Origin of the sequence: Haloferax massiliensis (genome assembly GCF_001368915.1) — an archaeon.
Classification (GTDB): Archaea; Halobacteriota; Halobacteria; order Halobacteriales; family Haloferacaceae; genus Haloferax; species Haloferax massiliensis.
In genome coordinates this window covers 54,774-112,444 of the sequence record NZ_CSTE01000005.1, presented here as the reverse complement: position 1 = coordinate 112,444, position 57,671 = coordinate 54,774, and the positions used below count along the sequence as shown (strand labels likewise).

Here is a 57,671-nt window from a genome sequence, read left to right as displayed (position 1 = left end):
CGCTCCCTGCCCCCGTCGGTCCCCGCGCCACCGCGATACAGGGCCGCCGCGGCGGCATCAACGCCGGCGGTCCCTCGTGGGGCAACGAATCGTGGACCGACCGGCACAAGAACACGCTTCAGCGCGTCCTCCTCGTCGCCGGAGTCCTGCTTTCGGTCTCCGGCGTCGCCCTCGCCGTCGGCGTCCCCAGCGTCGGCATCGCTCCCTCGGTCGACGGCGACTCGCCGGTGCCGCAAGTGAACAACACGACTCCCGTGACCGACACGCCGATGCCGACGACCGATGCGCCGGTCACAACGACTGACACGCCCGACCCAACGACTTCGTCGACCGAGACGGAGACGCCGACAAACGGCACGCCGACGGCGACGAACACGACCAGTCCGCCGTCGGAGACAACGACGACGACGACCGAGTCGGACGACGACGGCGGGTGGTTCTGGGGCGGCGGCGGTGACGACGACCAGACGACCACCGCGACGTCGACGTCGACGGCGACGGCGACGGATACGCCGTCGAACAACACGACGACGGCGACGGACACGCCATCGAACAACACCACGACCACGACGACGGATACGCCCTCGGACAACACGACGACGACGACAGACACGCCATCGAACAACACGACGTCCACCGCGACGACTGATACGCCGACGGACAACACCACAACCACGGCGACTGACACGCCGACGGATACCGCGACGACGACTACCGAGACACCGACAGACACGACGACGACATCGACGGACACCACGACCGCGGAGACGACAACGACCGAAACAACGACCACGGCGACTGACACCACGACCACAGAGACGACAACGACCGAAACGACGACATCCACAGAGACGACGACAACCTCCACGGACACCGCGACCGCGGATTCGACGACCGACACGACGACTTCGACAGACACCTCGACGGAGACGACGACGTCGAATACGACCGACGGCGGGTCGACGCTCCTGATGGCTCAACCGATTCCGGTGACCCAGTGGTTCGCTTCGGCTCCGTCGCCGCTCGGCGGGTCGACGTGGTTCCACTCGGTCTTGGCCGTGGGAGTCGCGGCGCTCGCCGGTCGAAGCGCGCTCTGACGAGTCGTCTCGCTTTTTTGACGCCGACTGTCGGGACCGCGTGCTATGTGGACCGTCTGCCGATCAGAAACGAGATAGCGCGGCGCTCGTGTCGCGCCGGAGAACTTACTACGCGGTCGTGGCGGGCTGTCGCTCGGATTCCGTCGTTTCGTCGAGGACCTCGACGTAGAGGTCGGCGATTTCCTCGCAGACGTTCTCCCACGTGAACTCGTTCGCGTACGACTGAATCGCGTCCGCGTCCCATCGCTTGTGGAGCGCGTCGACGACGGCGTCGGCGAGTTCGTCGTGCGACTCCGGTCCCTCGACGAGGAGGCCGTAGTCGTCGCTCGTGACGACTTCCTCGCTCCCGCCGTTTTTCGTGGCGACGACGGGCGTTCCACAGGCCATCGCCTCCAGTTGGACGACGCCGAAACTCTCGCTGTAACTCGGCAGGACGAACACGTCGGCCGCGTTCATCCAGTCGTTGAGCGTCTCCGATTCGACGTAGCCGAGCAGGTCGGTCCGGTCGTCGATGCCGAGTTCCCCGGCGAGCGATTCGAGTTCGTCGCGCATGCCGCCCTGTCCGCCGATGACGAGCCGCGCGTCGGGTTCGGTCTCGTGAACTCGCGTCATCGCCCGCATCAGGTGTTGGAAGCCCTTCCGGGGTTTCAGCGTCCCGAGTGCAAAGACGACGGGCGTGTCGTCGTCGATGCCGAGTCGCTCGCGGGCCGCGGCGGTGGACAGACGCTCGAACACGTCCGTGTTGTAACCGTTCGGTACGTGGACCACGTCGTCGTTGTACGGTTCCAGTTTCGAGCGGTCGCGGCGGTTAACGCGGACGAGTCGGTCGGCGTCGGTCCACGCCCGCTTCAGGCGGTCGTTGTCGGAGTCGAGCTGTTTTTCGAACCAGTTGCGGTTGGCGTGGACGGTGAGGACGTACGGGATTCCGAGTTCCTCTTTCAGGCGCGCGCCCACGTAGCCCGAGGTCCACGTCATGTGGCAGTGAATCAGGTCGAACGAGACGGGGTGGTCGGCCAGTTTCTTCTTGACTTTCCGGACGTGCTGCTGTCCGAGGAGGTGTTCGCGCTGGACGTCGACCGGGAGATAGAAAAGCGGGGTCTCGACGACGCGAACGTTCTCGGGGACGTTCGTCTGGGCGATTTTCGCGTCTTTTCCGAACCCTTCGCCGCCGCTCACGGGGAGGCGAGACGCCGCGTCGGCGAACCAGTTGTACCTGACGCAGACGGTGACAGAGTTGAAGTACGCCGCGAGTACGTCGACCTGCGACTTGACGAAGTGTTTGTAGCCGTGTGAGACGACGAGGAGGTCCTTGTCGGCCAGTCGGTCGTGGTCCATGCGTTACCCTCCGTTGCGTACCGACCCCCATGATTATCGGGTCGGTAAGCCCACCTCGTCTCAGACGGGCGGCAGCTCGGTGTTGTCGACGACGAAGCCCTCCGCGCCGCCGTCGATGTAGCCGCCGTGGAGCACCGAGTCCGTCACGACCACGTCGGTCCCCTGAGAGTACAGCTTCAGGGCCTGTCGGCCGCCGAGGGACCGCGCGGTGATCTCGTCGAAGCGCGTCCGGTTGCCCTTGTTGATGAAGGGGTGGTGCGTCGACTCGTAGGTCCCGCCGACGAACAGGGCGTCGTCCGCGAGAATCTCGGCGCAGCGCCGGTAGCTCTCGCCGGGTTGGTGGACGGTCAGGTTCTCGAACCGGGCGTTCGCGCGCTCGACGCGAATCGCCTCGCGCTGGCCGTCGCCCGGTGCCGAACCGGTGATGGTGACGTTCTTGACGAGCGTCATCGGGTCCTCCGGGGCGTTTTCGCCCTGCAGGTAGATCGCGAAGTTCGACCCCTGGATGTCGATTGTCGTGTCGAGGACCTCGACGCGGCCCGCGCCGGGAGTCACCTGAATGCCGCGCGCACAGCCCTCGTCGTCGTAGAGGACGATGCTACAGTTCTCGATGACCGCGGTCTGTGCGTTGTCGAGGACGCGAATCGCGTTCTCCGCGGAGCCGGTGACTTCGATCCTCGTGTTCTCGATTCGGAGGTCGGCCCCGTCGTCGAGGCGGATTCCGCGCTGGCTGATGCCGGGGACGAGGTCGTCGATGACGACCGTCGCGTCGCGGACGCTGCTGCCGTACCCCTTGAGCCGAATCGAGGAGACGGTGCTGTTCTTGTACGTCCCGCCCTCCACGTGGACGACGCCCTTCGCGCCCGAGACGTAGAGTCCGTTGTCCGGGAACCGACCGAGTTCGCAGTCGACGATGCGGAGCGTCCCCGCGCTGTTCGGGTCGATGAGCATCCCGGTGGGTCCGAGGTTGATGTCGCCGATGGTGTCTTCGGTGAAGGCCGCGCCGTCGGGGGCGCTGAACCGCTCGACGGTGCCGGTTCCGTTGGCCGTAGTCACGCTGAACAGCGCCGGCCCGAAGGTGCCGGTGTCGTGTTCGCCCGCGACGGTGATGTCGCGGACTTCGAGGCCGTCGGTGACGTAGGCCTCGACCGCCCGAATCCCGGTCTGCGGGGCGGTGAAGTCGAACGTGAACCCCTCGAAGAGCAGGTCCTTCCCGGGGGCGTAGATGACGCCGAGACGGAAGAACCGGGCCGCACCGGTGAACTCCCCTTCGGTGACGACGTTGTTGTCGATGGCGTCGATTCGGCCGTGGGTGAGCGTCGCGTCCGGCCCGTAGAACCCGAGGTTGTCGAACGACGTCTTCCGGAGTTGCCTGTTCATCAGGTACCGCCCCGACGGGAAGACGAGGAGCGTGTCGTCCGCCACGTTCCGCGAGAGCACGTCGTCGATGGGTTCTGTGCCCTTCGGGTCGGCCCCCGCGTCGACGACGTTGACGACGTTCGAGAACCGGTCGAGATACGCCTGCGGGACGTCGACGCTCATCGCGTTCGCCTCGACGCTGTTGACGGGGTGTGACAGGTAGCTTCCGGCCGCGAGGGTTCCGACGGCTCCGAGGAGATACGAGCGCCGCGTGAACTTCGGACCACGGGAGTCATTCGCGTCGGTATCGTCAGATTTCGTGAATCTCATACAACCGAGAACGTTGTATCTTACCGAACGTCCTCGGCTTCACATGTCCAGCCTTTAAGTTCGTTCCGCGAACCTCGTCGGCCTCCGGTTCCCGCGTCGACCCGCTTATTCGCTCGGAATCTCGGTGTCGTAGGTGTCGTCGTCGACCCGAATTTCGAGCGCTTCGTTGTCGTTGTGGTCGAGGACCGTGCCGAACAGCAGAAACGTGATGCCGAAGAGGAGACCGATCGCCCAACTCCCGAGGCCGGGCGCGTCGCCGTCGTCGTCGCCGTCGCCGTTTCGCGCCAGCCCCGAGCCGATGAGACCGATGGCTGCGACGCCCGCGATAGCGGTTCCAAGGTAGTAGAACGCCGCGAGCGGGTGGAAGTCGCGGAGCATGTACTTGTTTTTCAGCCGCCAGAAGTAGTTCCGGAGGAGCATGCCCGAGACGCGCGGGACGTACTCGCCGTAGTCGATGTGGCTCTTCCAGTCGTCGTCGTAGAGGTACTCCGCGGAGCAGGCGATGTCCGCGACGCGGAGGTTCTCGGCGTTGAGTTTGACGAGCAGGTCGTTGCAGTAGCCGTAGTACTCGTACATGTTCTCGATGTCGGCCTGCTTCAACGCCTCGTGGGAAATCGCGGTGTAGCCGTTCTGCGGGTCCATCGTCTTCCAGTAGCCGCTGGCGAACTTCGTCAGGTACGACAGGATGGAGTTGCCGACGAGGCGGTACCCCGGCATGGCGTCGAGGTCCGCCTGCTCCATGAATCGGTTGCCCTTCGCGTAGTCCGCGTCGCCCTCCGCGATGGGGTCGAGATACTTCGCCAGCTCGTTGGGGTTCATCTGCCCGTCGCCGCCGAGGACGGCCGTGATGTCGACTTCGTCTTCGAGCGCGCGGAGGTAGCCGGTCTTGAGCGCGCCGCCGACCCCGCGGTTCTCGTCGTGTTGAATCGGGACGACCACGTCGTCGTACGCCGACGCTTCGGGGGTGTGGTCCTCGTTGAACGCGTCGGCGTGCGTCACGATTTCGTCCCACGTCCCGTCTGTCGACCCGTCGTCGACGACGTAGGCCACGTCGACGAACGAGGGGAGCGTGTCGATTACCTCCCCGACGTAGCCCTCTTCGTTGTAGGCCGGCACGACGACGGCGATTGAGTTGTCTTTGTACATTGGAGTCCTATCGAACCGTGGGCGTCTCGGCGTCGTTATTATGGGCATCGTAGTTGTTCACAGCCCGCCGACAGGTACGGGAGCGGAGCCGCCGAGACGCGGCCACGGGCGCTTACCACCTGCATAATAACCCGTACCGATTGTCGAACAACAGGCGATGCACGAGGACCGTAGTGGAGACGACGCTCGACCGATCTATCTGGAGATTACTCTCGACGACCCGAGACTGATTCTCTCGTCGTTCGTCGCGGGACATCAGGGGCCGGTCGAACTCGAATTCCAACCGACCGAGGGGCTCGGCTGGGACTGCGCGTTCGTCGTCGTCGAACAGGGTGCCGTCGATTCGGTCGCGGCGTCTCTCGTCGTCGACCCGACCGTGATAGAGGCGGACTTCCTCGGTTCCGTCGGCTCCGACCGCCGGTTTCGCGTCCTCTTCGGCAGCGGCGTCCAACTGATTCCCCCGTCCTCGACGGAGATGGGCGTCCGGGTCATCTCCGTCCGTCACGAAAACAGCAAGTGGTACATCCAGATGCACCTCCCCGCTCACTCGACGCTTCACCGGGTGCAAGAACACTACCACGACAACGATATCTCGTTTCGCGTCAAGCGCCTCCACGTCGCCCGCGACACCGACGTCGGCTCCGAGACGGCGCTCCTCCCGGGACAGCGCAAGGCGCTCCTCGTCGCCCACGAGAACGGCTATTTCGAGGTGCCGCGGGGGTCCTCGCAGGGCGAGTTGGCGACCATCCTCGGCATCTCCAAGTCGGGCGTCTCACAGCGGATTCGCCGAGCCATCTCCCGACTCATCGAAGCGACGCTGTCGCAGTAACCCCGGCCGGGTGCGGAGCGTCGCGGAGTCGACGCGGGTGCCGACCGGCGCGGCTCAGAACCAGTTCCCGTCGTACGTGACGTCGACGTCGCCGTACTCCCAGACGCCGTTGTGAATCGCAGACTCGGTGACTTCGACGCCGCTCGACCCGTCGATGACCTTCATCCCCTCGTAGCCGTCGTGTGACTGCGAGGTGACGCCGTGGAACGTCGTTCCGTCGGCGTCGTTGACGAGCGGGATGTGACCCGTGTCGTAGTCGCCCCAGATGAACGTGCTACCGTCGCCGAGCACCTTGACCGCGCGGCGGTAGTCGCCGCCGGTCTGTTCGACGTCGAAGCGGTCGAGCGTGCAGTTGCCCCGTTCGAGTCGAACCGCGTGTCGGCCGGTCGACCCATCGCCGGAGCCCCCGACGTTCGACTTGAGGACGTACACCGGGTCGGCGTCGGCACTGCTCGGCCCGTTGACGACGAGCGCGTGGCCGCTGGTGTTGAACTCGATGTCGGTGTTGAGGATGTCGACTTTCCCCGCGCCCGACGAGACGGTGACGGCCTTCGTCGGCACGCTCCCGTTGACGATGACGCTGGCGTTCTGAATCCGCGCCCATTCGACGTCGTTCTGGACGCTGATGGCCCGTCCGTTCGGCTCGTCGATTCGGACGACGGTGTCGTCTATCCAGTTGTACGCGCCGCCGTCGAGTCGGATGCCCCGCTGGTTCGTGTCGTTGTCCCGGCGCTCGTCGACGATGACGGTCGCGCCGTGAATCGAGCTGTAATCGCCCGAGAGCCGAATGTTGGCGATGTTGCTGTTCTTGAACACGCCGCCGTCGACGACGACGCGGCCGCCCTCGGTCGAACAGTACAGACCGTTGTCTGGCCACGCACAGACCTCGCAGTCGCGCACCCAGAGCTTCCCGTTGTGGTACGGCGAGACGATGATACCCGTCGGCCCCACGTCGATGTCGCCCGGGGTGTTGTCCGAGAACTCGCCGCCGTCGGGAATCCTGATGTTCTGGACGGTCCCGATACCCGACGAGTCGGTGACGTCGAACGCGAACGGACCGTACTTCCCGCTGTCGTGCTGCCCGACGACGGAGAGGTTCCGCGCGAGAAGGTCGTCTCTGACCTGCGCTTGGACGACGCGAAGGCCGGTGTTGTCCGCCGTGAAGTCGAACTCGAATCCCTCGACGACGAGGTCCTCGCCCGGTTGGTCGAACGTTCCTAACTTGAACAGCCACTTGCCGTCGTAGTCGGCGGCCGGGACGATAGTCGCGTTATCCCCCCGCAGTTCGAACCCTCGAAAACCGACGTGCCGGAAGACGTCGTCCATGAGATACTCGCCCTCCGGGAAATACAGCACCGTCCCGTCGTCGCACCGAATATCGTCCAAAATCGGATTGATAGACTCCTGGCCCGTCGGGTCCGCTCCCTCGTCGACGACGTTGTACCAATCGTCGTCGGCCGACGCCGTCCCGGCGAACGAGACGGCCGCGGCCGCCCCGCCGATTCCCTTCAATACGTTCCTTCGAGATACCGTCCTTTTGCGCTCTTCTGCGCTTTGATTCCGCATCGCGAGAGTGTCTCTGCTTCTGTCTATTGAGTATTTTCAACGTTTTTCATATTATTCAAACTGAATGTCTGTTCTATGGGTGAATGTCAGACAATCAATTAAATTATGGTGTTGTTTCTAAAATTCTCTGCGGGCTGGACCAGTGACGGAGCGGCCCGCTCAGAGTTCTCGGTCGGCGGCGCGGCGAACCCACCGAACCCCCGGCGTCCCGTCGAGCACCCACAGCAGGACGACCGCTCCGAAGACGGCCACGTAGCCGACGACGAGCTCCGTATTCTCGGGGCGCATCACCTGATAGAGGAACGTCTGGAAGTACTCCGAGAACCGCTGGACGAAGCCGAGGTCGTTCGAGTAGGGTTCCCGCGGCGCGAGCGGCCAGAGCAACCGCCCGGCGTTCGGCCCGTTCGCCCGGAGGGCGAGCAGGTCGCCGACGAGGTGCGACCCGTAGCCGACGACCGCGGCGAGCGCGAGTTTCGCCCTGTTCCGCGTCCACAGCGCCCCCGCGAGCAGCGCGACGAGCGGTGCGCCGACGAGGACCGAGTGCGCCGGGCCGTACCCCGTCGTGACGACGCCGAACGACCACGAAAGCGGCTTGTCGACGAGGTCCGGGACCTGCGTCATCAGCGCGACGGCCACGCCGGCCTCGTCGCTGATCGGCGGGTCCCACGCGGCGCGGTTCACGAGGGAAAACAGCACGTAGCCGAAGACGAGATGCTCCCACGGCCACATCAGGCGCTCGCCCCTCCGGTCGAATCGGGCCGGCTGAGTTGCGCAGTGGCGTCTTCACCACCGCCGACCGAAACGACCAGTTGGACGGTCCGATACGCGTTCTCGCGGTTCGCATCGTCGGGGGCGTCGCCTCTGTAGACGTGGTAGACGAGTCGCAGCGATTCACCGGACATCGTCGGCCGCACGTCCTGTTGGACGTAGGCGGTCTGGTTGTCCTCGACCGACTGCCGCGTTCGGTCGAGTTCGCGTTCCTCGGTCACCCGCGTCCCGTTCGCCGTTCTGTCGAGCCGTTGGAGCTTCGTGACGACCGTGTACGTCGTCGATTCGTGCTCGTGGTTCTCCAGCGCCAGCGTCACCGGGACCTGCTCTCCGCGACTGAGTTGCTGGGGGTAGCCGCTGGCCGCGTACCCCGATTCGTTCTGGGTCACGAGGTACGCCTCGGTGAAGTCCGACTCGGGCGTCTGCGTCTCGACCATCGCGAACCCGACGCTGCTGAGGAACGCGACGACGCTCACGACGACGAGGAGGTTGACGGCGAGCGAGACTGGCGAACTCCGCGACTCGGACGAAAGCGGGGACGTGACCGCTCCGGTGGTCGACGCCACGCTCCCGAGAACGGTACTCAGCGGCGGGGCACCGGCCCGCGCGTCCGAGGGGAGGAGCATGCGCCGGACGATGGCGACGGCGGTGAACAGTATCGTCACGCCGAACACGCCGAGCGCGACGAGGGTCGCGTCGAACCCCCGCCCGGCGACGTTGGCGACGAGCGCGACCGCGGCGACGAGCGCGAGGCTCAACGCCGACGAGAGGGCCAGCCGAACGGAGTAGAGCAGTCCGGCGGTGTGTCGCGTCGGTCGGGTGAGCGCCGACTCGTCGCTCATGGTGTCGGACTCGACGTCCGACCGCCGCTCCGGGAACACGGCGGCGAGGACCGCGTACCCCGGGTACAGAACGATGAGCGGCACGACGAACAGGCTCCGGACGACCGACCCGGAGAGACCGAGCATGACCGCCGCGAGCGCGGCGATCGCGCCCGCGACGACGAGGAGTAAGTCGAGCGTCCAGTGACGGGTAGACGACTTCATCACCCGCGCCTTGACCGTCCGTGTTGAAAAATGGCCGCGACCGTTCACGCTCGAAATTGGGCGAAAGAGCGGCTTAGCGGTCTGATAAGGGCGAATGACCGAACGCGCCGACGGCAGCGTTCCGGGGTGATGCTCCGAAAAATCGAGGAATCGCGGCTTCGATTGGTGAGGGTTCGCACGGTGGGACCGACTCGCGTTCGCCCGTCTGCGGCCGTCTACGGGCTTACCGTCCCGATAATAATGGCCGCTTCGCGTGACCTCCGTTTCGAATCGCGGGCCACGACGGCCCGCGGCGTGACCAACAATGCGCACCAAAACCAAACTCCTCGCGGCGCTCGTCGCACTGTTCGTGCTCGTAACCACCCTCCGGTCGGGAAGCGGCGGGTCGCTCCCCGAAGAGGACGAGACGTCTGGCGATTCGGCACAGGCATGAACTTGTACGTCACGGGCACCAACTGCGAGATAGACGACGACGTCACCCTCGGGTACTCCGCCGGCGAGGACTCCCGGCAGACGATCGTCGGCGACGACGCCCGAATCCGCTCGGGGACCATCGTCTACAGCGACGTGACTATCGGCGACGGCTTCGTCACCGGCCACGACGCGCTCGTCCGAGAGGACACCCGAATCGGCGACAACGTCGTCGTCGGGACCAACACCGTCATCGACGGCACCTCCACCATCGGGTCCAACGTGAGCCTCCAGACCCGCGTCTACGTTCCGACCCACACGCACATCGGCGACGACGTGTTCGTCGGACCGGGCGCGGTGCTCACCAACGACCCGTACCCCGTCCGGCAGGACGTCGAGATGACCGGCCCGACGCTCGAAGACGGGGTCTCGGTCGGCGGGAACGCGACTATCCTCCCCGACGTGACCGTCGGCGAGAACGCGTTCGTCGCCGCCGGCGCGACCGTCACCGAGGACGTCCCCGCAGAGACGCTCGCGGTCGGAACGCCCGCCGAACACCGCCCACTCCCGGCGAAGCTACAGGGAGCGAACTCGATATGAGCACACAATCTTCAGTCACGACCATCTACGGCTCCGACCGTCCCGAAGACGAACAGAGAGACGCGTTCACCTCCGGCGACGTGCCCGTCGGCGTCTACGGTCTCGGCAAGATGGGACTACCCCTCGCGTCCGTCTACGCCGAGACCACCGGAAACGTCACCGGCGCGGACATCGACACCGAGGTCGTCCGCGAGATAAACGCCGGGCGGAACCACATCGTCGGCGAACCCGGGCTCGACGAACTGGTCGAACGACTCGTCGAGGACGGCGCGCTCGTCGCGAACACGGAACCGCGGGAAGTCGCGGCCGAGGCGAGCGTGCACGTGGTCATCGTCCCGACGCTCGTCGACGACGGGGGTCGCCCGGACCTCTCGGTCATCGAGGCCGTCGCGGGCGACATCGGGCGGGGTCTCGACGAGGGCGACCTCGTCGTCTTCGAGTCGACGCTCCCGCCGCGCTCCTGCCGAGACGCGCTCCTCCCGCTTCTCGAATCCGAAAGCGGCCTCTCGCTCGGCGAGTTCGGGCTCGCGTTCTGCCCGGAGCGGACCTCCTCGGGACGGGCCCTGAAGGACATCCGCGGGGCCTACCCGAAGGTCGTCGGCGGGGCCGACGACGAGAGCGCCCGCGCCGCGTCGCTCATCTACGACCAGATATCGTCGAACGAGGTCATCACCGTCTCGGACACGACGACCGCGGAGGCGGTCAAGGTGTTCGAGGGCGTCTACCGCGACGTGAACATCGCGCTCGCCAACGAACTGGCGACCCACGCCGACGAGTTCGAAGTCGACGTGACCGAGGCAATCGACGTGGCCAACACCCAACCGTTCTGCGAAATACACACGCCCGGCGCGGGCGTCGGCGGCCACTGTATCCCGTACTACCCGCAGTTCCTCATCAACGAGTTCGAGACGGCGTCGCCGCTCATGGAGACCGCTCGCGCCGTCAACGACGAGATGCCGCACGTCACCGCGCAGACGGCGCTCGACCGACTGGACGCACGGGGCGTCGCCCCCGAAGACGCGACCGTTCTCGTCCTCGGCCTCACGTACCGAGCGGGCGTCAAGGAGATTCGAAAGACGCCGGCGCTCCCCGTCATCGAACACCTCGACGCCGCCGGTGCCGACGTGGTCGCCACCGACCCCATCCTCGACGACACCGACGTCTTCGAGGCCGCGGGTGCGACTATCATCCGCGGCGTCACGAACGACGACCTGTCCCCGGACGCCATCGTGCTCGTGACGGCCCACGAGTCGTTCGAACATCTCGACGTGCCCGCCTTCTCTGACGGCGACCGCCCGGTCGTCTTCGTCGACGGTCGACAGGCCGCGACGGAGTATCGAGACGACGAACGCGTCGATTACGAGGGAATCGGACTCCATGACTGACACCGTCTGCGTCGTCGGCCTCGGCTACGTCGGCCTGCCGTTGGCCATCGAGTTCGACCGCGCCGGGAAGTCGGTCATCGGCTACGACGTCGACCCCGACAAGGTCTCGACGCTCTCGGCGGGGACGGACCCGACCGGAGACGTGACCGACGAGGGCGTCGCCGCCTCCGACGTGCTGTTCACGACGGACGCGACGCACATCTCGGACGCGGACTTCGTCGTCGTGACGGTCCCCACGCCGGTCGACAGCATGGAGAACCCCGACCTCCGGTTCGTCGAGTCGGCGGCCGAGACCATCGGCCGGCACGTCTCGCCGGGGACGACCGTCGTCCTCGAATCCACCGTCTACCCCGGCGCGACCGAGTCCGTCCTCGTGCCCGCGCTCGAAGCCGAGTCCGGTTTCACCGTCGGCGAAGACGTGTTCGTCGGCTACTCGCCCGAGCGCGCGTCGCCCGGCGACACCGGGCGGAGCGTCAAGGACGTGGTCAAAGTGGTCGGAGCCAACTCCGAGGACGTCCGCGAGCGCCTCGCCGACCTCTACGGGAGCATCGTCGACGCCGGTATCCACCGCGCGCCCGACATCGAGACGGCGGAGGCGTCGAAGGTCATCGAGAACGTCCAGCGCGACATGAACATCGCGCTCGTCAACGAACTGGCCATCGCGTGCGACCACATGGGACTCACGACCAAGGACGTCCTCGAAGCCGCGGGGACGAAGTGGAACTTCCACGACGGCTACTCCCCGGGCTTCGTCGGCGGCCACTGCATCCCCGTCGACCCGTTCTACCTCACCTACCGCTCCAAGCGCGAGGGCTTCTCGCCGAAGCTCGTGTTGCAGGCGCGCGAAATCAACGAGTACGTCCCGGTTCACGCCGCCCGCAAGGCGGTCAAGACCATCAACGAGTCGGGCCGCGTCCTCCAGGACACGCGGCTGCTCGTCCTCGGACTCGCCTACAAGCCGGGCGTCGGCGACATCCGGAGCTCGGACGTGAGCACGATGATAGAGAAACTCGACGAGTTCCACGTCGACTGCGTGGGCTACGACCCCCACGCCGACCCCGACGAGTCGCGGGAGGTCTTCGGCATCGACGTGGTCGAGTCGGTCGACTTCGACGCCTACGACGGCGTCGTCGTGGCGACCGGCCACGAGGAGTTCACCGGCTACGACCTCGGCGAGATGGCCGCCGAACTCGGGTCCGACCCGGTCATGATAGACGTGGCCGACGTGTTCGACGCCGACGAGGCCGACGAGCGCGGCTTCCACTACGCGCAGCTCTGAGACACCGACGATGGACATCCTCATCACGATTCAGCACCCCGCGCACGTCCACTTCTTCAAACACGCCATCGACGAGTTCGAGGCTCGCGGCCACGAGGTGTACGTCCGCGCCCTCGACAAGGACGTCGCCTTGGACCTCCTCGACGAGTACGAAATCGACTACGAGGTGGTTGGCTCCCGCGGCGACTCGCTGGTCGGCGTCGCGCTGTCGACGCTCGGCATCGAGTATCGGCTCTTCCGCGCCGCGAGGGACATCGACCCGGACGTCGTCGCCTCCATCGGGGGGTTCGAGGCCGCACACGTCGCGAAGCTCGTCGGTGCCGACTGCGTCGTCTTCACCGACACGGAGCACGCGACGCTCTCGAACGCGCTGACGTTCCCCTTCGCCGACGAGGTGGCGACGCCGAAATGCTACCGCGACGACGCCGGGTCGAACCACTACCGATACCCGAGTTACCACGAACTGGCGTACCTCCATCCCGACCGGTTCGACCCCGACCCGGCGGCGCTCGACGGCCTCCCGGTCGACGCCGACGACACGTACGCGGTCGTCCGTCTGGTCAGTTGGGGCGCGGCACACGACGTCGGCGACGAGGGTCTCGACGGACTCACCGGCCTCGTCAGTCGCCTCGAAGACGCGGGCGCGACCGTCCTCATCTCCGCGGAGGGCGATTCCCTTCCGCCCGCGTTGGCGGACTACGCCATCACCATCGACCCGCATCTCATCCACCACGTGCTCGCGTACGCCGACCTCTTCGTCGGCGAGAGCGGGACGATGGCCTCGGAAAGCGCCGTGCTCGGGACGCCGACCGTCTACGTCCACAGCGCGAATCCCGGACTCATGCGCGACCTCGCCTCCTTCGACCTGCTGTTCGGCTACCACGGCGAGCGGCGGAACGAACGCGCCGCGAATCAGGCGGTCGACATCCTCCGGTCGACCGACGCCGATTGGGAGGCGCGCCGACGGCGACTTCTCGAAGAGAACGTCGACGCGACGGACGTCATCGTCGAGCGGGTGCTGGCGACCGAGAAATAGTTTTTCGAACGCGCGTTTCACGCCCGTTCGCCGGCCGAGTCGACTCCGAGCGACACGTCGATTTTCGGCGCTTCACGCCTTTTATCTGCTATATAATAAGGGGCCCTTGGTGTCTGTCTCGTCTCGATGACACTGCTGGATACAGTCCGACCGTCAAGCCGAGACGGTGATGTGACCGTGCTGGTGACCGGCGCCGGTGCCGTCGGCGCTTCGGGTATCATCAAGGCGATTCGCCGGGCCGACGCGTTCGACGCGCACATCGTCGGCGTCGACACGGACCCGGACGCCTACGGCTTCACCCTCGTCGACACGGCGGAGACGGTTCCCGCTGCCGACACCGACGCGTTCGTCTCCGACCTGCTGGCGGTCGCTCGCCGCGAAGACGCCGACGTAATCCTCCCACTCAACGCGGCGGAGGTCGGCCCCCTCTCCGAAGCGAAGCCCGTCTTCGAGAGCGAGGGTATCGAAGTGATGGCCCTCTCGCCGCAGGCGCTGTCGGTTGCCAGAGACAAAGGGCGACTGTACGACGAACTCGTCAAGCAGGCCCACCCGGTGGCACCCGAGTTCTACCGCGTCTCCACGTACGACGAGTTCCTCGACGCGGTGCACGCGCTCGGCTACCCCAACCGCCGCGTCTGTTTCAAACCCCCCGTGAGCACCGACATGCGCTGCTTTCGCGTCCTCGACCCGGACATGGACCGGTTCAACGCGCTGTTGAACCAGAAACCGAACAGCACCGTCACGACGTTGGGCGACGTGCTGCCCGTCCTCCAAGAGACGGTCCAGTTCCCCGAACTCGTCGTGATGGAGTTCCTACCCGGCGAGGAGTACACCGTGGACGCGCTCGTCCGCGACGACGAGACGCCGATTCTCGTCTCCCGGTCTCACAACGAGGCCTGCGACGACGCCTCGTTCGTCGGAACCGTCGAAGAGAACCCGGAACTCCTGCAAGACACCCGCGAGCTCTGTTCGGTCTTCGGGTTGGAGTACAACGTCACGTTCCGGTTCAAATACACCGCCGCCGGCAGGCCGAAACTCGTCGATATCCATCCGCGACTCTCCCCGTCCGTCACCGCTTCGGTCGGTGCGGGTGCCAACATCCCCGCGCTCAGCGTGCAGTACGCGATGGGACAGGAGCTCCCCGAACTTGACATCGAGTGGGGAACGCACGTGACCCGCGACTGGCAAGACGTGTTTTACGGCCCCGATAAAGACCCGACCACGATCTGACGGACCCAGTTCGAAACTCAACTCTCACCATACATAACGATGCTCTCATCAATATACGGCCGATTGCGACGAGCCGAACTCGACGTGCTCGCAGCGGGTCTCGGAGTCGTGCTCGCGCTCGCGTTGTTCCCGCTGCGATTCCTCTCGTCGCAGATCTTCATCGTGACGCTCCCGATTATCCTCGGCGTCGGTTGCCTCCTCTATCTCGCGGCCGCCCGCGGGAGGGGAACCACGGAGGGGCTCCCGACGCTCGCGCCGTCGCTCGTTCGGCTCATCTCGGCCGGCGTCTTCCTCGGCCTCGCGGGGATGGTCGTGCTCGCGGTCATTCAGGGCGAACGGAGCGTCCTCTTCATGGACCTCGGCGGCGTCGTCGGCACGCTACTGCTCGGGCAGATACTGCTCGCGCCGGACAGCGAACTGCGTCCGAGCGTCTTCCTCGCGGAGATTATCGTGTACTCGTTTGTCGTTCGGTTCGCCGCGCTCTACACTGCGCCGGGGTACATCGGCATCGACATCTGGTCGCACACGACGTTCGTCCAGATGATCCTGCAGGCCGATTCGCTGTCGGCAATCAGCGAGGTCAAGTACTACGCGTCGCCGCTTTTCCACCTCCTCACGGCGGCGTCGACGCACCTCCTCGGCCTGTCGCTTCGGAACGCGCTGTACCTCTCGGTCGGCGTCGTGATGCCGCTCGTGCCGCTTTTGGTCTACGGGACGGCTCGACTCCTCGTGCCGCTTCGCTGGGCGCTCACTGCCGGCGCGCTGTACGCGATGGGCGACCAGGTCATCCGCTGGGGCATCCACCTCATCCCGACGAGCCTCGGGCTGCTGTTTTTCCTCGCGTGTCTGTACTGCCTCGTGCGGATCACGCACGCGAGCGAGCGGTGGCGCGACTTCGGCCTCCTCGTCCTGTTCAGCACCGCCGTCATCCTCACCCACCAAGTGTCGTCGTTCATCATGTTGGTGGTCCTCTTCGCGGGGTTCGCCGCGCAGGTGCTGCTCCGGTTCGACTTCTTCACCGAGGACCCGGACCCGCTTTCGTTTTCCAGCGGCGGGTCCAACCCCGTGAACCTCGCGGGGCTCGTCGGGTTCAACCTCGGGCTCATCGTGTTCACCTGGTCGCTGACGCCGTACCAGGGCGACACCTTCCTCGAAACGGTCATCAACTACCTCATCGTGAACCTGTTCAACGCCGGCTTCCTCCAAGGCGTGGGTGGAAGCGGCGGGTCGGCCGGCGCGTCCGGTGCGGCCGGTTCGGCCGGACAGACGTTCCTCTCGCAACTCTCGACGTACGTCACCGAAGCCGGGTTCCTCCTGCTCGTCTTCGCGGGTCTCATCGGCTGTCTCACCGTGCTCAACCGCTCGCGGGCGACGCAGACGACGTACACGTTCGTCGGCGCTATCGTGGCGATGCTGTTCGTCGTGCTCGGACTGCCGCTCGTCGGCATCGAGAGCTTCGTCCCCGGTCGCTGGTTCGCGTACCTCTACGCCCTCCTCGCCATCATCGGCGTCCTCGGGTTCCGACACCTCGCCAACCGGACCACCTTCAAGGTGGTCGGCGTCATCCTGCTTTTGTTCGTGCTCGTCTACCCGAACGTGATGATAATGTCGAACGACGGCGCGATGGACAGCCCGGTGTTCCCGAACCAACACGAGCGGCTCTCGTACACCGAACAGGAACTCGCCGCCATCGACACGTACGGCTCGGCCCGCTCGTCCCAACAGGGCGGTGAACTCTACACCGACCTGCCGTACGGGACGGTGTGGGAGCGAACGGACGCGTATCCGGCCGAGCCCTTACCGGTGGAAGACGGCAGACCGGTGCCACAGGGGATAACGGCCTACCGGGAGTACCAGTCACAGAGCGCCTCGTACTTCCCGAACGAACAGGACACGGCCACGAACCTCGACCCGTCGAAGACCGAGGTCTGTCCGCCGACGACCAACTACGTCTACGCGAACGGCGAAGTCACCATCTGTTCGCTCCCGGGCGCTAACTGACCGCTCTGCCGCGGTCGTTGTTTTTTGCGTTGTGTGGTCGATGCAGGCGACTTACGGACCGACCCGTCTGTTGCGTCACTCGTCCACCGGCTCGACGAGATAACAGAACTGCGTGAGAGAGAAAAACGACTCACTCCTCCGGTCACGAGTTCGGACGTCTTCGGCCCACTGACGCGCGACTTCCGCTCCGAGCCGAGGTGTGACAAACTCTCGGATAGACGCCAGCAGATAGTATGCAAACGAATCCTGTCCGAGTTCCGTAAGCAGGAGCGTATAGGGAACGATATCCGTCACGTCGAACGAGGCGGCTCGGAGTTTCGGTTCGAGGGTCGACCCCAAGTGTGGGTGTGAGCAGTGTTCGTTCCACGCGGAGAGGACACGGTTCGAACGCGCGCTGTTCCGGACGCGCCAGACGAGCGATTCCCAGTCGGTTGCATAAATCACCGCTCTCCCATCGGAATCGAGAACGCGATGGAGTTCGGAGAGGGCGGCATCGATATCGTCGATGTACTCGTAGACCTGTACCGACACGGCCGTCTCGACGGACCCGTCTGCGACCGGAATGGACGTCGCGTCACCGCGCAGGAGTGAGACAGCGTCTGGACACCGATCCCGGGAAACAGCGAGCATCGTCGGGTTGGAGTCGACTCCGAGAACGCGGGATGCGTTCGTCTGTGATGCAAGTTCCGACGGTTCGAACCCGGGGCCGCAGCCGATAGAGAGGACCGATTCTCCGGACTTCAGGTTCAACTGCTCGTGGACAAACGCCCGACGTGCCCGAGCAGTCCCCGTCTGGTAGTTTGCCTCTTCACGAGCGACCGCCGCTTCGTCGTAGTTGAGGTTAGTCATGGGTTCCGTGACGGGCCGTGATGCCTACTCGTCGAGTGGGCTGGTCGCCGTCGTACGCTGTTCTCTGCGAGACGACGCGCCTATCTCGGCGCCGAATCCGATGCCGGCAGCGATGAGCCCCGTCGCGTGGAGTACGAGAACGGTCCGAAGGCTTCCCAGCGGTAGTTCGGGGTGAATGCTGTACAGGGGTACGAAAGACACCAACCCGACAAACAGAATCTGGTGGAGGGCTGGCATATTACTGAGCGCACGGCGATTTCGCACCAGTAGCCAACCGGCGACTCCCCACGTGAGGATAAGGCAGAACATCAGTTGCGGGTCCCACTGACCGTCCGCGTAGTAACTGCCGCCTGCGAGTATACCGACGAGAACACCGATTGAGACGTGTTTGAACTCGGCCACAGCGATGCTATTGTCGCACGGACAATAAATGTTGGACGAATGACTCGTGTGGCGGTGTGAGCAGCACCTCTCACCGCAGTCGGCCGGTGCAGACGGCCCACAACTGAAGAGTACCACTCAGACAGCGTCGCGGAGAACTAGAACGCGTCGTCGCTGTCCGATTCTGTCGTCTCGTCGCTTCCGAACGTCGTCGAACTGTTGTTCGCCGTGCCACTCTCGTTTCCGCCGGACGACGACCCGAAGGCGGTGTCGCTTTCGGTCGTGGATTCTCCGAACGACGTGTCGTTTTCCGTCGAGTTCCCGCCGAACGAATCGTCGCTCTCGGTCGTCGTTTCACCGAACGTCGAACCGCCGGCGGCCCGTTCCAGCTGTTCTCTCGTGGCTTCGAAGTCGACCGTCGGCGCGGTCACCTCGTCGTCGGAGACGACTCGGGGCACGGTCGTGATGTCGAGTTCGGCCGCGCTGTCGGCGGACAGTTGGACGCTCTGGGCGTACGCGCGCGACCGAATCGCCCGCTGAATCTGGTCGATGCCGTTCACGTCCGCCTCCTCGGCGATTCGGACGAGGTTGTCGGTGGTCGCCCAGTCGTAGCGCTCCTGCGGCTGGTTGGCGAAGACGTACGCGAAGTACGTCCAGAACGACTCGGGGTCGATGTTCCAGACGGCGAGTCCGGCCTCGCTCGCGCGCGGTGCGTCCGGCCCGAGGTACGGTTCGCCGTCCATGTACGCCACGTTCCGGAACTCGACGGAGAGGTCACCGGTCGCGACGTAGTCTTCGATGAGCGTGCCGAACTGCTGTTGGACGAACTCCTGGGTGTACGGACACTTCCAGTTCCCGTACACCGTCACCGTCGTGTCGGCCGTCCCGACAGTCGGGTACCGGTTGTCGGTCTGCAACGACGGGAGGGACTCGGTCGGAAGGTCGAACGACGGGTCGGAGACCGTCAAGGGACTCATCTCGTCGGACGAGTCCGCGTCGGTTTCGTTGCCCTCCGCCGTCTGCGTCTCGGGCCGCGCCGTGGTCGTCTGTCCCCCCGATTGGCTCGCCGTCGTGGTTTCCCCGCCGGTGTTCGCCTGCCGAGCGAAACTCGCACAACCGCTCAGCGAGGCGATGGCCGCGACGCCGGATAGTTTGAGAATGCTTCGCCTGTCTGTCTCTCGGTCAACCATACAGTACACCCGGGACGTGACCGGCATTATTATCGGCCGTGTAAAGCGTGCCACCGCCCGTCCCGCGGACTGTTCGGTGCCTAATCCGCCGTTCGCCCGTCAACGCATCGTTTCGGAAAAACCGAACGACAACGGTGCGTTTGTGTCGGTTTCGAAATCGGAGCCGTCCCTTAGCGCGTCTATAGTAATGGCCGCTTCTTCGTATCATGGTTCCAGGGGCAGCTCAACTCGCTGTCGACCTCGCAACCCATGACACACAGCAAACAACACCGGGTGGAGCCGAACGCCGCCACCTCGTCCGCTCTGAACCGTCCGCAGCCAACGACGACCGGCACGGCGCGTGTTTTCCGACACGCGGAGGACCGCTAACATGTGCGGAATCATCGCTCACGTCGGTGAACGGCGGGCCATCAGCCCGCTCGTCACCGGGCTCGAAAAACTGGAGTACCGCGGCTACGACTCCGCCGGTATCGCGGTGAAAAACGGCTCGGGACTGGACGTGTGGAAGTGCTCGGGTCAGGTTTCGGACCTCAAAGAGACCATCGACGGGGTCGAGTCGAGCGCGACGCTCGGTATCGGACACACGCGATGGAGCACCCACGGGCCGCCGACCGACGAGAACGCGCACCCGCACACGAACCGGACGAACCAGGTCGCCGCGGTCCACAACGGCATCATCGAGAACTACGCGGCGCTCAAGGACACCCTCGAAGAGAAGGGCTACGAGTTCACGAGCGACACCGACACCGAGGTCATTCCGAACCTCGTCAGCTACTACCTCGACCGCGGAAACGAGCCGCTTGCGGCGTTCCAGCACGCGGTCGACACGCTCGAAGGGAGCTACGCCATCGCGGTCGTCATCGACGGCAACGACTCCATCTACGCCGCGCGACAGGGGTCGCCGCTCGTCCTCGGCGTCGACGAGGACAGCTACTTCCTCGCGAGCGACGTGCCCGCGTTCCTCGACCACACGAAGAACGTCGTCTACCTCGAAGACGGCGACACGGTCGAGGTCCGCGCCGACGGCGTCGACATCACCGACGAGGACGACGTGACGGTGCGGCGCGAAGTCGAGACGGTCGACTGGAACCCCGACGAGACCGGCAAGGGGCAGTTCGACCACTTCATGCTCAAGGAGATTCACACGCAGCCGACCTCGCTCCAGAAGACGCTCGAAGGGCGTCTCGACCCGGCGTCGGGCGAAATCGAACTCGACATCGAGACCGACCTCTCGGAGGTCGACTCCGTCCAACTCGTCGGATGCGGCACCTCGTACCACGCCGCGCTGTTCGGTGCGAGCCTCCTGAACCGCTGTGACGTTCCGGCGCGCGCGATTCGCGCGAGCGAGTACGACCTGACCACGGGGTCGCTGACTGACAACACGCTGTTCATCGCGGTCACTCAGAGCGGCGAGACGGCGGACACGCTCAGCGCGCTCCGACAGGTCAACGAGGAGGGCGTCGAGACGCTCGCGGTGACGAACGTCGTGCAGTCGACCGCCGCCCGCGAGGCGGACGAACCGGTCTACATCCGCGCCGGCCCCGAAATCGGCGTCGCGGCCACGAAGACGTTCTCGTCGCAGGCCGCGGTCCTCACGCTCCTCAGCCAGCACCTCTCGGATATCGTCGATTCCGGCGTCCCCGCGGACAACCTCGACCGACTCGTCTCCGACATGGCCGACCTCCCCGACGCCGTCGAACGGGTGCTCCAGACGAGCGACGCCAAGCGACTCGCCCGCGAGTACCTCGACATGAACGCGTACTTCTTCATCGGCCGCGGACTCGGCTGTTCGGTTGCCAAGGAGGGCGCGCTCAAGTTCAAGGAGATCACCTACGAGCACGCTGAGGGGTTCGCCTCCGGCGAACTCAAACACGGCCCGCTGGCGCTCGTCACCGACCGAACTCCCGTCTTCGCGGTCTGTACCGACGGCAGCGACAAGACGGTGACAAACGCTAAGGAGGCGAAGACCCGCGGTGCGCCCATCGTCGCCATCTGCCCGTCGGACCACCAGATAATGGACGCCGCGGACGAGCACCTCTACGTCCCCGACAGGCACCCCGTCTGTACGAATCTCCTCGCGAACGTCCAGTTACAGCTCCTCTCGTACTACTGTGCGACCGAGTTGGACCGCGAGATAGACAAGCCTCGAAACCTCGCCAAGAGTGTCACGGTCGAGTAATCCCACGGAAACCAGCCACCCACAATGAACAAAGAACTGTTTGGCGTCCTCGACGACGACGGAGCCTTCGACGAGCTCGCGTCTCGTTCGAGCTTCGACTGGGTCGCCGACGGTGAGCGCGCAACCGTCGCCATCCGCGACCCCGCGCTCGGCTTTCCGGGACGCTCGTCGACGTATCGAGACGAACGAGGGAGCTGTATCGTCTGGGGCGAGGCGTTTTCGCCCGATGACGTTTCGGCCCCGGCGGCCGAGCACGCCTTCGAGCGGTACGCCGAGGTCGGGCCCGACGCGTTCGGCGAACTCAACGGGTCGTTCCTCGTGTTCGTCGAACTCGACGGCGACGCGATCGTCGCCTCGGACCCCGCCCGAACGTGGCAGTGCTTCTACACCGACACGCCCGACGGGCGGGTGTTCGGTACGAACCCGCAACGCGTCCTCTCGGCGGCCCGCGATCTGGAAGTCGACACCCGCGGTCTCCTCGAATACATCCACATGGGCGTCGTCGTCGACGACCGGACGGTGTACAGCCGACTCAGTTGCATCCCGTTCGACGGCTACTTCACCGCCGACGAGTCGGGGTCGCTCTCTCGGTTCGTCTACGACCCCGCCGACCCCGACGAGTTCGACTACGTCGACGAACTCGCGGCGCGCCTCGAACGGGCGATAGCCCGCCGGACGAACTTCCCGGGCAGGCAGGGGGTCCTCTTGAGCGGCGGCTACGACTCGCGGGCGATCGTGGCCCAGCATCCGGATATCGACGTCTGTTACACGCTCGGTGAGCCCGACCACCCGGAGGTCGAAGTCGCCCGAGACATCGCCCACCAGTACGGCGCTGACCACGAAACCCTCGTCCCCGACGACGACTACATCAACGTCGACGAGGACGTCATCGAGTACTCCCTCGGAACGCGCGAATCCGTCCACATCCACCACGCGGGCTGTGACGAAAAGATGGACGTCGACACCGTCTTTCACGGACTGCTCTTCGACACGTTCCTCCGCGGACACTTCCTCCCCCAGAACGTCGTCGACGTGTTCGGTAATCGGTTCCCGTTGCAGGGGCTGGACCCCGACCCGGACCCCGCCGAGGTGCTGTCGTCGAAGTTCGGCTACCACCCGGCGTGCGATCACGTCTTCCCCGAGTGTTACGACGAGTTCGACACGAGCATGGAGTTCATCGACGACGTCGTCGACGAGCAGCTCGACAAGTGGTCGGACCGCTACGACAACGTCTACGACAGTATCGAACTCATCGGCATCCAAAACCAGCCGTCGGTCCCGTTCCACTTCGAGCTGTCCGACAACTACATCGAGTCGTTCGTCGCCGCCGACGCCGAACTCATCGACTGGCACCTGAAGACGCCGCCGGAAAAGCGCAACACGAACACGATGATGGCGGCGATGCGGAAACTCAACCCCGACATCTTCCGCCACCGCCCGCCGGACAGACCGCACGACTCGTTCCGGAAGAACCAAATCGAGAAGTTCCTCCGGCGGAAAGTGCCGGGCGTCTCCCCGTTCAGTTCGCCGTGGCCCGACATGGAGGCGCAGTACGACCGGAACGAACTCGACCGCAAGCTCTTCCCCGGCTACCCGAGCATCCACGAGCTTCCGGTCAGAGTCAAGCTGCGAATCAACGACATCACGACGTGGATGAACGCCGCGGACGACGACAGCATCCTCACCCCCAACGACGTGTTGTGTCCGCCGGTTCGGATGCTGACCGACTCCTGAGTCTCCGCTTCTTCTCCCCGACTGACCGACGGCTCGTGCTCGCGATGTCGTCTCGCTCGTTCTCCGCCGCCACGGACTGCTGTCGGTACTGACTCACCTCGACACCGACGACGACTGACAAGAGCGTGCGACGGTGCGGGGAGATTCGGACTGTACCGAGACGCCGCAACAGGTGCGAAAAGGAGGTCGCCTCGTCGCTGTCGCCGCGTTATCGGTCGGTCGTCACGGTCTCTCCGGGAGCCGTCTGAGCGCCTTCAGAGAGCGTCACACCGGCGTTGAGCGCCGTGTTGATCCCGGTCTTCACGTCGTCGCCGACGACCACGCCGAACTTTCGGCGGCCGGTCGAGACGCGGTCGCCCTTGACCGTCACGGAGACGTCTTCGTCGTCGTGCCGGAGGTTGGCGACGTTCGTCCCCGCGCCGAAGTTGACGCGGCGGCCGACGACGCTGTCGCCGACGTACGACAGGTGGCCGACGTTCGTCTCCGCGAGGAGCACGCTGTTTTTGATCTCGACGGCGTGGCCGACGTGAACGCCGGGGCCGACGAACGTGCAACCGCGGACGTACGCGTTCGGCCCGACCGTCGCTCCCTTCGAGACGTAGGCGGGCCCCTCGACGACGGAGCCGTCTCTGACGGTCGCGCCCGCTTCGACGACCACGTCGCCCTGCACCGTGGCGTCGTCGCTCACGTCGCCGTCGATGCGGCGGTCGAACGTCTTGAGTTTCCACTCGTTCGCTTCGAGGAGTTCCCACGGCCGGCCCACGTCCATCCAGCGGTCGAGCGTCACCGGCGAGACGTTGAACTCGTCGATGACTCGGTCGAGGACGTCGGTGAGTTCGCGCTCGCCGCGCTCGCTCAGCGGCACGTCCAACATGTCGCGGGCCTCCGCGGGGAACACGTACGCACCGGCGTTGACGAGGTCGTTTCGGGGGGCATCGGGCTTCTCGACGATTTCCGCCACCGCGCCGTCTGCGACGTTCAACACGCCGTAGTTGCCGGGGTTCGGAACGCGAATCGACGCGATGCTCGGGGCCGCGTCGAACAGGCTGTCGATGCCGTCGGGGTCGTAGAGGTTGTCGCCGTAGAGGACGGCGAACGCGCCGTCGATGTATTCTTCGGCGGCGCGGACCGCGTCCGCGGTCCCCTGCTGTTCGTCCTGTTCGACGTAGGAGACCGGGACGCCGCGGTACGACGAGCCGAAGTGCTCGCGCACCGTCTCTTGGCCGTAGCCGACGACCATGACGAGTTCGTCGGCACCGGCCTCCACCGCCGCCTCCGCGGTGTGACCGACGATCGGCTGTCCGGCCACGGTCAGCATCGGTTTGGGAACTTCGTTCGACAGCGGTCGCATGCGTGTGCCTCGCCCGGCCGCGAGTAGGATAGCTTGCATACCCCGCCGTAGTCGAACGACGGGCCTTATTATACGCGAGATAAGGGGTCGTTGTCGGCGTTTTTCGGCGAGTTCAACGCGATTAGGTGCGGCGTAGTGCTCACCCGTGATAGACGCCGTGTTGCCACAGCAGGTCGCGGGCGACGGCGACTTCCCATGTCACGGCGTCTTCGAGGGTCGTCCCCTTACGGGTCGTCTCGACGAGGTAGCCGGGGAGGTGCAGGTCGCCGTACGCCTTGTGGATAAAGAGCGGCCGAGACCCGTCGAGGGAGTTGCCGCAGTCGAAGTCGTAGTGCGACGGGTACTCCGAGAGGTCGATGTACTGCTCGTTGACGTAGTCGCAGGCGTTCACCGCGTTCATCGGGGTCGCGCGGGTCGGGAAGACGGCCTGCCCGACTTTCCCGTCGTACTTGTAGATGCCGCTGGAGCTGTGGAGGTCGACGACCACGTCGGGGTCGTGCGACTGGAGTTCGTCCCAGAGCGCCCGCGCGAGCCGGGACGTGGGGTTCGCCCCCGTAGGGAACTGGCGGTTCAGGTCGCCGTCTTCGGTGTACCGCGCGCCGATGCTGATTGCGGGCACGTTCGCGTAGGGGACGACGACGAGTTTGCCGCCGGTCGGGCGAAGGTGTCTGAGTTGGTCGGCGGCGTGGTAGCCCTGCGGTTCCTCGCCGTGGACGCCGCCGACGACGAACGCGGTCGGGCCGGGCTTGCCGGACGTACTCGCGGACGACGTCTTCGAGGTTGTGCTGGACGAAGTACTGCGAGGAGTCCGACAGGAAGTTGACGTAGACGACGAGGGTGGGGTTCTCCTCGTCGGTGCCCATCGTCGGGTAGAGTCTGTCGCGGAGATACGGTGCGGTCCCGACGACGCCCGGCGAGAACGCCGCGGCCGCGTTTCCAGTCCCGATAGTTCCAAGTAGCGCGAGTCCGCCGGAGGCGGTGAGAAAGTTACGGCGGGTGAATTGAGTATCCATTTATGTTCATTTCACTGAACGTTACGGATTCGAGAAAGTCACAGCCTTCACATATTCAGCTTTTTTATACTATCGCAAAAACTGACCGTATCGAACCTCGCCGCGTTACGGTATGTTACCAGTTCGCGAGGCGAATGCGCCCCCAGAAGTTCAAGCGCGCACTACTCGGAGGGATTGACTGAACGCCCTGCGCCGCCACTCACTGTGTGTTCGGCCGTGAGAGCGGGCTCTCCGGTCGCATCATTCGGTGGTGAACCTGAGTGTGTAACTGAAGTAGCGGTCATCGTACCGGAGGAACCGACGTTCGAGGTCTGGGTCGACGTCAGCGTCTTTCTCGACGTTGCCATCGAGATACACCCAGTGACCGAGCTTTTTCAGGAGCGATTCGAAGGCGGTCGAGTACGGGTGTGACTCACGGTACGGCTCGGCCGTCGCTTGCCGGAGAACCTCGCGCTCCGCCTGCGAGAGTTCCTCTCGCGTCACCCGCGCGTCGAGGACCGCCGCCTGCAGAATCGTCTCGATTTCGGCCGCAGACTCGGCGACGGGGTCGACGTCGGCCCGATAGACCGCTTCGTGAAACGTCTCTCGGGTGAGTTCGACTTCGTAGATAATGTCCCGATATTCGACGTGAGACGCGCCGCGTTCGCCGATGAGGTCGCTCGCCCCCGCTGCGTCGTCGTCCCGGTAAACGTAACCGTCGCGTTGGACCAGTCCGTTCGGAACGCCACCGGTGTTGCCTCGTGCTCGCGCGGCGAAGAACGCGACCTGTACCGCCTGTTGGTCGACCTCGGGGAGCGACGAATGTGCGACGTGGTCCGGGACGTGTTCGAGCTTGTCAGTGCGGCCGACTTCGAACAACCGGAGAACCGGATGGGTGACAGTCTCCTCACCGACGACGAGCGCATCGAGGTGGTAGTACGTCCCGTTGCGCCGCGCGTAGGTCGGGGTATCGTCTCCCCGAGCGGGGAACGGCCTACGAGACTGCGTCGTGTACTCCGTGCCGTTGAGTGTGGTGTTAAACGCGTCTTCGTCCCACGGAGGTCGCGTCTCGGCCAGGTCCACGACGTACCGCTCTCGAAGCGAGCCATCGAACGGGAACAACGAAAAGACGAGTTGCCGCGAGCCGGTCTCCGAATCCGAGAGGGCCTGTGAACAACCGCCAAGCGCCGCTGTGAGCAGTGTTCCGCCGGTCGCGAGGAGTCGTCGCCGCGTCGTGGTTGGGGAGGGCACGGCTCTCCTTCTCCCAGAACTGTCAAAGTTGTTTCTTTTCGAACGGCTGCGCGGAGCCCAGCCCCTACAAGGGCCGACCCCCCGATTCAAGCGGGGACGGTGTCGGCGCAGGACTCGACGAGGGTCAGCGCCTCGTCGAACAGTCGGTCGGTCGCCGTTTCGGTTCGCGCCTCGGCGGTGACCCGAACGAGCGGTTGCGTTCCGCTCGCCCGGATGAGGAACCACCCTTCGTCGGTCTCGACGCGAAGGCCGTCGCGGTCGTCGATGTCGACGTCGTCGTACTCCTCGCGGACAGCGCTCTCGACGCGGTCGAGGACGCCCGTTTTGTCGGTCGTCTCGACGCTCTCGCGGCGAAGCGGGTAGCTGTCGACACCGTCTACGAGGTCTGCCAGCGGGCCGCGCCGCGAGACGAACTCCACGAGCTTACACGCCGCGAGCGGGCCGTCTGGACACGGCGTCTCGTCGGCCCAAATCCACGCGCCGGAGGGCTCGCCGCCGAAGACGACGCCGGGTTCGGCGCACTTCTCGGCGACGAACACGTCTCCAACGCGCGTTCGGACCGCGTCCGCGCCGACGGTCGCAACCGCGTCGTCGACGGCGAGGCTCGTGTTCACCGGAACCGCGATTCGGTCGCCCTCGGACGCGGCCTCGCGCCCGAACAGGGCGAGAAGCGTGTCGCCGTCGACGAAGTTCCCGTCGCCGTCGACGGCCATCATCCGGTCCGCGTCCCCGTCGTGGGCGATACCGAGGCTCGCGTCGGTCGCGGCGACGTGGGCTTGGAGCCCCCGAAGCGTCTCGTCGGTCGGTTCGCTCGGACGGGCGGGGAACCGGCCGTCGCGCTGGCCGTTGAGCGTCGACACCGTACACCCGAGGTCGGAGAGCGCGTCCGCCGTGAGCCGTCCCGTCCCGTTTCCGATGTCGACGACGACGGAGCAGGTGTCGTCGAGGTCGACGCTCGATGTGAGCGCGTCGCGGTGGCGGTCCTCCACGCACCGGCGTCGTTCGGACCCCACGCCGTCCCACGCGGCGAACTGGTAGTCCTCGTTTTCGATGCGTCGCTCGATGGCGGCGCGCCGGTCCGCATCGAACGCCCGGCCGGACGCGGCCCAGAGCTTCACGCCGTTGTCGGTCGGCGGGTTGTGCGACGCGGTGATGACGGCGCCGGCGTCGGCGTCGAACCACTCGACGGCGCGCGCGATAGACGGCGTCGGTTGGGTTCCGAGCCGGATTACGTCGGCTCCGCACTCCATGAGTCCGGCGACGAATGCGTGTTCGAGCATCGTCCCGCTTTCGCGCGCGTCGCGGCCGACGACGACGCGCCCGGAGACCTCGCTACCGAGGGCACGGCCGATACTGAGCGTCAGTTCCGCCGTAACGCCTTCGCCGACGGGGCCTCGAACGCCGCTCGTTCCAAACATACTCCGCAAGTAGGCTGCGGGGTTCCTTACTATGGGATGAGTAAGAAACCGCTCGACGGCGAGTTGGCTCCCGGCTGGCCGCGGCCGAGGAGGGCCGTCATCGCGCGGCGTCCGGCGGTCGGCAGTCGCGGCGTGCTGGCGCAGTCGCCCGAATCCGCGAGATACCGCGCTTCGGGAGACCGAACCGGCTTCGGCTTATGATGTGTTTATTCGGACGGTCGACGTCCGTTGTGGTGGGTGTAATCCGAGAAACGACCGTTTCATCCGTTCTAGGGTCTCTTTAGGGTCACAACTATCTCCGAAGTTCATATAGGGTGCGCTCGTGGCATCTCCTATGTGCGTACACGAATTAACCGCGATTCAACGCGATTTACTGTTCGTTGTGCGAGGAATGAGCGACTCGTCTGGGCAGACGATAAAGACCGAACTCGAAGAGACACAGGGGCGTGACCTGCTCACGGGTCGCGTGTACACGAACCTGAACGAGCTCGTCGACAAAGACCTCGTCAACAAGGGGAGCAAGAACGGACGGACCAACGAGTACTCGCTGACTGACAAGGGCCGCGACGCGGTCGAAAAACGCCGCCGCTGGGAGCAACGGTTTCTCAAGCAGACCGCGTGAGCGGTGATTTAGTGGTCCGATAGGTTCGCAGCCTCCGAACTGCTCACCAGAGATATCGAGGACGCTCGACCCTTATTCTGTATATAATAAACATCTGATGATTAGTAGTGGCTGGTGATGACAGAACGACAGTCGAGCCGCAGACGGTTCCTTCAGTTGACCGGTGCAGCGACGATTGCCGGACTCGCGGGCTGTTCGAGCGGGTCTTCGGACGAGACGACGACCACAACCCGGACGACCACCTCCGCCTCCACGCAGACGACGCAGACGACCACGGCCGCGCCGGAAAACCAGATGCGTGGGCCACGCGAGGGCGACGACTTGCCGACCGACTCCAAGCCCTCGGACGGTTACCCGCCGGAGTTCGACACCGTGCCGGAAGAGCGGTCTATCGACACGAGCGCTTACGACACGCTCACCCGAGAGGTTCAAGGCGTGACCGTCGAGGTCCCGCTCGTTCCCATCGAAGACGCGTACTACTGGTACGCGCGCGGGGAGGCGCGGTTCGTCGACGCCCGCAGCGAGACCGGATACGAGGTCTCTCACATCTTCGGGTCCGTTCTCAGCCCTGCACCGGACGGGCGTGCGCTCGACCCCACGAGCGACTGGAACGAGGCGGACCGCGTGGTGACCTACTGCCACTGTCCGCACCACCTGTCGTCGCTCCGAGCGGCGATGCTGCTCTCGACCGGCTTCGAGAACGTGTACGCCATCGACGAAGGCTTCCAGTCGTGGCTCGACCGCAACTACCCGCTTGCGGGGTCCGATACGAACCGGGACTACACGGTTCGGACCATCGAAGGCGAGACCAACCGACTCGACGCCGGCGAGACGGCATGGGCGTTCCATCCGCAGACCGATCAGGTCGAAGCGACCGAAATCGAATCCGACGGCACGTACACGCTCGAACTGAAGTTCGTGCAGGTCGACGCGCAGAGCACGATTCAGGTCGAGACGCCGAGCTATGCAATTCAGGCCCCGCTGAGTGAACTGACGAGCGGAACCGTCACGGCCGGTACGGGCACACCGGCCGAACAGACGAGGTCGGCTTCGAGTTCCACGAACGAGACGACGAACAGCACCGGAACGAACGAGACCATGACGAACGGTACCGAGACGAACGAGACCATGACCGACAGTTCGTACTCGCTGAACTGGCGCATCTGACCGGGGACCGACCGGCGGAAAGAGCGGAACTCGCCCCGTGGTGATTCTGTGCGTCTCGGTTTCGGCTTGTAGGCGACAGATATTGATTAGTTGACTTTATCTAGTGCATCGTTGTCGCATCTGGACAACGAGGTTTAGTAAAACATCGGCCAGCCATCGGTTTCTAATGATGAATCATATTTCGCTATATCAAATATCGCGGCTGAAGGCCCGCAGTTTCGGAGGATGGTTTTGATGCGTGACTTAGCTGCAGCATCGGTGAGGAAGAATCAACTTCTCAGTAGCGCCTGCCAATCTCCGTCCATCTCCCAAGTTCACCCAATCGAAACCGCGGCGTCTAGTGATGCGCCAGCACCGGAGAAGGAACACCGTCATTTGTTAGGGAGAACAGCTCGTTGAACTCCTCTGCCGCTGATCGTTTGCTGAGGCCGTGCTGAATACAGCGCGCAGTCGGTCAGTTGAACCTGTTGGTATCTATGTGCCACCGAATCGAAGTGCTCGAACCACCGCTGTGTGGTCCGGGTCCCGAGGGTGCTGATATCGTCACCATCCACAACAATACGTTCGAACAGAGCAGTTTCGTGTACGGGTCACCGGGCGCTGTGAACAACGACGATGCGACGCTCAACGCCACGAACGACTCCTCGAACTCAGGAGAGGGATGCCGTCACTGGGAGTCGTGAACCCGAGACACCCGTTCGCGACTCCAATCGAGTATCGTGAACAGCACGTCCAGATAACGCGATTCGAGAGACTATATGGCCGTTTAGGCGTCTGAGATGGGCGTCGTGTGAGTCGGTTGTGTCTCGAAGAACCGCCCCGTCGGGAGCGACGAGATGTCGATAAATTCGTAGTCAGTCGTGTAGGTAAGATATAGCCCCGTCTTCGCGACACTCGAAACGGCCGTCCCTGCGGTCCACGTGAGGAACATCGAGCCGAACACCACGAGCGCACCCAGAAGGGGAACGAGGTCGGACGCGGGGACTGCCCCAACTACTGGTCCAACGATTTGCTGGAACTCCGCCGCGCCGAGGTAGACGACAATCCCGACGCCGAGTTGCCCGATAATGAGAGGGACGAGTCCGAGGATGGCGAAGAAAGTCTTGACACCGAGTGCGACGACGAGTGTCTCGCCGAGATTCGACCGAACGGTCCGGAGACTGTGGCGATACATCTCGAAGACACCTGCATCATCGAGCACGGCCGACGGGATGGCGAAGAACGAAAGCGTCGTAAACGAGGCAGACAGCACCGTCGCGGTGAGCGTCGCCGTGACCGACCCGCGGTCACGCTCAAGGATGGTGAGCAGCCCACCGATGACGCCGACGACGGCCGCGTGAAAGCAGACCGATTGCCACGCGCGGCCGACGCGTGACAGGGAAGTACCGAACGACGCCTCGCCAGTCTGAAGCAGGGGAGCCACGTACGCCACGAGCCACGCGTTGACGACGACCGAACAAACGAGAAGGAGGTCGAGACCACCCACGACGAGCAACGCGAACTGCAGCCCAGCCGGAAGGCCCGGCAGCACACGACCGAGCCACCGACTCTCGTAGCCGACGTAGATTCCCCCGAAGATGACCGACCCGATTGCGACGATGAAAAGCGGGAATAACAGCAAACGCCGGTGGTCGGCGAACACGCCGACGCCCTTGAGTCCGAGTATCTTCCCTCGGGTGAACGCGTTCCTCGTACGCATCTGTACTCGTCACTCACCCATCACCGACATAATTGTTCGGTTAAGTGAACAGTCAACTGAAACAGGGAACCAAGACTGCCGTACCGTTCTGCCGACTCATCCACGGCGAATCTCATCGGAAGCAACCTTGAGTTTCCGACGAACCCAATCAGCGAGGCATCGCGTCGACAACGCCGACCACGACCACGGAGATGAGTCCGACCAATTGCGATTTGATCAGTGACGCTCCGCTGACGAGCGCCGCACGGCACAAGGCGGTCGGTTTTAGCCTTTCTGCGAGACGCGACCGCAACCCGGTTCGTACCGACCGCGGGAGCCGAGTTTTCTGGTCCGAGTCACCGTACCGCCACCGCGGGTACCGCCGGGAGACGAGGCGCTCGGGAACGGGATTACTTAAACACCCATTCCAGATAGCATAACCGGGAAGCCAGTAAGGTGACTACTAACAGGTGATGTCAGAAGAATTCGGTTCGGAACTGGACGGGCAGGTCGCAATCGTCACCGGCGCCTCGTCGGGTATCGGCAGCGCGACCGCCAAATCCCTCGCCTCGCGCGGTGCCAGCGTCGTCGTCGCCGCCCGCCGCGAAGGCGAACTCGAAGAGCTCGCCGCAACCATCGAAGACGACGGCGGAGACGCTCTCGTCGTCCCGACAGACGTCACGGTCGACGACGACATCGACAACCTCGTCGAGGCGACCCTCGACGAGTACGGTCGCATCGACATCCTCGTCAACAACGCCGGTCTGATGCCGCTGGCGCACATCGGCGAGGCGGACCGCGAGACGCTCCAGACGACCATCGACGTGAACCTGACCGGCCTCATCACGCTCACGCACGCGGTCGTCCCGACGATGATGGAACAGGAAAGCGGCCACATCGTCAACCTCTCGTCGGTCGTCGGCCGGTTCCTGCAGGCGAACAGTTCGCACTACAACGCCGCGAAGGCGGGCGTCAAGATGTTCAGCGACTCGCTCCGACTCGACGTCGCCGAGGCCGGAATCCACGTCTCGTCGATTGAACCCGGCGCGGTCGACACGGAACTGCTCGACCACATCCCGGACGACGAGGTCCAAAAGAACGTCAAAGACTACGTCGGCACGATGGACGCGCTCGCGCCCGAGGACATCGCGCGGACGATCACGTTCGTCGTCACCCAGCCCGCGCGCGTCGATATCAACGAAGTTCTCATCCGCCCCCTCGACCAGGTCCAGCCCTAATCGGCTTCGAACAGTTCCCCCCCGGGGCCGCGTTTCGACGGCGCGGCGACACTGCGGGGGTGCTCGACACGCCCGGACGTCCCTTGATTGGCCGTAAATAGAGCCTTCGTTCGGTTCGAACGCGGTGTTCGGCCGGCCGCGTTAATGGCCCGCAGAGCGCCCACCACGCCGCGTGTTCGACGAACGGAGTGATACTTTCGGAACCGAGACTGGACGTCGACTACCAAAAACCAGTAATAACGTCGGTATCGGTCTGAACACATGTGAGAGATGACACAGATACATCTGTAATTCAGTGTGTTTCGAGTCCCAAGCCGGACGGTAGTCGGGCGTGCTCGAATCGACCCCCGTTGTCACGTTTCACCGTCCGTGCCCCGGGAGGTAAGCCCCCGAGGATGAATCGCGCTAGTAATGGGCGCATTACGAGTGAAACTACATCGGAATGGAGGCGACGACGTCACGGTGGTCGAAGCCGAAAAAAGTTGTTAAACTGTTAACTCAGTATTTTATAGTTAGTGCAATAATCTCTGGAGGAGTTATCTCCAACCGGATATACAACCGATACGAAAATTCCAGACAGGAGCGTTCTACCGCTGGATTTTTGAACTGTCGTCTGTCGGAAATTGTGTCGCTCGTCGATGACAGCGAGAGGCTCTCCGTCGCGGTCGAGAGCGTTCCACCCAGATGGTATCCGCTGATATTCAACCGATAGACGGCTTATTTCCTAAAATATCGCGGAGTATGAACACCAGTTCGCGTGTGTGAAGGAGTCAGTCGACGTTTCACAGAAATCATTCAAAACACAATATTATGTAAGATATATCAGAAAAAAATAGTATTAGAACCGCGCAAAATGCCGGACGAACTACGGTCGCGGAAGTGGCACCCCGAGAGTACCGCGGGGATTATACCAGCGCGCGCAATCCGATGACGAGTGAGCGATTCCAACGAGACCGAACCCGAGATAGCGTGGACCGCGGACGTGAACGGACTGCGGGGTCTCCCGATGCGAATCGCGTTCAACGGCGTCGACTTCGGCCGCGTGTTGTGGTGGGGCGTGTTCGCCGTTGCTCCCCTCGCGTTACTGATTTTCGGGGCGCTGGCCGGTGACAGCGGCCCGTTCGTGTACAGTATGTACTGCGCGGTGATACTGACGGCAGTCCTCCAGAGTTCGGAGCGGTTCGTCCGCATGAGCGTCACGGTCGACGGGGACGCCGGCGGGCTCGAAAGCACCTACCACATGGGCGACCCCTCGCTGTTTCGGAGCGACGAGGACGTGACCACGTCGCTCGCGGACGTCGAAGCCGCTCGGTTCGTGACCCTCAGGGACCGGACCGCAGTCCGACTGTCCTACGGGAAATCGGTCGTCAACAAGCCCTCGATGTTTCTCGTTCCGGACGGGGTCGAATCCCGGTTCCGCGAAACGCTCCGACGACACGACGTGTCGATTCGTGCGGATTCGACGCCGAAATCGGCCGATTGGGTGTGGGTTCGGTTCGCCGTGACCGCGCTCTTTTTCGGTGCGATTCCGCTCGGCACGGTCGTCGTCTGGCCCGCCGGTTCGGTTCCCTTCCTGCTGGCCGTGTTCGGGCACGCCGCCTTCGTGCTTCGGCAGGGGTGGTGACGGCGTGGGCCGCTCAGGAGGGCGGTCTCAGGGCAGAAGCGACAGCAAATCGAGGAGTACCTGTTTCACCCGCTCGTTGGAGACCGCGTAGCCGACCGCGAACATGAGACTGACCACGCCCCCGACGGCCACCGACGCGGGGACGCCAGCGTCGGCCGGGCCGAATACGGAGACCACTCCCGTCGCGACGATGCCGCTCAGTACGACGAACAGCCAGCTTTGCCGCGGCGTCCATCGACTCGTCTCCATTCAGCTATCCTGTCGGCTGTCGGAACAAAACGTTTGCCACCGGGTGGTCGAGCCGGAACCAGACTGTCGACGCCGGTGGCCGTCCGCCACTCGCGACCGTCACTCGTCGGTGGTTCCGAGACCCGTCGCCGGTGACACCGACGTCACCTGCTTTCGGTCACGTCGCCGAGAAGGTATATAGAGTCGACGCGTAGGTGCGCACGTAATGAAAGTCGGCTCCGAGACGAAGCTCTACAAGGCGGAGCGAACCGACGTCTCCCAGAATCAGGGGAAGTTCCGGACCTACTTCAACTTCCCCGGACGCGCCCTCCCGGACCACGCGGACCACGGCTACGGCCCGCTCGCGACCATCGTCGAGTCGTTCATGGACCCCGACACGCACATCGCGATGCACCCCCACCGCGACGAGGAAATCATCTCGTGGGTGCCCGCGGGCGTGATGCGCCACGGCGACCAAGACGGCAACGACCTCGTCACCGACGCCGACCACCTGATGGTGATGAACGCGGGCGAGACGTTCTGGCACGAGGAGTTCACCCGCGCGGACGACCCGCCGCTGCGGATGCTCCAGATGTTCGTCCGGCCCCACAGTCTCGGGCTGGAGCCAAACGTCCAACACGAACCCATCGACGCCCCCGTCGAGGGCGAGTGGCGGCACCTGTTCGGCCCCGAGGGCTCCGACGCGCCGCTTTTCGTCCGCAACGAGGTCGACCTCTTCGACCTCCGTCTCGACGCCGGGTCGAGCGCCGACCTCCCCGAAATCGAGGGCCGGGACGCGTACTTCTACGTGTTCGACGGCGCGGTCGAGGCCGCGGGCACGCGCTTCGGGAAGACCGAAAGCGGCCTGCTCGTCGACGACGCCGGCGTGACGCTCACCGCCGACGAGGACGCCACCGTCGTTGCCTTCCTCGTCGACCCCGACGCGCCCGTCACCCGACAGGGGACCATCGGTCGCTGACCGCGGTCCCGACGCGCCGAACCGTCCCCGTCGCGCCATCGCCATCGCTCCCGCCGTCCCTCAGAACACTCCACCCAACTCGATGCTCACAGACACCGCCGGAATCCACCACGTCACGGGAATCGTCCGCGACGCGCAGGCGAACGTCGACTTCTACGCGACGACGCTCGGCCTGCGCCTCGTCAAGCAGACGGTGAACTTCAACGAGAAGTTCACGCGCCACCTGTTTTACGGCGACGAGACCGGGTCGCCCGGAACGGCCCTGACGTTCTTCCCGTACCCCGCCGAGGAGCCGGGACGCCCCGGGACGCCGCAGATTCGGACCGCGTCGCTGGTGATTCCCCCCGAGGCCGTCGACTACTGGGCCGACCGCCTCGCCGACCGCGGCATCGAAGTCGACGGCCCGTTCGAGCGGTTCGGCGAGACGGTCATCCGGTTTTCCGACCCCGACGGGACCGACCTCGAACTCGTCACCGGCGAATCGTCGGTCGAACCGTGGACCGACGGCCCGGTCCCCGCGGAGCGCGCGATTCGCGGCATCCACGGCGTCACGCTCCACTCGACGAATCCCTTCGTGACCGCCAGCGTCCTCGACACGCTCGGGTTCGACCTCGTCGCACAGGAGGGCGACCGCGTCCGCTACCGAGCGCCGGGCGACCGGGCGACCACCGTCGACCTCCTCGACCGGGACGGCGAGTTCGGCCGCGAGGGCGCGGGGAGCATCCATCACGTCGCGGTCCGCGTCGAGGACGAAGCCCAACTGTACGAGTGGCACGACCTGTTCCGCGAGCGCGGCTACGACCGGTCGCGGGTGAAAGACAGACACGTCTTTCACTCGCTGTACGTCCGCGAACCGGGCGGCATCCTGTTCGAGCTCGCGACCGACGGCCCCGGGCTCACGTTCGATGTCGACCCGGAAACGCTCGGTCAGTCGCTGTACCTCCCGCCGTGGCTGGAGGAGGACCGCGAGATGATACGGAGCCAACTGCGTCCGCTGGACCTGCCGACTGGCGTTGGAGGCGACGACGGGGACGACGGTGAGGACGAGGGCACCGCGGGCGTTGGACCCAGTAGCGACGGCGGGTCGAACTGATGTCACCCCGACCGACCGCGCCTCGGTCCGCGACCGACCCCCACGAAGGACAGGAGATTGCGACGGCCGGTGCGCCGCCGCAGGTCGCCGACGCGGCCGTCGTCGTGCTCCACGGCCGCGGGTCGAAAGCGCGGCACGCCCTCACGCTCGTCGACGAGTTCCTCCATCGGGGCGTGATGTATCTCGCGCCGCAGGCCGCCGGAAGTTCGTGGTATCCGGCCCCGGCCGCTGGTCCCATCGAGCGAAACGAACCGTGGCTCTCCTCGGCGCTCGGCCGGGTGTCGGCCGCGCTCGACATCGCCGCCGACGCCGGAGTTCCGCCCGAGCGAGTCGTCTTCTTCGGGTTCTCGCAGGGCGCGTGTCTCGCCGCCGAGTTCGCGGTTCGGAACCCCCGCCGGTACGGCGGCCTCGTCGCGCTCTCGGGGAGCCTTCTCGGACCCGACCTCGGGAGTCGAACCGGCGACGGCGGCCTCGGCGGCACGCCCGTCTTCTTCGGAAGCGGCCGCGACGACCCCCGCGTCGACGCCGACCGAGTCGAGGCGTCGGCCCGAATCTTCGCGGGGCGCGGAGCCGACGCGACGAGTCGGCTGTACGAGGGACTGGGCCACGCCATCAACGACGACGAAGTCCGGGTTACCAACTCGTTCATCGAGCGACTCGACTGACTGGACAGACGGGTCTCGGGGGGTCGGCGAAGAAAAAACGAGCGTGCGTGGCCGCGGTCGAGACGCGACCGAGTGCGTGGATTAGACCTCGTCGACGAGGGTGCCGAAGGTGGACTCGGCGTCGGCGGGCACGTCGAAGTCGTGGTAGTGTTCGCCCTTCTCGTTCGAGAGGATGTTGAGGGCGGCGGCCGCGCCGTCGCCGGCGGAGATGACGGCCTGCCACTCCTCGGCGCGGACCATCGCGCCCGTGGCGTAGGCGCCCTCGACGCTCGTCTCCATCGTCACGTCCACGTCGACGATTCCGTCGTCGAACGCGCAGCCGAGCGCCTCGGCGAGGTCGCGGTTCGCGCCCGTGGCGAGCACGACGTAGTCAGCCTCGTACTCGCCGTCGTCGGTCGCGACCACGAACCCGTCGTCGCTCTCGCTCACGTCGGTGACTTCCTCGCCCTGATGGCGTTCCGCGGCGAAGTGGTCGACCTGCGTGCGGAGCGTCTCCATGAAGTCCGAACCGTCGACGGAGCCGATTCCGGGGTAGTTGAACAGATGCGCCTTGTGCATCCACGTCTCGTCGGTGTCGAAGACCGTCGTGGAGAGCCCGTTCTTGGCGGTGAAGAGAGCGGTTGTCAGACCAGCGGGACCGCCGCCGATGACGATTACGTCTGCCATGCCCAATGCACTAGCGCACTCGATAAAGAACCTCGGTAAAGCGGATATTTTGTGTTCCTCTCGGTTACGTTCTACCCCGGGCGTGTGTCTCGGCGCAGTCCTCGGCGTCCTCCTCGTGAACACGGACCGGCGAGGCGATTCGCCGCGTCGGCCGAGCCCGGAACCGACCGACGTGACGCTTCGATGTCTACTCCTCCAGTTGCGACTCGGCGAACGAGACGGCGAACTGGTCGCGCATCTCGCGGCGAAGCATCTCGCTCATCACCTCGTAGACGACCGGCTGCGGGTATTCCTCCAGTAGCGCGGCGAGTTCGGCGGCACAGTCGGACTTCAGCGCGGCGAATTCGGCGGTCCACGGTGGGTTGCTCATTACCCGCACATCCCCTCCCGCGTAGTTATGAATTTTAATTGAAACAAAGTGGGTTCCGAGCGCGCCCGGTCGCGCCGCTTGCCGGGAGATACGCCGGACGTTCGGCAGAAGGGTGCCGGTCAGGCGGGGTGAACCCACCCCGCCGGATGCCCTCGGTGAGGCACCCTTTCACGGTAACCTGTGGTGGTCGCGCGGGAAGCGCGCCGGGTCGGCGATGCGGCGTTACTCGAAGAGTTCGACGGCCTGCTCGTAGCGAGCGGCGGGTTCGTCCCAGTCGACGACTTCGAAGAACGCGCTCACGAAGTCACCGCGGGCCGGGCCGTAGTCGTGGTAGTACGAGTGCTCCCAGACGTCCAGCGCGAGAATCGGGTGACTACCCCAGAGCGCGCCCTGGTCGTGCTTGTCGACGACGACGTTCCGAAGCTGGTTCGAGAACGAGTCGTACACCAGGAGCGCCCAGTCGACGACTTCGAAGAACGCGCTCACGAAGTCACCGCGGGCCGGGCCGTAGTCGTGGTAGTACGAGTGCTCCCAGACGTCCAGCGCGAGAATCGGGTGACTACCCCAGAGCGCGCCCTGGTCGTGCTTGTCGACGACGACGTTCCGAAGCTGGTTCGAGAACGAGTCGTACACCAGGAGCGCCCAGCCGCCGGCCGCGCCGGCCGCCGCTTCGAATTCGCCCTTCCACGCCTCGTAGGAGCCGAAGTCCTCCGCGATGCGGTCCGCGAGCGCGCCCGAGGGCTCGTCGCCGCCTTCCGGCGACATGTTCTGCCAGAACAGGTCGTGCAGAATGTGACCGGAGCCGTTGTGCGTGACGTTGCGGAGCGCGCCGGCGGACGAGCCGAACTCGCCCGCGTCGCGGTTGTCGGCGAGAGTTTCTTCGGCCGCGTTCCAGCCGTTGACGTAGCCCTGGTGGTGGGTGTCGTGATGCCACGTCAGCACCTGCTCGGAGATGTGGGGCTCAAGCGCGTCGTACTCGTACGGGAGGGGGTCAAGTTCGTAGTCTGACATTGGTGTTCGCAGTTAGACCGAGGGACCGAACACATATGTACGTTCGCTGAACGCGATTTACGTAGTGGATGTGATATGTGTGATTTCAAATGGTCTCGGGCGCTCGCTTACCCCTCGTCATCAACTCTGGCGTCGTCGAGTTCGGCCTGCACTTCCCCCCACGACACCGGCGGTTCGAACGCCGCCAGCGTCGCCTCGAACGACTCGATTCGCGCCCCGTACTCGTCGGTCCACGGCGACCGGGCGAGGTCGTCGAGTCGCCCGCGGAGGCGCTGTACGCGGGCGTCGAGGTCGGCGAGGTCGGCGGCGGCCTCGTCGAGACCGTCGGTCTCCGCGTCCGACTCGGGAGCCAGTTTCCGGAGGTCGGCGAGTTCGGCCCGCACGTCCTCGACCAACAGGTCGGAGACGCGGGCGCGGAGCGCGGCGTTGCACCACTCGGTCGCGCGGTCGTCGTTAGCGTCCTCGGCGGCGTCGGCGCTGTCTTCGGAACTCTCCGCGTCGGCGACGGCCTCAACCCGGTCTTCGAGTCCGTCGAGCGACTGTTCGAGCGCCGCCACGTCGCCGTTGACCCCGCGCACGCGAACGTCGCGGTTCGAGAGCCACCGCTCGAACTCCTCGATGTCGAGTTGTACGTTGTCCGCGTGCGCGGTGAGCGCCTGCGACTCGGACGCGACCTCCCGGAGTCCGAGCACGACGTCGTAGACGGACCGGGGGTCGTCGCGCCAGTCGGAGAGCCCCCGTAGCTCCTCGCCGAGCGACTCGACCCGGTCGTTCGCGTTCGCGACCGTCGCCTCGAACACGTCGAGACGGGACCGCACGGCACCGATGGCCGCGTCGTCGCCGGCGGCCTCGCGGGCGTCGTCGAGGTCGATAGACGCGAGTTCGACGCGGGTCTCCGCGGTCGAGAGAATCATCGACGCGTCCGTGACCGCCGAATCGACGCCGTCGGCCGTCACCACGCCGTCTTCGGTCACGTGACTGAGTACCGCCCGAACGGTGTCGGGGTCTCGGGACTCGTCCGCGTCCACGACGCGCTCGACCGCCGCGGATTTCGACAGACCGACGATACGTTCGGATCCTATGTTTCGGTCCTGCTGGGCCATCGTGCGTACGTATCTCGGCACCCGTTATATTTTCTGTCGTCTCGATTACGTTCGCGTATATAGTTCTCCGTACTGATGTGTGCGCTAATATCGAACTATTTCGTCTCTTAGTGTTACGTGGGACTCTGATAGAACTAAAGTGGTATTATAAACGCATTTTATTTAAAACCGGGTCTGACCACGTGATGGCGCAAGATTCCAAGAAGTTGGCAGGCAGCGTATCACGTCGGCAGTTCCTCGTCGCATCGAGCGCGGCGGGCGTCGCGGGGCTCGCCGGTTGTTCGGGGCAGTCCAGCCCCGAGACCGACGCGCCGGCGACCGAAGCAGAGGAGACCGACGCTCCGGAGACCACGACCTCGACCCCCGAGGAGACGAGCGAATCGAGCGCGCCGCAGATGCTCACCGCCGAGGGTTCCTCGACGGTGTACCCCATCGCGAACAAGGGGAGCTCCTACTGGAACTCCAACGCGCCGCCGAGCGACGGCGAGTACTGGGGTTCGAGCGACGAATCTACCGTCCCCGGCTGGGACGAACTCGGCGCACCGGACATGCGTCTGGCCGACTACTTCGCATCCCTCTACGGCTTCGAGCCGACCGAGACGCAGGCGAACCCCGCGTTCGCAACGTCCATCGGCCTGAGCCACTCCGGGACGGGCTGTAAGTCCGTCCGCGACGGCCTCGTCGACATCGGTAACTCGTCGGGCCCCATCACGGCCGAACTCGGCATCAGCGAAGAAGAGCGCGACGCGAACTACGTGGACCACGTCCTCGGCCGCGACGGCCAGCCCGTCGTCGTCTCGAAGGACGTTCACGACGCGGGTGTCACGGAGCTCACCGGCGAGGAAGTCCGCCAGATCTACCAGAACGAGATTACCAACTGGAGCGAAGTCGGCGGTCACGACCAGGAAATCTACGTGGTCGGCCGCGCGGAGGGCTCCGGGACGGACACCTCGTTCCGCCTCAACATGCTCGGGAGCGCCGACGCCTCGATGGAGGGCGTCGACACCCGGAAGGGCCAGAACCAGCAGGTCGCGACCGTCGTCCAGCAGAACGACGGTGCCATCGCGTACATGGCACTCGCGTTCACCGGCCCGGAGGTCATCCCTGTCGGAATCGACTTCGAGGGCACGCTCTACGCGCCGGACAAGAGCGCGGAGCACACCATCTTCGACAGCGACTACCCGCTGAACCGGGACCTCCACCAGTACACGACCATCACGGAGGACACCCCGAGCGGGACGGACATGCGCGAAGCCGCGTTCATGAACATGTTCCTGACCACGTTCGGTCAGAAGCTGTTCGTCGAGGACAACAACTACATCCCGCTGCCTGACAAGGACCTCCAGTCCGAGAAGGACAAGCTTCCGAGCCAAGCGTAACGCGGCTCGGACGCGGTCGCGGTTCCTGAACCTCGTTCTTTCCATTCATCGACGCTCCAATCATGAACGTACTTCCAGACTCCGACGGTGCCGGCCTCCGAGCGGCGGCTCGGCGAGGGCTCCGGCGCGGTCGCGACTTCGTCGACGAGACGCCGCCGGGCGCACTCGTCACGGTCGCGGTCGCGGCGGTGTCGCTCCTCGCGGCGTTCGCGGGCTTTCTGGCCGTCTCGTCGCTGACGGCCGTCCCGTTCGCGGTGTTCCTCGTCGCGACGGGCTACGGCTGGCTCAGACACCAAGAATTGACAGCGCGCGTGCTCACGCTGACGACGACGGTCTCGACCATCCTCGTCCTCGGGCTCATCCTCGTCTTCATCTTCGCGGAGGCGTGGCCGACCGTGCAGTACGCGACCGTGAACGTCTTCGGCGTGCCGATTCCGGGCCTGCGGCTCTTCATCGAGACGCGCTGGAGCCCGGTGACGCCGCCGATTCGGTACTCGCTCGTCCCGATGATTCACGGGACGGTGCTCGTCACCATCATCGCGACGGCGGTCGCCGCCCCGCTGGGCGTGGCCGCGGCGCTCTTCCTCAGCGAAATCGCGCCGCGGACCGTCCGCGAGGTCGTCAAGCCGGGCGTCGAGATTCTGGCGGGCATCCCCTCCATCGTCTACGGCTTCATCGGCTTCACCATCCTCAGCCCGTGGGCGGCCGACCAGTTCGACATCCTCGGGCAGGGCACGTACCTGTTCGTCGGTATCGTCGTCGGCCTGATGGCGCTCCCGACGGTCGTCTCGGTCGCCGAAGACGCGCTCAACAGCGTCCCCGAATCGATGAAAAGCGGGTCGCTCGCGCTCGGCACGACCGACTGGCAGACGATGACCTCCATCACCCTGCCGGCGGCCTTTTCGGGCGTCTCGGCCGCGGTCCTCCTCGGCGTGGGGCGCGCCATCGGCGAGACGATGGCCGCGACCGTGATGCTCCGCGGCAGTCCGAAGCTCACGAAGCCGCTGTACAACGTCTTCTACGGTAACGACACGCTCACGTCGCTCATCGCGGCGAACTACGGCGACGCCGACGGCCTCCAGCTCTCGGCGCTGTTCGTCGCGGGCGTCATCCTGTTCGTCACGGTGCTGTTCCTCAGCATCGGGTCGCAGTACATCGAGGCGCGCATGCGCCGGAAGCTCGGAGGTGCCGACTGATGGCGGGCGCGACCGACACCGCGCTCGTCAGCGAGGACACCTCCGAGACAGAAGCGGTCGCCGCCGGCGCGGTGGGACTGGCGGCGGTGCTGTTCGCCCTCTCGCTCGCGTCGGTGTTCGAACTCGTGACCATCACCGACCCCGTCGCGGGCGTGCCGATGGTCGCGCTCCTCGGCGGGCTGTTGGTCCTCCTCGGGCTCGCCGTCGTCGGCTTCGGCGTCGGCTCCCGACTCGGCTACGTCGCCACCAACCCCAGACCGACCGCCGGACTGGTCGCCTCGGGCGCGTTCGCGCTCATCTGGTTCGTCGTCGGCGGCCTCGTCGCCTCGCAGACGCTCGGGCTCGGGACGGCCGGGTGGGTCGCCGCGTCGCTCCTCAGCGGCGGGGTCGCGTTCGCGGTGAGCGCGCTCCCCCGCGAGGACATCGGCTCGACGCTCCCCGCCGGCGCGCTCGCCGCGTTCGCCGGCGTCGTCTTCCTCACCGGCGTCATCGGCCCGTCGTGGGCGTGGGACCTCGGGTGGGAACAGCAGGCGTCGTTCAACGCCGAGTTCACGATTCCGGTCGTGACGGCGTTCTGTTCCCTGCTCGTCGGCTGGGCCGCCGCGAAGGCCTACGGCGGGTTCGGCGCGCGCGGCCGCCACGTCGGCGCGTACGTCCTCGTCTACCTGAACGCCATCTCCATCATCGCGCTGTTGTTCCTCCTCGTCGCGTTCACGGTCCTGAAGGGCCTGCCGGGGCTGTTCAAGGGCCTCGCGCTCGGCGCGGGTGCGGGCCCCGAAGTGACGCTCGTCGGCGTGACGTTCTCGCTGCCCGTCTCGTGGCCGTTCGTCATGAACGGCGTCGCGCTCCTCAACGACGTGAACGGCGTCCTTCCGGCCATCGCGGGGACGGTTTGGCTCGTCGTCGGCGCGGTGCTGTTCGCCGTCCCGCTGGGCGTCGGCGCGGCCGTCTTCATCACCGAGTACGCCGACCGCGGGCGCTTCACGCAGGTCGTCGAAGTCGCCACCAACGGGCTGTGGAGCACGCCCAGCATCGTCTTCGGGCTGTTCGGGCTGGCGTTTCTCGTCCCCCGGCTCGGCAACCAGAAGTCGCTTCTCGCGGGGATGCTCACGCTCGGCTTCATGCTCCTCCCGCTCGTCGTCATCACGAGTCGGGAGTCGATGCTGGCGGTCCCCGACGAGTACCGCGACGCGAGCGCGGCCCTCGGCGTCACGAAGTGGCAGACGGTTCGGAGCATCGTCCTCCCGGCGGCGCTTCCGGGCATCGTCACGGGCATCATCCTCGGCGTCGGCCGCATCGCGGGCGAGACCGCCCCGATTCTCCTGACCATGTCGGGGAGCGTCGCTCCGCCGGGGAGCCAGACGGTCGACGTAGTCGGCGGCTTCCAGTTCTCGCTTTCGCCGCCGTTCGTGACCAACCCCGAACTGATGCGGGCGACCTCGGCGCTCCCGTATCAGCTCTACTCGCTTATCACCGCGGGCGTCGGGGAGTCGTCGAACATCAGCGCCATCGACGAGTTCCGGTGGGCGACGGCGCTCATCCTGCTCGTGGTCGTCTTGGGCTTCTACGCGGTCGGCATCGCGACGCGGTACTACTTCCGGAGTAAACTTCAGCACGACTAACCATGAGCGAAACCAGACAGACGACGGACGACGCACAGGCGACGACGGACGACGCACAGACCGCGGACGGCGAACTCGCCGGCGGCGCGAGCCCCGGCACCGACCAGCCGCTCGAAGTCACGAGCGGCGAGACGCGCGAGCGGACCCGCGAGGAGTGGGTCGAACACGAGTTCGAGGGCGACGCGAAGCTCTCGGTCTCCGACCTCGACGTGTACTACGGCGACGACCACGCGCTGAAAGGCGTCTCGATGGAGATTCCCGAGAACAGCGTCACGGCGCTCATCGGCCCCTCGGGCTGTGGGAAATCGACGTTCCTCCGGTGTCTCAACCGGATGAACGACCGCATCAAGGCCGCGCGCATCGACGGCTCGGTCCGGCTCGAAGGCGAGGAAATCTACCAGGAGGGCGTCAACCTCGTGGAACTCCGCAAACGCGTCGGCATGGTGTTCCAGTCGCCGAACCCGTTCCCGAAGAGCATCGCGGACAACATCTCCTACGGACCGCGGAAGCACGGCGACCTCGACACCGGCCTGCTCGCCAACTTACTCGGCCGGAGCGACGACGACGCGGTCGACGAACTCGTCGAGCGCTCGCTTCGGCAGGCGGCGCTGTGGGACGAGGTGCGGGACCGACTCGACGACAACGCCCTCGGGCTCTCCGGCGGCCAGCAACAGCGGCTCTGCATCGCCCGCGCGCTGGCGACCGACCCCGAGGTGCTCCTCATGGACGAGCCGGCGTCGGCGCTCGACCCCATCGCGACCTCGAAAATCGAGGACCTCGTCCACGACCTCGCGGAGGAGTACACGGTCGTCATCGTCACCCACAACATGCAGCAGGCCGCGCGCATCTCGGACCAGACGGCGGTGTTCCTCACCGGCGGCGAGCTCGTCGAGTACGGCGACACCGACCAGGTGTTCGAGGACCCCCAGAGCCAGCGCGTCGAGGACTACATCAGCGGCAAGTTCGGGTGACGTTCGGGGTTGACCCCGGCCCGACCCGACGCCGACCCGCGCCGAGCGTCCCCGCGCTGACGACGCCGACTTCGACTTCCCGACGTGACGACGGTTCTCGACGACCTGCGGCCGTCGAAGCCGGACAGTCGGCGGCGACGCTCGCTTTTCGTCAGTCGAGTCACTCCCTGCGGCGGGGTCGGCGTCACCGCGGAACTGGCACGCAGACAACACGGTTTCAGACACGCCAACACAATGGAGACACGCAAGATACAGCAGGTCAGCAACGGGACGTTCACCGTCTCGCTCCCCCGAGAGTGGGCGGACGGCGAGGGCATCACCGCCGGCACCGTCGTCAACCTCCACACGCACATCGACGGGGTGCTGGTCGTACAGGCACCCGAGCGCGAGGACGACGCGTCGATGCAGTTCACGGTGACCGTCGGCGGGGGTGACGCGGGCGGCGGGCGCGACTCCGCCGCCGGCGACTTCCTCGAACAGACGCTCCGGGCGGCCTACGCCGCCGGGTCGAAGCAGGTCGTCGTCGAGGCCGACGGGACGTTCGACGCCGCACAGCGACAGGCCGTCAGGCGGGTCGCCCGCAACCTCGTCGGCGTGACCATCACGGAGGAGTCGGACGCGGCCGTCACGGTGCGGAACGTCCTCGACGCGAACGAGGTCTCCATCCGCCAGTCGGTCCGACAGCTCCAGTTCGTCGCCGTCTCGATGCACCGCGACGCGACCGCCGCGCTCACGGGTGCCGCCCCGCTCGACGGCTTCGCGGAGCGCGACGACCGCGCCGACCGGCTGTTTGCGATGGTCGACCGGCACTTCACCCGCGGGCTCGACCGCCTCGACGAGATAGACGCCCTCGGCGAGACGCGCCCGGAGCTGTTCCGCCTCCACACCGCGGCCCGCGAGTTAGAGCGCGTCGCCGACCACGCCGAGCGAATCGCGGCCGTCGCGTCGGCGGTTCCCGCCTCCCTACCCCAGGGGGTCGCCGACGAGGTGTCCGAACTCGCCGAGCTCGTCCCCGAGGCGCTCGAAGCCGCGGTACAGGTCGCGTTCGACGGCGAGAACCCCGACGCGGCGCGGGAGGCGCTTTCGGCGCGCGACCGGGTCCGCGCGGGCGTCGAAGACGTCGAACGGCGGCTGTTCGAGGAGCGCGACGCCGAGGTCGACTACCGGTTCGCGCACGCCCTCCACGCGCTCGAACGGACGGCCGAACACGTCGGCAACGTCGCCGAGGTCGGACTCAGAACGGCGGTCCGAACTCGCAACATGGACGAGCGGCCCGTCGGCGAGGGCGGCCGCGACGCAGCGGAACACACCCAGAGCGCCTGAACGACTCCAGAACGTCCGAACGACTCTAGAGCGCCTGAACCGGCCGTGGAGGTGCGCTCCCGAAGTGAGCAGTGACTGCGAGCTTTGCGAGAACGCTGTCGAATACGGGGCGGTTGGGACCGACGATTACGTGTCGGCGTACAGAAGCAGACTCGTGGCCTCGTAATCCTCCATGAACGCGCCGACACCGCCGATACTCACGCGTCGATTCCCGACGTCGACCTCGAAGGCGTTTTCGAATAGCAGCTCGCTGTTCGTGGGAGCGATCAAGCTCTGCCGAATCTCGGTTATCGGCCCCTCTATCGTCTCGGTCTCGTCGTCGGCTCCCGTTGGGCGGACCGTCGCACGCACGTGGAGTGACCGCCCGCGGCGTCGCGCCAGCTCCGCGTCGTAGACGGCCGGCCGAATACCGGAGTATCGCCGGGGAAGCGTGTTCGGGCGGCGAAGCATGACCGTCGTCGAGGACTGATACAGACCGAAGAACGCGACGGAGACGACGCCCGTCACGGTCGGGTTGGTGAATTCGATCGCTTCCTCTGGACCGTGTTCCCACGCGAGGACTGACAGCGGTGCGATGAGTCCGCGAGCATCGTCGATTGCGACGTAAGCGGGTAACTGTGCATCGATTCGGTTGACGACGGTTGCGACGTCTTCAACGGCTCCCGACCGGGCCTCGTAGTCGGATTCACTGAGCAGGAGGACGACGAAGACGCCGTCTTCGACTGCGGACTTGAGCGACGCTTCGACTTCGGAGAGAAACGCAAAGGGCAGAGAGAGTCGGATCTCCGAGTCCGCCTGTGAGATCAGCTCGCGGAGTCGACTCGCAAACGTCGGTCGGGACTGAATGACGCCGAGCGACATCGGCTCCGCTCGTGGCTGCTGATACCGCTCTTCGACGGCGTCCTCGATTCGGTCGAGTCTCGCAGATAACGTCTGAAACGCCTCAGAGGGTCGTCGAGCGTGGACGACCGCCGGCGACTGATGCTCCTCGATTCGAACGAGATTTCTCGAATCGAGCTGGGTCACGACCTCGTAAATGTAGCTCGTCGAAACGCCGGCGTCCGATGCGAGCGTCTTCGGTTCGGCGCTGCCTCGCTCTACGAGCGAGAGATACACGTCGATTTCTTTCTCGGAGAAGCCGAACCGCTGTAAGTCGTCGCGGAGCGCGTCGGGATTAGACATCTGTACCAAGTTAGGCATCGATAGTTTACTCGTCGGAGGATAAATGTTATCCTAAGCGGTGTTCCGATATCGGAATAATCCGATATTCGGCACGTGTATCGCGTCTGTCGCAGTTTCTCTGAAACTATATCCGGGGGCGTCCGTTCATTCATCGCCGTTCACTGAGAATAAAAAATAGCTATCCGATATCAAAATAAAACTCTCAACGAGTACTACCTCATATATCATGTACATTTATTTTAATGTGGTTAATCTGCCCGTTTGCGATGTCAGAGGAGAACACAGACACGGCAGACGAAACGGAGTTAGACAGACGGAGTTTCCTGCGGGGGAGTGCGGCGAGTGCCGCGGCGCTCACGTTCGGGTTGTCGGCGACGGAGACCGGCGCCGCACAGACGTCGGACCGCGTCGAATCGCTCATCGACGAGATGACACTCGAAGAGAAGGTGGCACAGGTCACCGGACAGGACGCGTTCCTCGAAGACACCGGCTATCTCCCGCCGAACGAGCGTCTCGGAATCGACGAAGTCCGGATGAGCGACGGTCCGCTGGGGCTTCGACGGGGACAGCAGACGGCGTTCCCGGCGACGATTTCGGCGGCGTCGACGTTCGACCAGCGCCTCGTCGAGACGGAGGGGACGGCCATCGCTCGCGAAGCCGTCGCCAACAATCAGGACGTCCACCTCGCACCGGCGCTGAACATCGTTCGGGTGCCGCAACTGGGGCGAGCCTTCGAGTACTTCGGTGAGGACCCGGCGGTGACCGGCGAACTGGCGACGGCGTTCATCGACGGCATTCAATCCGAGGGAATCATCGCGACGGCGAAACACTACGTCGCCAACAATCAGGAGACGAACCGCGGTGGGCCGTCGCAGGACCTGCCCGGTGTGAGCGCGGAGGTGAGCGAGCGCGCGCTTCGCGAGATATACCTGCCCGGTTTCCGGCAGGCCGTCGAAGACGGCGACGTCGGCGCAATCATGGCGGCGTACAACCGTATCAACGGGACGTACGCCACCGAACACGCGAAACTGCTTGACGAGATTCTCAAAGAGGAATGGGGCTTCGACGGCCTCGTCATGTCCGACTGGGGGGCGGTCCATTCGACGGTCGCCTCGGCGAACAACGGCCTCGACGTCGAGACGCCGGGAGAGAACCCCGCGTTCGACCTCAACTGGCCGGCCTACTGGGGCGACGACCTGCTGGAGGCCGTCAACGACGGCTACGTCAACGAGGCGGAAATCGACGACAAAGTACGACGGCTGCTCGGGCAGTTGGCGCGGTTCGGCCGCTTGGAGACACGGGATGCGCCCGACGTCTCGGTGGACAGGCGGGCACAGCGCCGAGTCGCGCGGGACGTGGCGGAACGCGGGGCGGTCCTCCTCAAAAACGAGGGCGACGTGCTCCCGTTCGAGACGGACGAGCTAGACGAACTCGCGGTCATCGGACAAACGCCGTCCCGCTTCCGAATCGGCGGTGGCGGGAGTTCCGACGTGGTGCCGGAACGCCGCGTCGGCCCGCTCGAAGGTATCGAGTCGTTCGTCGGCGACGACGTCACCGTCACGCCGGTCGAAGCGTCCGAACACCAGCCACTCGACGTCTCGACGGTCGCACACCCGGAGACGGGGGACTCGGGCTTCCGAGCGGCGTACTTCGATAACACGTCGTTCGACGGTGAGCCGGTCACGACGCGGTCGATGCGGTCGAACTCCCTGTTTTCCGAGGATATCGAGGCCGTCAGCGGCGTCGAGCCGAGCGAGTTCTCCGCGCGGTTGACCGGCGAATGGACCGCCCCGGTGTCCGGTACGGTCTCGTTCGAAGTCGCCAGTTCGAGCGCGAGCAGGCTCCTGATTGACGGCGAGCAGGTGGTCGAAAATCAGGGCGGTACGCTCGGAGGGAGCGCATCGACGACCGGGGACGTCTCGGTCGAAGACGGCGAGGCGTACGACGTCACTATCGAAGTCGCGGGCACCCAGTACACCGACGAACCGTATCTCCGCGTCCGCATCGCCCGACCGGACGAAAACCCCCTCGACCTCGCGACGGAGGCCGCGGCGAGCGCCGACGGTGCGGTGGTGATCGCGAAGGGGTCTTCAGAGGAGGGCGAAGACCGCGAGGACTTGCGTCTCGGCGGGAATCAGAACGAACTCGTGGAGGCCGTCGCCGAGGCCAACGACGCGACCGCCGTCGTTCTCAACACCGGGGGTCCCGTGGTGATGCCCTGGGTCGACGCCGTCCCGACGGTTCTCCAGATGTGGTTCCCCGGCCAAGAGGGCGGTGGGGCACTCGCGAATCTCCTCTTCGGCGACGCGAACCCCGCCGGCAGGTTGCCGGTCACGTTCGGCGCTGACCTCTACGACTACCCCGCGAACGAGCCGGATTCCGACCGGCGCTTCCCCGGGGAGAACAACCACGTCTACTACGACGAGGGGATTTACGTCGGGTACCGACACTTCGACGACGAGGCCATCGAACCCCTGTTCCCCTTCGGCGCCGGCGAGTCGTACACGTCGTTCGCGTACCGGAGGGCCACGCTCAGCCCCGGAGCGGTCGGGGACGGCCAGACCGCCTCGCTCTCCGTCGACGTCGCCAACACGGGAGACGTCGCCGGGACGGAGACGGTCCAAGTGTACGCCAGAGACGTGCAGGCCAGCGTCGACCGTCCGCCGAAGGAACTCGTCGCCTTCCAGACGGTCTCGCTCGACCCCGGCGAGCGGACCACCGTCTCGCTCGAAGTGACGCCCGACGACCTCGCGTTTTTCCACCCCGACGACGAGGCGTGGGTCACCGAACCCGGGCGGTTCGAACTGCTCGTCGGCCACTCGTCGCGAGATATCCGCCAAACCGTCACGCTGAACGTGATCGACAGGCCCGACGTCGCGAACAGTGCGAGTAACGGTCGCAGCGGGAACGGTTCGGGCGCTAACGGTGATGACGGCAACGACAGGGGTGGCGCAGGAAACTAGGCGCGGTCGAATCCGCGGCCGCGCGTCCGGCGTCGCCGCTTTCGCTTCGAGCGCGTCGAGCGTGATTCGCCCAGTGCCGCTATCGAACGCGCGGGACCGGAACGGGACCTACTCGGCCACCGAGTCCTCCCGCAGCGGAACGAGATTCGTCAGGGCGCGGTCGCCGAACAGGACGACGAGCGCCGCGCCGACGAGGTTAAACAGGAGGTCGAGCGCGGTATCGGTTCGGCCGTAGGAGACGAGCACGGGGTCGATGCCGAGCGCGTCGGCCCCGCGATGGATGGCGTACTCCGCGAGTTCCCAGAGCACGCCGGCGCAGACGACGACCGCGAGCACGCGGGTCGAGGGGTCGCGGCCGCGGCGGCGCGAGAGCACGTGGACGACCCCGCCGAGAATCGTCGCCGAGTGGGCATGAGTCAGGTGGTCCCACCACCACACGTCGTCGTAGGGGCCGAGCATCCCGACCGAGTGAGTCAGCATGGCCGACTCGACGTAGAGGCGCTGCCACGGGCGGAACTCGACGCCGACCAGTCGCTCGAAGGCGTCGGGGAGGTACGTGCCCGCGAGCGCGAACGCGGCGTTCACCATCGCGGCCGGGTTGCGACGGCGGAGCCCGGTCAGAAACACGACGACGATTGCGTATCTGATTCCGTCGTCCGGTCGCCGCCGCCGCCCCGTCGAATCGCTCGTCTCGGTCACGGTCGTTCTCATCGGGACTGTCGTCGGCGTCGGGTAAAAACGTTGACAGCCGGACGGCGGTCGGTCGCAGACGGGACGGCGGTCTCAGACGACGGAAGAGAGCGCGTCCATCACGCGGTCGACCTTCTCCACGTCGGCGTTGTAGCCCATGTGACCGACCCGGAGAATGTCGTCGGCGAGGTCGGCAAGCCCGGTTGCGAGGACGATGTCGTGTTCGGCTTCGAGTTCCGCTCGGACGCGCTTCGCCTCGCCGGGGAGGTGGAACGCCGTCACCGTCGGGGCGCTCCGCTCTGCGTCGGGGTAGAGGTCGAGGCCGAGGTCGGCCCCGCGCTCGCGGCAGTGTGCGGCGGCTTCCTCGTGGCGCTCGTAGACCGCGTCGAGCCCTTCTTCGAGGAGCATCGACAGCGACTCGTCGAGGGCGGCGACGTTCGCGCCGAGGTGGGTGTACGGGAAGCCCTCGCTCGTGTCGCGCCACGGGAGGAGGTTCGTGTAGAGCGAATCGGGGTCGCGTTCCTCGATGACCTCCCACGCGCGGTCGCTGACGGCGGCCGTCGTCAGTCCCGGCGGCGAGCTAAACGCCTTCTGCGACGCGCCGAGGTTGATGTCGATGTGCTCGCTCGGGACGGGCGTCCCGCCGAGCGAGGAGACGGCGTCGACGACGGTCAACACGCCGTGGTCGTGGAGGCGTTCGAGGACCGGCGCGATGTCGTTGAGCGTCCCCGTCGGCGTCTCGCAGTGGACCATGGTGGCGACCTCGAACTCGCCCTCGTCGAGCGCGGCTTCGACGCCCGCCACGTCGAGCGGGTCGGTGTAGTCGGCACCGACGATGGTCGGTTCGCCGCCGTAGCTCTCGACGAAGTCGGCGAAGCCGTCGCCGTAGAGGCCGTTCGAGACGCAGAGCACGTCGTCGCCGGGGGCGACCGTGGAGGCGATGGCGGCTTCGAGGCCGAGGATGCCCTCGCCGCCCATGACGACCACGTCGTCGTCGGTGCCGTAGACGCGCCCGAGCTTCTCGCAGACGCCGTCGTAGGTGTCGAAGAAGGACTGCTCGATGTCGGGGTTCGGCATCGGCTCGCTCAGTCGGTCGCGGACCCGCGGCGGGACGGCCGTGGGGCCGGGTGTCATCAGCATGCCTCCCCGTAGCGAACAGAGCGTCTTAGCAGTACGGCATCGGCGGCGGGCGCTCGACCGCCTCGGCGACGCCGACCGGTCGCGGTCGATGCGGACGACCGGCGGGCGTCGAACGCGGCCGTCCGCACCGACGACGGACGGGAAGGCACAAAAGCGCCCTCGCCGTCAGCCACGTGTATGAGCAAGCTCTCACCTGCGGACCTCGACCGCTACGTCTTCTCGCGGACGGGGGCCCCCAACGACGACCTGCTCGTCGGGGCCGGCTACGGCGAGGACGCCGCCGCCGTCGCCACCGGCGAGGGAACGATGGTCGTCAGCACCGACCCCATCTCGCTCGCCGCCGAGCGCATCGGCACCCTCGGCGTCGCCATCGCCAGCAACGACGTGGCCGCCTGCGGGGGCGTCCCCGAGTGGCTCGTGAGCACCGTTCTCCTCCCCGAACCGGACGTGGACCTCCTCGACGACATCACCGCCCAACTCGACGCGGAGGCCCGACGACTCGGCATCAGCATCGTCGGCGGCCACACCGAGACGGTCGCCGGGCTCTCGCGGCCGCTCCTCTCGCTTACCTGCATGGGGCCGACCGACCGCTACGTCCCGACGAGCGGCGCGGACCCCGGCGACGCGGTGATTCTCACCAAAGGGGCCGGAATCGAGGGCACCGCCGTCCTCGCCACCGACTTCCGCGCCGACCTCGATGCCGCCGGCGTCGATTCCGAGACGGTCGACCGCGCCGCGGACTTCTTCGACGACATCAGCGTCCTCCCCGAATCCGCCGTGCTCGCGCCCGCCGCGACCGCGATGCACGACCCGACCGAGGGCGGCGTCCTCAACGGACTGGTCGAACTCGCCTGCGCCTCCGGCGTCCGAATCGAGGTCGACGGCGACGACGTGCCCGTCCGCCCCGAGACGCGGGCGCTCTGCGACGCGATGGGCGTCGACCCGATGCGGATTCTCGGCTCCGGCGCGCTCCTCGCGGCGGTCCCCGAAGACGAGGCCGACGGCGTTCTCGCCGCCCTCGACGCCGAGGGAATCGAGGCGACGGTCGTCGGAACCGTCGAAGCGGCGGGCGACGGCACGAACGCGGACGACGGTGCGGACTCGACCGCATCGGCCGCGGGCGTCGTCTACGACGGGGTTCACCACGCCGACGGCGTCGAAGACGACATGTACGACCTCTGGAACTGAGCCGAACGCGAGTCGCCTGACCGACCCGGCGACGCCGGGAGAACCCAACACAACTTTGACTACTGAAATTCCACTTGGTGATATGACTGCCGAACGCCCGTCTCGACTCGCGAGCGACCCGCCGGAAGTCCCGTCCGCGGCACGGACCGCGGTGACCAGATGAGAGGCGTCGTCGTCGCCGGCACGGCCTCCGGCGTCGGGAAGACGGTCACGACGCTCGCGGTGTGCCGCGCGCTCGAACGGGAGGGTTACGAGGTCCAACCGGCCAAGGCCGGGCCCGACTTCATCGACCCCTCGCATCACGCCGCCGTCGTCGGGAAGCCCTCGCGGAGTCTCGACCCGTGGCTCGAAGGCGACGACGGCATGCGCCGGACCTACGCCCGCGGCGAGGGCGATATCTGCGTCGTCGAGGGCATGATGGGCCTGTACGACGGCGACACGTCGACCGCCCGAGTCGCCGCCCTCCTCGACCTCCCCGTGGTCCTCGTCGCGGACGCGAGAGCCGGGATGCAGAGCGTCGCGGCGACGGCCTACGGCTTCCGAACCTACGCGGACCGCATGGGCATCGACGCCGACGTGGCCGGCGTCATCGCCTCTCGGGCCCACGGCGGCCGCCACGCCGAGGGCATCCGCGACGCGCTCCCCGAGGAACTGCCGTATCTCGGCCGAATCCCGCCGAGCGACGACCTCGAAATCCCGGAGCGCCACCTCGGCCTCCACCTCGGCGACGAGGCCCCGCTGTCCGACGAGGCGCTCGACGCCGCGGCCGACGGGATTCGCGCCGACGCGCTCGCGGCGGTGGCTCGGGAACCCGGCTGGGACACCGAGGAGTTCGAAGTTGGCGTTCGGGCCGAGGCGGCCCGAGCGACGGATTCCGACGGCCCGACGGTCGCCGTCGCCCGCGACGAGGCGTTCTGTTTCGTCTACCCCTCGACCCTCGACAGACTGGAATCGCTCGGCGCAGTCTCGTACTTCTCGCCGGTCGCCGGCGACGACCTCCCCGACTGCGACGGCGTCTACCTCCCCGGCGGCTACCCCGAGCGGTTCGCCGCGGACCTCGCGTCGTCGCCGACGCTCCCGGCGCTCGCCGACCGCGCCGCCGACGGCCTGCCGGTGTTCGGCGAGTGCGGCGGGCTGATGGCGCTTTCCGAGTCGCTGACGACGACCGACGGCGACACCCACGAGATGGCCGGAATCCTCCCCGCCGACGTGACGATGCGGGAGCGCTATCAGGCGCTCGACCACGTGGAACTCCGCGCGACCGACGGGACGCTGACCGCCGACGCGGGCGAGACGCTCCGCGGCCACGAGTTCCACTACTCGTCGGCGGACCCGGCGACGGACGCCCGGTTCGCCTTCGACGTGGAGCGCGGGACCGGCATCGACGGCCGCGAGGGACTCACCGAGTACCGAACTCTCGGTACGTACGCGCACGTCCACCCCGAGAGCGGGGCGTTCGACCGCTTCGTCTCGCGGCTGACGGACTGACTGCGACAAGCACCGACCGACAACCGACGACCGACTGCGACACCGACTTCGAACCCAACGATGACCGACACACCCGACGAAACCCCCGAAACAGACGACGAGACCACCCCTGACGCGGTCCGGGCGAACACGCCCGGCCGCGGCGTCCGCCCCGAGGCGGCCGCCATCGAACCCGCCGCGCCCGACGACTTCGGCCTCGTGCAGGTGTGGTGGGGCGACGGCAAGGGCAAGACCACGGCCGCGATGGGCATGGGCTTTCGCGCCGCCGGCCACGGCTACCGCGTCCACATGCTCCAGTTCCTGAAGGGCGGCGCGGACTCCGTCGAGGCCGTCCGCGGCGAGTACAACGCCATCGACGCGATGCCCGGTTTCTCCTTCGAGAACCTCGGCCACTACGGCTGGGCCGGCATGGCCGACGGGAGCGACGACGACGACCACGAGGCGCAGGTCGCCGCCGGCCTCGACCGGGCGCGCGAAGTCGTCGACGCCGCGGCCGACGCCGACCTCTCGGAACCGCTCGACCTCGACGGCCCGCCGGAAGCGGGCGTTCATCTCCTCATCATCGACGAGGTCCTCTACGCCGTCGCGATGGGACTGCTCGACGAGGCCGACGTGCTCGACCTCGTGGAGCGGAAACCGGAAACCCTCGAACTCGTGTTGACCGGAAGCCACGAGGAGCCGACCTACCTCGAAGACGCCGCGGACCTCGTGACCAACGTCCGAAAGGGGAAACACCCCATCGACGCCGGCCAGCGCGCGAGAAAGGGGACCGAGTACTGAGAGCGTCGGCCGGTCCGACGTAGCGTCGAATTTAGCGCCGAAACAGCGCCGAAACAGCGCCGACTCAGAGCCGTCGGGCGATGTCCAGCGCCTCGTCGGTCGGAACAGGTTCGTCCAGCGCCCGTAACGTCTCGACGAGCGCCGCGACCCGCGATTCGTCGGGGTCGTCGCCGACGCGCTCCAAGAGCCGTCGGGCCGCGCCGGTCCCGCTCTGCGGGCCGAAGTAGAGCGTCCGCGACCCGCCGAAGACGGCCGGGTCGAACGGCTCGAACGTCGCCGGGTCATCGAGCATCGCCGCGGTGTGAAGCCCGGACTCGTGGGAGAACACGTCCGCGCCGAGCACCGATTTCTCCGCCGACACCGACTCGCCGAGCGCCGTCAACACGTCGTTTGCCCGGGGGATGAGCGTCGCGGGGTCGAGCGCGGGGCGGTTCACGGCGCGGCCGGTCTCGGCCGCGACGACGAACTCCTCGACGGGGACGTTGCCGGCGCGCTCGCCGATGCCGGCGACCGACACGTCCACCTTCTGCACGTCGTGGGCG

At 65.8% G+C, this 57,671-nt stretch carries 50 protein-coding genes (2 of these 50 cut by a window edge); 27 read left to right on the top strand and 23 right to left on the bottom strand.

Annotated elements, in window-relative coordinates; all coding sequences use genetic code 11:
• A protein-coding gene (locus BN996_RS16740) for an oligosaccharide flippase family protein (protein ID WP_193310971.1) crosses the window boundary here: on the top strand, positions 1-1,097 show its 3' end. 1,456 nt of this gene lie to the left of the window's left edge; only the last 1,097 of its 2,553 coding nucleotides appear in the window; its start codon lies off the left edge, out of view; it ends in the stop codon at positions 1,095-1,097.
• A 108-nt stretch (positions 1,098-1,205) separates the two neighbouring features.
• Here BN996_RS16740 and BN996_RS16735 read toward each other — a convergent pair whose 3' ends face one another.
• The 3 genes from BN996_RS16735 to BN996_RS16725 form a co-directional block, all read right to left on the bottom strand.
• Positions 1,206-2,432 (bottom strand): glycosyltransferase, encoded by a 1,227-nt coding sequence (locus BN996_RS16735; RefSeq protein WP_089780968.1) that lies wholly within the window; start codon positions 2,430-2,432, stop codon positions 1,206-1,208.
• A gap of 60 nt (positions 2,433-2,492) precedes the next feature.
• Complete coding sequence (locus BN996_RS16730) at positions 2,493-4,121, bottom strand: right-handed parallel beta-helix repeat-containing protein (protein WP_089780966.1); 1,629 nt, start codon at positions 4,119-4,121, stop codon at positions 2,493-2,495.
• 105 nt (positions 4,122-4,226) lie between these two features.
• Positions 4,227-5,267 (bottom strand): glycosyltransferase family 2 protein, encoded by a 1,041-nt coding sequence (locus BN996_RS16725; RefSeq protein ID WP_042666538.1) that lies wholly within the window; start codon positions 5,265-5,267, stop codon positions 4,227-4,229.
• A 157-nt stretch (positions 5,268-5,424) separates the two neighbouring features.
• Here BN996_RS16725 and BN996_RS16720 point away from each other — a divergent pair, with 157 nt between their 5' ends.
• Complete coding sequence (locus BN996_RS16720) at positions 5,425-6,096, top strand: helix-turn-helix domain-containing protein (protein WP_089780964.1); 672 nt, start codon at positions 5,425-5,427, stop codon at positions 6,094-6,096.
• A 54-nt stretch (positions 6,097-6,150) separates the two neighbouring features.
• Here the strand turns inward: BN996_RS16720 and BN996_RS16715 are convergent, their stop codons facing one another.
• From BN996_RS16715 to BN996_RS16705, 3 genes are all read right to left on the bottom strand, one after another.
• Positions 6,151-7,608 carry a hypothetical protein gene (locus tag BN996_RS16715; RefSeq protein WP_226908788.1) on the bottom strand — a complete coding sequence of 486 codons (1,458 nt, stop codon included), beginning with the start codon at positions 7,606-7,608 and terminating at the stop codon, positions 6,151-6,153.
• Between the two features lie 213 nt (positions 7,609-7,821).
• Positions 7,822-8,391: a metal-dependent hydrolase gene (locus tag BN996_RS16710; RefSeq protein WP_042666542.1), complete on the bottom strand. Its 570-nt coding sequence runs from the start codon at positions 8,389-8,391 to the stop codon at positions 7,822-7,824.
• A complete protein-coding gene (locus BN996_RS16705; RefSeq protein WP_089780961.1) occupies positions 8,391-9,476 on the bottom strand; it encodes a DUF1616 domain-containing protein in 1,086 nt (361 codons plus the stop codon). Before BN996_RS16705 ends, BN996_RS16710 begins: the two co-directional genes overlap by 1 nt.
• 304 nt (positions 9,477-9,780) lie before the next feature.
• On the opposite strand from BN996_RS16705, the gene BN996_RS20700 reads away from it, so the two are divergent.
• From BN996_RS20700 to BN996_RS16675, 7 genes are all read left to right on the top strand, one after another.
• Positions 9,781-9,909, top strand: coding sequence for a hypothetical protein (locus BN996_RS20700; protein WP_264371817.1), 129 nt, complete (start codon positions 9,781-9,783; stop codon positions 9,907-9,909).
• A complete protein-coding gene (locus tag BN996_RS16700; protein ID WP_167344162.1) occupies positions 9,906-10,487 on the top strand; it encodes an acyltransferase in 582 nt (193 codons plus the stop codon). The genes BN996_RS20700 and BN996_RS16700 overlap by 4 nt, the downstream gene beginning before the upstream one ends.
• On the top strand, positions 10,484-11,872 hold the full coding sequence (locus BN996_RS16695) for a nucleotide sugar dehydrogenase (RefSeq protein ID WP_089780958.1): 1,389 nt from the start codon (positions 10,484-10,486) through the stop codon (positions 11,870-11,872). Before BN996_RS16700 ends, BN996_RS16695 begins: the two co-directional genes overlap by 4 nt.
• Positions 11,865-13,151, top strand: a complete 1,287-nt coding sequence (locus BN996_RS16690; RefSeq protein WP_089780956.1) for a nucleotide sugar dehydrogenase — start codon at positions 11,865-11,867, stop codon at positions 13,149-13,151. Before BN996_RS16695 ends, BN996_RS16690 begins: the two co-directional genes overlap by 8 nt.
• 10 nt (positions 13,152-13,161) lie before the next feature.
• A complete protein-coding gene (locus BN996_RS16685) occupies positions 13,162-14,187 on the top strand; it encodes a DUF354 domain-containing protein (protein ID WP_089780954.1) in 1,026 nt (341 codons plus the stop codon).
• Between the two features lie 183 nt (positions 14,188-14,370).
• On the top strand, positions 14,371-15,417 hold the full coding sequence (locus tag BN996_RS16680; RefSeq protein ID WP_226908787.1) for an ATP-grasp domain-containing protein: 1,047 nt from the start codon (positions 14,371-14,373) through the stop codon (positions 15,415-15,417).
• 63 nt (positions 15,418-15,480) lie between these two features.
• Positions 15,481-17,418 carry an ArnT family glycosyltransferase gene (locus tag BN996_RS16675; protein ID WP_226908786.1) on the top strand — a complete coding sequence of 646 codons (1,938 nt, stop codon included), beginning with the start codon at positions 15,481-15,483 and terminating at the stop codon, positions 17,416-17,418.
• A 75-nt stretch (positions 17,419-17,493) separates the two neighbouring features.
• Here the strand turns inward: BN996_RS16675 and BN996_RS16670 are convergent, their stop codons facing one another.
• The 3 genes from BN996_RS16670 to BN996_RS16660 all read right to left on the bottom strand — a co-directional run bounded on the left by BN996_RS16670 (position 17,494) and on the right by BN996_RS16660 (position 19,838).
• A complete protein-coding gene (locus BN996_RS16670; protein ID WP_089780948.1) occupies positions 17,494-18,267 on the bottom strand; it encodes a methyltransferase domain-containing protein in 774 nt (257 codons plus the stop codon).
• A gap of 24 nt (positions 18,268-18,291) precedes the next feature.
• Complete coding sequence (locus BN996_RS16665; RefSeq protein ID WP_089780946.1) at positions 18,292-18,669, bottom strand: hypothetical protein; 378 nt, start codon at positions 18,667-18,669, stop codon at positions 18,292-18,294.
• A 137-nt stretch (positions 18,670-18,806) separates the two neighbouring features.
• A complete protein-coding gene (locus tag BN996_RS16660; RefSeq protein WP_089780944.1) occupies positions 18,807-19,838 on the bottom strand; it encodes a DsbA family protein in 1,032 nt (343 codons plus the stop codon).
• Between the two features lie 370 nt (positions 19,839-20,208).
• On the opposite strand from BN996_RS16660, the gene glmS reads away from it, so the two are divergent.
• Positions 20,209-22,017, top strand: coding sequence for a glutamine--fructose-6-phosphate transaminase (isomerizing) (gene glmS, locus BN996_RS16655; RefSeq protein WP_089780942.1), 1,809 nt, complete (start codon positions 20,209-20,211; stop codon positions 22,015-22,017).
• Positions 22,018-22,041: 24 nt separating this feature from the next.
• Positions 22,042-23,751, top strand: a complete 1,710-nt coding sequence (locus BN996_RS16650) for an asparagine synthase-related protein (RefSeq protein WP_042666559.1) — start codon at positions 22,042-22,044, stop codon at positions 23,749-23,751.
• Between the two features lie 208 nt (positions 23,752-23,959).
• On the opposite strand, the gene glmU is transcribed toward BN996_RS16650, so the two are convergent.
• The 4 genes from glmU to glmM all read right to left on the bottom strand — a co-directional run bounded on the left by glmU (position 23,960) and on the right by glmM (position 28,763).
• Positions 23,960-25,141, bottom strand: coding sequence for a bifunctional sugar-1-phosphate nucleotidylyltransferase/acetyltransferase (glmU, locus tag BN996_RS16645; protein ID WP_089780940.1), 1,182 nt, complete (start codon positions 25,139-25,141; stop codon positions 23,960-23,962).
• Between the two features lie 100 nt (positions 25,142-25,241).
• Positions 25,242-26,057 (bottom strand): M14 family metallopeptidase, encoded by an 816-nt coding sequence (locus tag BN996_RS16640; RefSeq protein ID WP_226908785.1) that lies wholly within the window; start codon positions 26,055-26,057, stop codon positions 25,242-25,244.
• Between the two features lie 298 nt (positions 26,058-26,355).
• Positions 26,356-27,345, bottom strand: coding sequence for a hypothetical protein (locus BN996_RS16635; RefSeq protein WP_226908784.1), 990 nt, complete (start codon positions 27,343-27,345; stop codon positions 26,356-26,358).
• A gap of 86 nt (positions 27,346-27,431) precedes the next feature.
• Positions 27,432-28,763, bottom strand: a complete 1,332-nt coding sequence (gene glmM / locus BN996_RS16630; protein WP_089780936.1) for a phosphoglucosamine mutase — start codon at positions 28,761-28,763, stop codon at positions 27,432-27,434.
• A gap of 391 nt (positions 28,764-29,154) precedes the next feature.
• On the opposite strand from glmM, the gene BN996_RS16625 reads away from it, so the two are divergent.
• Entirely contained in the window at positions 29,155-29,385 is a 231-nt protein-coding gene (locus BN996_RS16625; RefSeq protein ID WP_082256491.1) for a PadR family transcriptional regulator, read from the top strand.
• 117 nt (positions 29,386-29,502) lie between these two features.
• A complete protein-coding gene (locus BN996_RS16620; RefSeq protein WP_042666566.1) occupies positions 29,503-30,552 on the top strand; it encodes a rhodanese-like domain-containing protein in 1,050 nt (349 codons plus the stop codon).
• A 766-nt stretch (positions 30,553-31,318) separates the two neighbouring features.
• Here BN996_RS16620 and BN996_RS16615 read toward each other — a convergent pair.
• Positions 31,319-32,251, bottom strand: a complete 933-nt coding sequence (locus BN996_RS16615) for a hypothetical protein (RefSeq protein ID WP_089780934.1) — start codon at positions 32,249-32,251, stop codon at positions 31,319-31,321.
• A 452-nt stretch (positions 32,252-32,703) separates the two neighbouring features.
• Here BN996_RS16615 and BN996_RS16610 point away from each other — a divergent pair, with 452 nt between their 5' ends.
• Positions 32,704-33,468, top strand: a complete 765-nt coding sequence (locus BN996_RS16610) for an SDR family oxidoreductase (protein ID WP_042666569.1) — start codon at positions 32,704-32,706, stop codon at positions 33,466-33,468.
• A 934-nt stretch (positions 33,469-34,402) separates the two neighbouring features.
• Positions 34,403-35,092 (top strand): hypothetical protein, encoded by a 690-nt coding sequence (locus tag BN996_RS16605; RefSeq protein WP_226908783.1) that lies wholly within the window; start codon positions 34,403-34,405, stop codon positions 35,090-35,092.
• 27 nt (positions 35,093-35,119) lie between these two features.
• Here the strand turns inward: BN996_RS16605 and BN996_RS16600 are convergent, their stop codons facing one another.
• The gene (locus BN996_RS16600; protein ID WP_042666572.1) at positions 35,120-35,341 is read right to left on the bottom strand and encodes a hypothetical protein; all 222 of its coding nucleotides are present in this window, start codon (positions 35,339-35,341) and stop codon (positions 35,120-35,122) included.
• 205 nt (positions 35,342-35,546) lie between these two features.
• On the opposite strand from BN996_RS16600, the gene BN996_RS16595 reads away from it, so the two are divergent.
• The 3 genes from BN996_RS16595 (at position 35,547) to BN996_RS16585 (ending at position 38,057) form a co-directional block, all read left to right on the top strand.
• Positions 35,547-36,299, top strand: coding sequence for a pirin family protein (locus BN996_RS16595; protein WP_089780932.1), 753 nt, complete (start codon positions 35,547-35,549; stop codon positions 36,297-36,299).
• 82 nt (positions 36,300-36,381) lie between these two features.
• Positions 36,382-37,392 carry a ring-cleaving dioxygenase gene (locus BN996_RS16590; protein ID WP_089780930.1) on the top strand — a complete coding sequence of 337 codons (1,011 nt, stop codon included), beginning with the start codon at positions 36,382-36,384 and terminating at the stop codon, positions 37,390-37,392.
• Positions 37,392-38,057: an alpha/beta hydrolase gene (locus tag BN996_RS16585; protein ID WP_089780928.1), complete on the top strand. Its 666-nt coding sequence runs from the start codon at positions 37,392-37,394 to the stop codon at positions 38,055-38,057. Before BN996_RS16590 ends, BN996_RS16585 begins: the two co-directional genes overlap by 1 nt.
• An 81-nt stretch (positions 38,058-38,138) precedes the next feature.
• Here the strand turns inward: BN996_RS16585 and BN996_RS16580 are convergent, their stop codons facing one another.
• The 4 genes from BN996_RS16580 to BN996_RS16565 all read right to left on the bottom strand — a co-directional run bounded on the left by BN996_RS16580 (position 38,139) and on the right by BN996_RS16565 (position 41,207).
• A complete protein-coding gene (locus BN996_RS16580) occupies positions 38,139-38,723 on the bottom strand; it encodes an NAD(P)/FAD-dependent oxidoreductase (RefSeq protein ID WP_042665525.1) in 585 nt (194 codons plus the stop codon).
• Between the two features lie 187 nt (positions 38,724-38,910).
• A complete protein-coding gene (locus tag BN996_RS16575; RefSeq protein ID WP_042665527.1) occupies positions 38,911-39,093 on the bottom strand; it encodes a hypothetical protein in 183 nt (60 codons plus the stop codon).
• 222 nt (positions 39,094-39,315) lie between these two features.
• Positions 39,316-40,104, bottom strand: a complete 789-nt coding sequence (gene sod, locus BN996_RS16570; RefSeq protein WP_089780926.1) for a superoxide dismutase — start codon at positions 40,102-40,104, stop codon at positions 39,316-39,318.
• 107 nt (positions 40,105-40,211) lie between these two features.
• Positions 40,212-41,207, bottom strand: coding sequence for a halo transducer protein (locus BN996_RS16565; protein ID WP_089780923.1), 996 nt, complete (start codon positions 41,205-41,207; stop codon positions 40,212-40,214).
• 185 nt (positions 41,208-41,392) lie between these two features.
• Here BN996_RS16565 and BN996_RS16560 point away from each other — a divergent pair, with 185 nt between their 5' ends.
• The 5 genes from BN996_RS16560 to BN996_RS16540 all read left to right on the top strand — a co-directional run bounded on the left by BN996_RS16560 (position 41,393) and on the right by BN996_RS16540 (position 47,698).
• Positions 41,393-42,586: a PstS family phosphate ABC transporter substrate-binding protein gene (locus tag BN996_RS16560; protein ID WP_089780921.1), complete on the top strand. Its 1,194-nt coding sequence runs from the start codon at positions 41,393-41,395 to the stop codon at positions 42,584-42,586.
• A gap of 62 nt (positions 42,587-42,648) precedes the next feature.
• A complete protein-coding gene (gene pstC, locus BN996_RS16555; RefSeq protein WP_089780919.1) occupies positions 42,649-43,782 on the top strand; it encodes a phosphate ABC transporter permease subunit PstC in 1,134 nt (377 codons plus the stop codon).
• Positions 43,782-45,404 carry a phosphate ABC transporter permease PstA gene (gene pstA, locus BN996_RS16550; RefSeq protein ID WP_089780917.1) on the top strand — a complete coding sequence of 541 codons (1,623 nt, stop codon included), beginning with the start codon at positions 43,782-43,784 and terminating at the stop codon, positions 45,402-45,404. The genes pstC and pstA overlap by 1 nt, the downstream gene beginning before the upstream one ends.
• Before the next feature lie 2 nt (positions 45,405-45,406).
• A complete protein-coding gene (gene pstB / locus BN996_RS16545) occupies positions 45,407-46,375 on the top strand; it encodes a phosphate ABC transporter ATP-binding protein PstB (protein WP_089780914.1) in 969 nt (322 codons plus the stop codon).
• A gap of 234 nt (positions 46,376-46,609) precedes the next feature.
• Positions 46,610-47,698 (top strand): PhoU domain-containing protein, encoded by a 1,089-nt coding sequence (locus BN996_RS16540; RefSeq protein ID WP_089780912.1) that lies wholly within the window; start codon positions 46,610-46,612, stop codon positions 47,696-47,698.
• A gap of 126 nt (positions 47,699-47,824) precedes the next feature.
• Here BN996_RS16540 and BN996_RS16535 read toward each other — a convergent pair whose 3' ends face one another.
• Positions 47,825-48,880 (bottom strand): TrmB family transcriptional regulator, encoded by a 1,056-nt coding sequence (locus tag BN996_RS16535; RefSeq protein WP_167344161.1) that lies wholly within the window; start codon positions 48,878-48,880, stop codon positions 47,825-47,827.
• 266 nt (positions 48,881-49,146) lie between these two features.
• Here BN996_RS16535 and BN996_RS16530 point away from each other — a divergent pair, with 266 nt between their 5' ends.
• Complete coding sequence (locus BN996_RS16530; RefSeq protein ID WP_167344160.1) at positions 49,147-51,843, top strand: glycoside hydrolase family 3 C-terminal domain-containing protein; 2,697 nt, start codon at positions 49,147-49,149, stop codon at positions 51,841-51,843.
• Between the two features lie 108 nt (positions 51,844-51,951).
• Here the strand turns inward: BN996_RS16530 and BN996_RS16525 are convergent, their stop codons facing one another.
• Both BN996_RS16525 and BN996_RS16520 read right to left on the bottom strand, forming a co-directional pair.
• The gene (locus BN996_RS16525) at positions 51,952-52,554 is read right to left on the bottom strand and encodes a DUF2238 domain-containing protein (RefSeq protein ID WP_089780906.1); all 603 of its coding nucleotides are present in this window, start codon (positions 52,552-52,554) and stop codon (positions 51,952-51,954) included.
• Between the two features lie 72 nt (positions 52,555-52,626).
• A complete protein-coding gene (locus tag BN996_RS16520) occupies positions 52,627-53,673 on the bottom strand; it encodes a pyridoxal-phosphate-dependent aminotransferase family protein (protein ID WP_089780904.1) in 1,047 nt (348 codons plus the stop codon).
• Between the two features lie 177 nt (positions 53,674-53,850).
• Between BN996_RS16520 and BN996_RS16515 the strand changes: the two genes are divergently transcribed.
• From BN996_RS16515 to BN996_RS16505, 3 genes are all read left to right on the top strand, one after another.
• Positions 53,851-54,861 carry an AIR synthase family protein gene (locus BN996_RS16515; RefSeq protein WP_089780902.1) on the top strand — a complete coding sequence of 337 codons (1,011 nt, stop codon included), beginning with the start codon at positions 53,851-53,853 and terminating at the stop codon, positions 54,859-54,861.
• A 159-nt stretch (positions 54,862-55,020) separates the two neighbouring features.
• Positions 55,021-56,349, top strand: a complete 1,329-nt coding sequence (locus BN996_RS16510) for a cobyrinic acid a,c-diamide synthase (protein WP_089780900.1) — start codon at positions 55,021-55,023, stop codon at positions 56,347-56,349.
• 60 nt (positions 56,350-56,409) lie between these two features.
• Positions 56,410-57,129 (top strand): cob(I)yrinic acid a,c-diamide adenosyltransferase, encoded by a 720-nt coding sequence (locus BN996_RS16505; protein WP_089780898.1) that lies wholly within the window; start codon positions 56,410-56,412, stop codon positions 57,127-57,129.
• A 64-nt stretch (positions 57,130-57,193) separates the two neighbouring features.
• Here the strand turns inward: BN996_RS16505 and BN996_RS16500 are convergent, their stop codons facing one another.
• A protein-coding gene (locus BN996_RS16500; protein ID WP_089780896.1) for a LeuA family protein crosses the window boundary here: on the bottom strand, positions 57,194-57,671 show its 3' end. 611 nt of this gene lie beyond the right edge of the window; only the last 478 of its 1,089 coding nucleotides appear in the window; its start codon lies off the right edge, out of view; the stop codon is at positions 57,194-57,196.

What these genes read in the sequence shown, in the direction of transcription:
- pstC (WP_089780919.1), top strand. Translation starts at nt 42,649, where the DNA reads ATGAACGTACTTCCAGACTCCGACGGTGCCGGCCTCCGAGCGGCGGCT.
- BN996_RS20700 (WP_264371817.1), top strand. Translation starts at nt 9,781, where the DNA reads ATGCGCACCAAAACCAAACTCCTCGCGGCGCTCGTCGCACTGTTCGTG.
- glmM (WP_089780936.1), bottom strand. Translation starts at nt 28,763, where the DNA reads ATGTTTGGAACGAGCGGCGTTCGAGGCCCCGTCGGCGAAGGCGTTACG.
- BN996_RS16735 (WP_089780968.1), bottom strand. Translation starts at nt 2,432, where the DNA reads ATGGACCACGACCGACTGGCCGACAAGGACCTCCTCGTCGTCTCACAC.
- pstB (WP_089780914.1), top strand. Translation starts at nt 45,407, where the DNA reads ATGAGCGAAACCAGACAGACGACGGACGACGCACAGGCGACGACGGAC.
- BN996_RS16685 (WP_089780954.1), top strand. Translation starts at nt 13,162, where the DNA reads ATGGACATCCTCATCACGATTCAGCACCCCGCGCACGTCCACTTCTTC.
- BN996_RS16520 (WP_089780904.1), bottom strand. Translation starts at nt 53,673, where the DNA reads ATGCTGATGACACCCGGCCCCACGGCCGTCCCGCCGCGGGTCCGCGAC.
- BN996_RS16670 (WP_089780948.1), bottom strand. Translation starts at nt 18,267, where the DNA reads ATGACTAACCTCAACTACGACGAAGCGGCGGTCGCTCGTGAAGAGGCA.
- BN996_RS16510 (WP_089780900.1), top strand. Translation starts at nt 55,021, where the DNA reads ATGAGAGGCGTCGTCGTCGCCGGCACGGCCTCCGGCGTCGGGAAGACG.
- glmU (WP_089780940.1), bottom strand. Translation starts at nt 25,141, where the DNA reads ATGCAAGCTATCCTACTCGCGGCCGGGCGAGGCACACGCATGCGACCG.
- BN996_RS16590 (WP_089780930.1), top strand. Translation starts at nt 36,382, where the DNA reads ATGCTCACAGACACCGCCGGAATCCACCACGTCACGGGAATCGTCCGC.
- BN996_RS16530 (WP_167344160.1), top strand. Translation starts at nt 49,147, where the DNA reads ATGTCAGAGGAGAACACAGACACGGCAGACGAAACGGAGTTAGACAGA.
- BN996_RS16625 (WP_082256491.1), top strand. Translation starts at nt 29,155, where the DNA reads ATGAGCGACTCGTCTGGGCAGACGATAAAGACCGAACTCGAAGAGACA.
- BN996_RS16620 (WP_042666566.1), top strand. Translation starts at nt 29,503, where the DNA reads ATGACAGAACGACAGTCGAGCCGCAGACGGTTCCTTCAGTTGACCGGT.
- BN996_RS16575 (WP_042665527.1), bottom strand. Translation starts at nt 39,093, where the DNA reads ATGAGCAACCCACCGTGGACCGCCGAATTCGCCGCGCTGAAGTCCGAC.
- BN996_RS16585 (WP_089780928.1), top strand. Translation starts at nt 37,392, where the DNA reads ATGTCACCCCGACCGACCGCGCCTCGGTCCGCGACCGACCCCCACGAA.
- BN996_RS16515 (WP_089780902.1), top strand. Translation starts at nt 53,851, where the DNA reads ATGAGCAAGCTCTCACCTGCGGACCTCGACCGCTACGTCTTCTCGCGG.
- BN996_RS16610 (WP_042666569.1), top strand. Translation starts at nt 32,704, where the DNA reads ATGTCAGAAGAATTCGGTTCGGAACTGGACGGGCAGGTCGCAATCGTC.
- BN996_RS16725 (WP_042666538.1), bottom strand. Translation starts at nt 5,267, where the DNA reads ATGTACAAAGACAACTCAATCGCCGTCGTCGTGCCGGCCTACAACGAA.
- sod (WP_089780926.1), bottom strand. Translation starts at nt 40,104, where the DNA reads ATGTCAGACTACGAACTTGACCCCCTCCCGTACGAGTACGACGCGCTT.
- BN996_RS16525 (WP_089780906.1), bottom strand. Translation starts at nt 52,554, where the DNA reads ATGAGAACGACCGTGACCGAGACGAGCGATTCGACGGGGCGGCGGCGG.
- BN996_RS16540 (WP_089780912.1), top strand. Translation starts at nt 46,610, where the DNA reads ATGGAGACACGCAAGATACAGCAGGTCAGCAACGGGACGTTCACCGTC.
- BN996_RS16660 (WP_089780944.1), bottom strand. Translation starts at nt 19,838, where the DNA reads ATGGTTGACCGAGAGACAGACAGGCGAAGCATTCTCAAACTATCCGGC.
- BN996_RS16650 (WP_042666559.1), top strand. Translation starts at nt 22,042, where the DNA reads ATGAACAAAGAACTGTTTGGCGTCCTCGACGACGACGGAGCCTTCGAC.
- BN996_RS16690 (WP_089780956.1), top strand. Translation starts at nt 11,865, where the DNA reads ATGACTGACACCGTCTGCGTCGTCGGCCTCGGCTACGTCGGCCTGCCG.
- BN996_RS16720 (WP_089780964.1), top strand. Translation starts at nt 5,425, where the DNA reads ATGCACGAGGACCGTAGTGGAGACGACGCTCGACCGATCTATCTGGAG.
- BN996_RS16700 (WP_167344162.1), top strand. Translation starts at nt 9,906, where the DNA reads ATGAACTTGTACGTCACGGGCACCAACTGCGAGATAGACGACGACGTC.
- BN996_RS16535 (WP_167344161.1), bottom strand. Translation starts at nt 48,880, where the DNA reads ATGTCTAATCCCGACGCGCTCCGCGACGACTTACAGCGGTTCGGCTTC.
- BN996_RS16600 (WP_042666572.1), bottom strand. Translation starts at nt 35,341, where the DNA reads ATGGAGACGAGTCGATGGACGCCGCGGCAAAGCTGGCTGTTCGTCGTA.
- BN996_RS16595 (WP_089780932.1), top strand. Translation starts at nt 35,547, where the DNA reads ATGAAAGTCGGCTCCGAGACGAAGCTCTACAAGGCGGAGCGAACCGAC.
- BN996_RS16565 (WP_089780923.1), bottom strand. Translation starts at nt 41,207, where the DNA reads ATGGCCCAGCAGGACCGAAACATAGGATCCGAACGTATCGTCGGTCTG.
- BN996_RS16695 (WP_089780958.1), top strand. Translation starts at nt 10,484, where the DNA reads ATGAGCACACAATCTTCAGTCACGACCATCTACGGCTCCGACCGTCCC.
- pstA (WP_089780917.1), top strand. Translation starts at nt 43,782, where the DNA reads ATGGCGGGCGCGACCGACACCGCGCTCGTCAGCGAGGACACCTCCGAG.
- BN996_RS16710 (WP_042666542.1), bottom strand. Translation starts at nt 8,391, where the DNA reads ATGTGGCCGTGGGAGCATCTCGTCTTCGGCTACGTGCTGTTTTCCCTC.
- BN996_RS16505 (WP_089780898.1), top strand. Translation starts at nt 56,410, where the DNA reads ATGACCGACACACCCGACGAAACCCCCGAAACAGACGACGAGACCACC.
- BN996_RS16615 (WP_089780934.1), bottom strand. Translation starts at nt 32,251, where the DNA reads ATGCGTACGAGGAACGCGTTCACCCGAGGGAAGATACTCGGACTCAAG.
- glmS (WP_089780942.1), top strand. Translation starts at nt 20,209, where the DNA reads ATGTGCGGAATCATCGCTCACGTCGGTGAACGGCGGGCCATCAGCCCG.
- BN996_RS16730 (WP_089780966.1), bottom strand. Translation starts at nt 4,121, where the DNA reads ATGAGATTCACGAAATCTGACGATACCGACGCGAATGACTCCCGTGGT.
- BN996_RS16580 (WP_042665525.1), bottom strand. Translation starts at nt 38,723, where the DNA reads ATGGCAGACGTAATCGTCATCGGCGGCGGTCCCGCTGGTCTGACAACC.
- BN996_RS16560 (WP_089780921.1), top strand. Translation starts at nt 41,393, where the DNA reads ATGGCGCAAGATTCCAAGAAGTTGGCAGGCAGCGTATCACGTCGGCAG.
- BN996_RS16705 (WP_089780961.1), bottom strand. Translation starts at nt 9,476, where the DNA reads ATGAAGTCGTCTACCCGTCACTGGACGCTCGACTTACTCCTCGTCGTC.